Below are 55184 nucleotides of genomic sequence, written 5' to 3'. Positions count from 1 at the left end.
AGAATTGCGGCCTGGTACAGGAAGGCCGAGACCTTCCGGTACCAGGCCGCAACCGGCCTCGGAACCGGCAGCCCCATGTCGACAAGGCGATCAAGCAGACGAAACTCGGCAAAAGAACGGACATCCTGTTCACGGGTGAATACATAACTCTGCTCGGAAATCCGTGCGACAAGACCACCACGGCGGTACTCGCGCAGTACCACCTGCCCCATGCCGGTATCGATAAACCAGGCTCCACCGCGACCTCCACTGCTTACCGGTTGCGCCCTTGCCCCCCAGAACTCGGGACGGAACCAGTCAAAGGTTACCCGGCCCTCATAGTCGGGATGGACCAACAGCACGGAGCCCTCTTCCCGCAAACAGATTTCGGATTCAGCCATGGTCATCCGGACACCAGAACAGACACGACAACACTCGGCCCGGGCGCCCTTCGGGACCTTCGCCGGCGAGTACGATAGAATGGCGGCCAGTTTACCAATGATTACCGGCAAAGCTCCACAAACCTGCGGCCGGAACCTTTAACGGATCGTTAACCGATGAAGTCTATCTGCATTCTCCGCCTGTCTGCTATCGGCGATGTCACCCATGTCATTCCGGTGGTACTCAGCCTCCAGGAACAAGTACCGGGCGTAAAAATCACCTGGGTGATCGGAAAGATCGAAGCCAAACTGATCGGTGACCTGCCAGGAGTCGAGTTCATCGTTTTTGACAAGAAAGCGGGGCGGGCAGGCTACGCGGATCTGCGCAGACAAATGAAGGGGCGCCGGTTCGATGCCTTGCTGCACATGCAGGTGGCATTCCGCGCCAACCTGGCATCCGCCTGTATCCCTGCAAAAATCCGGGTCGGTTACGACAAGGCCCGGAGCAAGGATCTCCACAGTCTTTTCGTCAACCGTCGCATTGCACCGGCAGCACAACAGCATGTCAGGGACTGCCTCGCCAGCTTCCTCGAGCCCCTGGGACTCGAAGCAGCAGCTCCCCGCTGGACTATTCCCCTGAGCAGTTCGGACCATGATTTTGCCAAAGAGCACCTGGCCAATGATCGGAGGAACCTCGTGATCAGCCCATGTGCCAGCCACAGACTGCGCAACTGGCCGGCAGAGCGTTACGCGCAACTTGCGGATTATGCAATCCGACAGCATGGGATGAATGTGATCCTGGTAGGAAGTCCCGCGCCTTTCGAACTTGAGTACTGCGCCGCTATAGAGTCAACGATGGAGGGAAAACCCCACAATATCTGCGGCAAGGACACCCTCAAGCAACTGACGGCCCTGATGACCCATGCCGATCTCGTTATCGCACCGGACACCGGCCCGGCTCATATCGCCAGCGCTGTCGGTACCGATGTCATCGGACTGTTCGCCGCCAGCAACCCTAACCGCTCAGGGCCATACAATTCCCTTGAGTGGTGTGTAAACCGGTATCCGGACGCGCTGAAAAAGTTTACCGGCAAGACGGTAGAAGAAGCCCGTTGGGGGGCCAAGGCGGAATTCGAGGGGGCAATGGAACTGGTGACTGTCGAAGATGTGGCCGAAACGCTGGATCGGTGGGTCAGCGTGAACAGGGGATTAAACAAGGGGTCAGATGAAAGCGTTCATCTGACCCCGTCTTCCTGACCCTGACTTTCAACATTTGAACAAGGGGTCAGATGAAGGCTTTCATCTGACCCCGACGTCCGATCCACGGAATTTACGTTACTTACGAGCGGTATAGTCCTGGTAGGACTTCTCTTCCACGAAACGGGAGCCCAGCGCCAGGTTGACTTCTTTCTTGATGGCGGCGCGCTTGTCGTTGGTTACGTAGACGGCGCGGGCCAGCTCGATAAAGCGGGAGCCAAAGTCCTGCGCGGCTTCCTGATCCCGGATGTCATCCTCAATCACCCAGAGCTCTTCGTTCACGGCTTTGAGCTGCTTGCGAAGATCCTCGATAGCACTTTGATCCTTCACTGCCTCGTTCCAGGTTTCGGTCAGCTCGTCGAGTTCGAGGCGCACGTTTTTCAGCTTCGCCTCATCCTTGATCCTCTCGGATTTGATTTCGAGGATGGTGATTTTGTCGAGTACCTCACCGAAGGATACGGGTACCTTGATTACATCTGCCATTTGCTCGTCCTGAAAGAAAGTGTTTCTGAATATACAAGAAAGCCGGCGGCTGTCGGTTTTTCCGGGAAATCAGCCTCTGACCAGCGTCAGCCAGTCACTGTGCTCAGGCAGCTTACCCTTAACAGCATCAAAATAACGTGACTGCAGCTTCTCGGTCACCGGACCGCGCTTGCCTTCGCCGATGATGCGGCCATCCAGTTCACGGATGGGCAGTACCTCGGCTGCGGTACCAGTGAAGAACGCCTCCTCGGCTACATACACCTCGTCCCGGGTAATACGGCGCTCCTTCACCTGCAGCCCCATGTCCCTGGCGAAGTCGATGATCGTGGCCCGGGTGATGCCCTCGAGGCAGGAGGTCAGTTCGGGCGTATGCAGAACGCCATCACGGACGATGAAGATATTCTCCCCGGAGCCTTCCGCGACATAACCCTCGTTGTCCAGCAACAGGGCTTCCTCGGCACCGCCGGAGATGGCCTCGTTCAGCGCCAGCATGGAGTTGATGTAATTGCCGTTCGCCTTGGCCTTGCACATGGTGATGTTGACGTGGTGACGGGTATAGGAGGAGGTACGGACCTTGATACCGATCTCCTTCGCTTCCGGAGACATGTAGGACGGCCAGCTCCAGGCGGCAACCATGATATGAACCTTCAGGTTGTCGGCGCGCAGACCCATACCCTCGGAACCCAGGAACACCATCGGGCGCAGGTAGGCTTCGTCCAGATTGTTCTCACGCACCGCCGCGCGCTGGGCCTCGTTGACCTCATCCTTGGTGAACGGCATTTTCATGTTCAGGATGTGGGCGGAGCGGAACAGGCGGTCGGTATGCTCTTTCAGGCGGAAAATCGCCGGGCCATTCGCGGTATTGTAGGCTCGCACACCTTCAAAACAGCCAAGGCCATAATGCAGGGTGTGAGTCAGCACGTGGGTTTTGGCTTCCCGCCAGGGAACCATTTCACCGTCGAGCCAGATAAGGCCATCGCGATCAGCCATCGACATTGTTTTCTGCTCCTAAAAAAGCGGTTTTCGGGGAGTCGGCATTCTAGCAGGAAAACTCAGGGAAAATAAATTTAGCTTACTAATCAAGCATCACTTTTTTCCACATACTTTGGATGTAGTCACGCTCTTCCGGGAACGCATCCCCCTCCACCTGGCTGTTCAGGTTCTGCAGCGCGCGGCGATGGATGGTCGAGCGCAGGGTTATGAAGGTCTCCCGCAGCTTTTCGGTGTCCTCCACCGGTAATACCCCGGCTCGCCCCAGCTCTTCCATCTGGCGGATATTATCAGGCCACTGGGTCAATTCAGGATGGTCGGAACACCACGCCAGCATCAGGTACTGCACCATGAACTCGATATCGACAATACCACCGGGGTCGTGCTTGATATGAAACACCTCGGATCGCCTGCTCTCCGGTGTTCCCAGGCTTGACCGCATTTTCTCCCGCATCTCCACCACTTCTTCCCGAAGTTTTGAGCGGTCACGCTGCTGGCAGAGGATGTCATGGCGGATAGCCTCGAAAGCCTCCAGCGTCTCGGTGCAACCGGCTACACCACGGGCGCGGGCCAGGGCCTGGTGCTCCCAGGTCCAGGCATCGTTGCGCTGGTATTTCTCGAACGCGCTCAGGGTTGTCACCAGGAGCCCGGAATTGCCCGAGGGGCGGAGTCGCATATCCACCTCGTACAGTTGCCCCGAAGGGGTCTGGGTACTGAGGATATGCACGATTCTCTGGCCGAGGCGGGTGAAGAACACCGCGTTATCGATGGGCTTGTCGCCATCGGTGGACAACTCCGGATCGGCCTTGTGCACGAACACCAGATCCAGGTCCGACGTATACCCCAGCTCGATTCCACCCAGCTTGCCGTAGCCGATGATGGCAAAATCCGTTTCGCAGGCGGAACCGTCTGAGCGTCGCGGATAGCCGTGGCGACTGACCAGGTTGGCGAAAGCCACATCCACCACGTGATCCAGAACCACTTCGGCGATCCAGGTCAGGTAATCGCTCACTTTCATCAGCGGCAGAGTGCCCTTGAGCTCTGAAGCCGCCACCCGGAGGATGTGCGCCTTCTTGAAATGGCGCAGGGACTCCATCTGCTCCTCCAGATCCTCAAACGGAATCCGCAGCATCTGCTGGCGCAGGTCATCCTGGAGCTCCTCCTTAGCCGGAGGGGTGTACAGACTCTCTGCATTGAGCAGTTCATCCAGCAGCAACGGCGTCTCCGCCAGCTGTTGCGCCACCCAGGGGCTTTCGCTGCACAGGCGCACCAGCTGGGTGCGGGCGCCCGGATTTTCCAGCAGCAGGACCATGTAGGCGGTACGCCTCAGGATTGCGCTGACCAACTGCAACACCCGGGACAGTGTCTGCGAGGGATTTTCAACGTCGGTCAGAGCATCCAGCAGCACCGGCATGAACTGGTTAAGGCGTTTTCTACCCTGGGTCTGGAGGGTCTCAACGGTCCGGCTATCCCGAAGCTCTGTCAGCTCACGGCAGCTCTCCTCGGGGTTTTCATAGCCCTGCTCTTTTAGCCAGTCCCGCGCACTTTCGTCGTCCATCTCCGCCAGCCAGATTTCCTGCCATTCCTCGGCCAGCTCGGATTCCCCGTCCTCTTCTTCCTCTTCGGTGGCAATGATGTTGGCAAAATGGGTGGCGACCCGTTCACGGTGTTCGTCCAGAACTTTCTGGCATTCGGTCCAGGAATCAAAGCCCATGATCAGGGCAATGCGGGCACGGTTCAGGTCGTCCTCCGGCAGGGTCTGGGTCTGCTTGTCCTCGATACCCTGCAGGGCATGCTCGAGATTCCTGAGGAATACATAGGCCTCCCGCAATTCACTGACGACCCCGGAGGGCAGCAGTTCAAGGGCTTCCAACTCTTTCAGGATGGTCAGAAGCTCCCGCTGCTGTAGTTCCCGGTCCCGGCCACCCCGGATCAGCTGGAAGGCCTGGACCACGAACTCGATTTCCCGGATGCCCCCGCTGCCCAGCTTGATGTTGTTTTCCAGGCCCTTTCGCCGCACTTCCCGGCTGATCATGGCCTTCATGCTGCGCAGGGATTCAAAGGCGCTGAAGTCGATGTACTTGCGGTAGACGAAGGGGCGCAGGCTTTCCATCAGCACCTGCCCGGCTTTCTGGTCACCGGCCACTACCCGGGACTTGACCATGGCGTAGCGCTCCCAGTCCCGGCCCTGGTCCTGGTAGTAGGTTTCCAGCGCGGCAAAGCTGAGCGCCAGGGCACCGCTCTGGCCATAGGGACGTAACCGCATATCCACCCGGAAGACAAAGCCGTCTGCGGTTATCTGGTCCAGGGCCTGGATCAGACGCTGGCCCAGGCGAATGAAAAACTGCTGGTTATCCAGCGAGCGCCGCCCGCCGCGAGTTTCACCTTTACCGGGAAAGGCAAAGATCAGGTCGATGTCGGAGGAGACGTTGAGCTCCCGGCCGCCGAGCTTGCCCATGCCGATCACAACCAGGGGCTGAGGCGCCTCCTCACCGGTGACCGGGTCCAGACCATAGGGAGTGCCCAACTGCTCACAGGAGTCTTCATAGAGCCAGTCCAGGGCGCCGTCGATACAAGTATCCGCGAACGCACTGGCAGCGGCCATGGTTTCCGCCAGATCGGCCCACCGAAGCAGATCACGCCAGATTACCCGGAATTGGATTTCCCGCCGGAACCGGCGCAGGGCCGCATGCAGTGCCGGCTCGCCATCAACCCGCTCAAGGTACTCCTGCCAGCGCTTTGCCAGATATTCCGGGGTTGTCGGCTCTGAGAGTAGGCGGGAGTCCACCGCTTGCCTGACCTGATCTGCATGCCGCTCCAGAGTCTGACGCAGGAACAGGCTGCGACCCACCGCATCGGCAACCACGGACTCCGGGACCGCCTCATCCTCAACCAACCATGCGGGCACTCCGTCCGGGAAAACCGATTCCCAGCATTCGGCGACGTCCTCGGCGATTGGTGACGGCAAGGCACTCCATGGCGCGGACATAATGCAAACCCCTGTCTCTCTGTTATATTTTCGGTACTGTATACCCTACTCACCCACGACTGAACAGGCCCATCCACCGAATGCTGCCACTCAGACGCTCCCTTAGTCCGGAGCACGCCGAGACTCACCTGCCCATGGGGCGCATCATCCGGGCAAGGATGAAACGGCTTTTCCTGATTCTGATCGCCATGATCACCCTGCAGATTCTGATCATCTGGGCAGCGGAGGATCTGGACCTGTTCGAATCCATCTGGCTCACCCTGACCACGGCAACAACCGTCGGCTATGGGGACTTCTCCCCAAAAACGCCCGTGGGCCGGATAAGCACCATGCTGATCATGTTCGTGGGCGTGATCACCATGCTCACCATCATCATCAGTGATTTCATTGAATACCGGTTCTACCGCCGGGAACAAATCCTCAAAGGACGCTGGATCTACAAAATGAAAGAGCACATTGTCATCATCAACACACCAAAGACCGGCGGTGCCCAGTATTTCATGCGCTTTGCCTCCCAGGTCCGGGCGGTTCCCGGCTACGAAACCATCCCCATCATGCTGGTGACCCGCGAATTCCCGGCCGGCCTGCCGGCCGAACTGTCGGACTGCGGCGTCGTGCATTATCACGGCTCTGGCAGTGACCCGGAGGCGCTGAAGGCGGCCCATGCCGGCAGTGCAAAGCACATTATCGTTCTTGCGGCGGACGAGGCCGATCCGATCTCGGACAGTCTCACCTTCGACATCGCCCATCGCCTGGCCGAGTCCAACCTTGGCAGTCACACCACTGTAGAGTGCGTCAGTGATCGAAACCGGGAACGCTTCAAGGCCCTGGGTATCCGGACAATTATCCGCCCGGTCCGCACCTATCCGGAAATCATGGTCCGGGCCGTAGTGGCGCCGGGCTCCGAGAAAGTGCTGGAAGACATGTTCAACTATGAACGGGACCATCCCCACCGTTATGACCTGACGCTGGACGATCTGAGCTGGGCAGACATTGTCAGCGCCCTGGTCCGCCACGGCATCGGGACGGCTTTGGCTTATATCGATAACGACGACGAAGTGATATGCCACCCGCCCACGAACGACGAGGTAGAGGGCAAGGGGCTGATCGTATTGGTAAGGTCCACGGACACACCCGGGGTTGAGGTAGTAGAAGAAGCCCTGGATCGCTACCGCAAGTTTCTGGCCAGCTGGCATGAAAAGGACCAGGCCGGGAAACCCTCCGGTACCGCCTGATGCAGTTACTCAGGCCGAGGCAAGCCGGAGCTGCAACTGTCCGAGTTCAGGCCTTCGCGCCAACTCCCGAACGCTTGCGCCCTGCTCCAGGGCATCGAGGACGCTCATTAACCCGGCTTGTGCACCGGCCGTACCGGCGGCCCGTTCAACTTCGGAGAGATCACTGCCTCCTGCCGTCCATCCAAGATCCTGAAGCCAAGCCAGACTCAACTGATAAAGAAATCCTGTTATCGACAAAGCGCCGGCTTCCGGCTCAATCCTTGGCTCATAGAGCCCAGCCAGGTAATATCCCTGCTCAGCCTTGCTGACCAGGTTCAGAAAAACAGGGACTTTCTCCGCCAGCTCACGGGCCAGTGACATCAGAATGGCCGGGTTACCGGACTTGAGCTCAAACTCCACCTCATTCAAAGGTTCAGCCCGGCCCCCACCGGCGACGGTTCCCGAATCCAGTGCAACCTCCACTTCGGCGTCGTCACGCCTGATCATCCAGATCTGCCGCCGGAAGTTGGTTTCAAACGCCACCGTCAATTCAGCGAGATTGACCCGGTCAGCTAAAGGCGTATCCGCGAGCAGGCCCAGGCTCAGATCCGGCCCCGGCAGCGGCCATTCCCACTCCTGCCGGCGGTGGGCGCCGTTGACGAATTCACCCCGGGTTTTGAGGGTCTGGATGTACTTGTCCCCGGCCTGACGGACTCTCAGGGCGGCTTTCTGCCGATTCAGCTCGGCTCCTGGCGTATCGAAATAGCGGTTGATCAGTGATTTTTCACCGACATATTCAGCGGTCGCGTCATTGGACAGCCAAGCCTGAACCTTTTGTTGGTCGGCCTCTGAAACCGTCAACTTGATCTCGAGTTCTTCTGCCATTTCCAGTTTCCTGTCGGGTTTTGACTGAGCATACATAAAAAAAACCGGCGACCCGAAGGTCACCGGTTTTTGGACTACTTGATTAGCTGGTTAGCTGATCAGAAGTAGTATACGCCACCGATTGCAGCGATGGATTGCTCGTCACCAGCGCCGGCACCGTCTTCAAGATCGAACTCGTTGTTGTCAGAGCCGTACAGGTAGCCTTCGAAGTAGACGTACATGTTGTCAGAGACGTTGTGCAGGGCCTGCAGAGCAACGACGTCTTTCTGATCGCTAGTGTTGTCATCTTCAACCAGCTGGTAAGCCAGGGAGAATTGGTTGGCACCCATGGTGTACACACCGATCACACCGTACTCGTCACTAACGTCCTTGCGGGTCTGGTATTCACCAGTCAGGCTGAAGTCACCCATGGCGTAGGTAGCACGTACACCGTAGGTGTTCTCGTTGTTTACAGACGCTGTGTTCTTGGAGTAAGCAGTATTGCCATCGTTGGAGTCCATGGCTACGGCCAGTTCAAGCGCGTCAACGCTGTACATAGCGGCCAACTGGTACGGGTAGGACTTACCGTTGTTGTCTGCGTCGCCGTCGCCGTTAACCTGAACAGCTGCACCCAGCTTCAAGCCACCAAAGGACGGAGTCAGGTACTGAATCAGGTCACCTTCACCAGTGTCGTAGCTACCGCCAACGCCAGTACCCACTTCGTGGAAGTTCACGATCTTGTCGATGGCGCTTTCGTACATGGAGTCGTCAGAACCAACCCAGACCTGACCGAAGCTGTCGCCCTTCACACCGATGTAGGCCTCGTCCAGCTTGTCGATACCGCTGCTGGCAGCTTTATCGTCAGCGTTGATGCCTTCCAGCTCCATTTTCAGGAAGCCGGTGATGCCCGGAGCGATCTCGTGGTCGTGCGTAACACCCAGAGTAGTACCGTTGTCGAAGTGATCTACAGCAGAACCACCACCATCAACGTTGGTGTGGGTGATTGCGTACTGAATGTTACCGTAAACGGTCGGCAGGTTGCTTTCCTGGGCTGCAACAGCGCCAGAGAAAGTAGCTGCTGCAATAGCAGATGCGATGAGCGTCTTTTTCATGTTGCGTCTTCCTTTTTGAGTTAACTCAGGTTTAGCGACGGGTATTAATCCCGATTTATTAAGTTGTTCAGGCATCACCAGTCAGGCTGGATGAGCCGGATTCTCCATTATCTCCATGTCAGTTTTATGACATCCAGATAACTTTTCTTCTTCTTTTGAAAATCTGCAGAACTGCAGATCTTTGTAGCTCAGTTACTTACAGCACTTTCTTAAAGCACTGAGTAATGAATCTGTTTTAATACAAAGAACCTGCATTTGCAAATTTTAAACAGCGCATTTTTAGCTTGTTTGGCACCAGAAAGGCAACCTTTTATAGCCATGAGCTCTGTTCGGTTTTGTGACCAGTGCGTTACAAATACGAGGCCAACCACCATTTTTTTCTTTCAATTCAGCGAACTAACACGGCCTATTTTCTGTCTCAGGCCAAATATCAAACTATTCGGGTTATCGTGCGCACCATCCACAAACACGCAGGCGACCGCCGCCCAATCATGGTGCAACGCCCATTCATGACGAACCTGTAACCTCCAACATGAAGGTCACCGGCCCATCATTGATCAACTGCACCTTCATATCCGCCCCGAAACGCCCTTCCGAGACACGCTCAACCCCCAGGCGCTCTTTCGCCTCAAGAACGAACTGGCAATACAGGTCATTGGCCACATCCGGCTTCGCGGCCAGGGAAAAGCCCGGGCGGGTTCCCGAACGGGTATCGGCTGCGAGAGTGAATTGGGGCACAACGAGCAAGCCGCCGCCGATGTCCTGAAGACTGCGATTCATGCGGCCCTGCTCGTCAGGGAAGATACGATAGGAAAGAATTTTTCGGCACAGCTCCTTTGCCTCTGCAGCCCCGTCATCCCGCTCAACCCCAAGCAGAAGTAAGACGCCACGGCCAATCGTGCCAACTGACTGGCCATCAACCGTGACACTGGCTTCCGACACTCTCTGGATAAGCCCTTTCATTCGCTTCCTGACTGACGGGGAAATTACGAATCGGCAAGAGTGTATCCCCGCTCCCGGAAGACCGCAACCCGACCAAAGCCTTTTTATCCGACCGGCTTCTCGCTTTTAGCAACCACTTCCTCTACGCCTCTGATCAGGGCATCGATAATGGCTGGCTCGGACGCGGAATGACCCGCATCCCGGATGATCCTGAGGTCGGCCTCGGGCCAGGCATTGCTGAGTGCCAGGGCGTTATCCAGAGGACAGACCATGTCATAGCGGCCATGAATAATGATCCCCGGAATGTCGGCCAGCTTGTGGGCGTCCCGGACAATTTGATCGGGTTCGAGGAAAGCGTTGTTCATGAAGTAATGGCATTCAATGCGCGCCAGGGCGATGGCCACATGAGGGTGTGCGAAATGCTCGACCACCCGGGGGTTGGGGTTCAGGGTGGCACATCGTCCCTCCCATATAGACCACGCCTTGGCAGCCTGGATCTGCTCCAGCTCGTTGGTGCTGGTCAGTCGACGGTAGTAGGCCGAAACCATATCGCCACGCTCGGCCTCGGGTATCTGCGCCTCAAAATCCTCCCAATAGTCCGGGAACACCCGGCTGGCGCCTTCCTGGTAGAACCAGTGAATGTCCCGCGGCCGGCAAAGGAAAATGCCCCGCAGCACCAACCCCATGACTCGCTCCGGGTGAGTTTGCGCATACACCAGGCTCAGGGTTGAGCCCCAGCTGCCACCGAACAGGAGCCAGCGGTCAATGCCCAGGAACTGGCGAACGGTTTCCATATCCTCGACGAGCTTGTCGGTACTGTTGCCTTCCAGTTCCGCCAACGGCGTGGACCGGCCGGCACCGCGCTGGTCCATGAGGATGATACGGAAACGTTCGGCATCGAAAAAGCGGCGGTGGTAGTCCTCGCAGCCACCGCCCGGGCCACCATGGACCACCAGAACGGGAATGCCGTCGGGGTTGCCGCTTTCTTCTATGTAGAGTTCGTGGGGGGGATCGACAGCCAGGCGGTGCTGTGCGTTGGGGTGGATTTCGGGGTAGAGGGTCAGCATGGGCGAAACTCCGGTGTAAAGGCTTTTATGGGAGTTTGGCTGAAGATGGGGTCAGAAGAAAGCGTTCTTCAGACCCCTGGGGGGGATAAAAAAAGGGGTCAGATGAAGGTTTTCATCTGACCCCGACTTCACGTCACGCCTGCGGCAACCTACTTCTTGCCGGCGCGCTTGCGCTCGTTTTCGGTGAGCAGTTTCTTGCGCAGGCGGATGGACTTGGGTGTTACTTCCACCAGTTCGTCGTCGTCGATGAACTCCAGCGCCTGCTCGAGAGTGTGCTTGATGGGCGGCACCAGGCCGATCACTTCGTCCTTGCCGGACGCGCGCATGTTATCGAGCTTCTTGGCCTTGGTAGGGTTGATCACGATGTCGTTATCACGGCTGTGAATACCACACAGCTGGCCCTCGTAGATCTCGTCACCCGGCGCCAGGAACAGCTTGCCACGGCTTTGCAGGGTTTCCAGGGAGTAGGTCATCGCCGTGCCTTTGGCCATGGAGATCAGCACACCGTTCTGGCGGCCACCCATGGCACCTTCCTTGATCGGGCCGTAGTGGCTGAAGGTGGAGGTCAGGATACCGGTACCGGAAGTCATGGTCAGGAAGGCGTTACGGAAGCCGATCAGACCACGGGCCGGGATGATGTATTCCACACGCATGCGGCCTTTGCCATCCGGGATCATGTTGGTCATCTCGCCCTTGCGCAGGCCGAGCTGCTCCATCACGGCACCCTGGTGCTGCTCTTCGATATCCACGATCACGTTCTCGTACGGCTCCTGCTTGACGCCGTCGATCTCGCGGATGACCACTTCCGGGCGGCCCACGGCCAGCTCGAAGTTCTCCCGGCGCATGTTCTCGATGAGAACCGACAGGTGCAGCTCACCCCGGCCAGACACCTTGAACTTGTCGGCAGAGTCACCCTCTTCCACACGCAGAGCCACGTTATGCAGCAGCTCTTTTTCCAGACGCTCCTTGATGTTGCGGCTGGTGACGTACTTGCCTTCCTGGCCGGCAAACGGGGAATCGTTCACCTGGAAGGTCATGGAAACGGTGGGCTCGTCCACGGTCAGTGCCGGCAGCGCCTCAACGTTGTTCGGATCACACAGGGTGTCGGAGATATAGAGCGGATCCAGACCGCTGACACACACGATGTCGCCAGCCTGGGCTTCGTCAACTTCCACACGCTGCAGGCCGGAGTGGCCCATGATCTTGAGAATTCGACCGTTACGCTTCTTGCCGTCAGTACCAAGAGCTACTACCGGGGTATTGGTCTTGACGGAGCCGCGCATGATGCGGCCGATGCCGATGACGCCAAGGAAGCTATTGTAGTCCAGCTGGGAGATCTGCATCTGGAACGGGCCATCCCGATCGACGGCAGGCGCGGGTACGTGGTCGACAATCGCCTGGAACACGGCGTCCATGTTGTCATCCAGGTCTTCGTGCTCCATACCGGCAATGCCGTTCAGAGCGCTGGCGTACACAATCGGGAAGTCCAGCTGCTCGTCGGTGGCACCCAGGTTATCAAAAAGGTCAAACACCTGATCCACAACCCAGTCCGGACGGGCGCCGGGCCGGTCAATCTTGTTCACTACCACGATCGGGCGCAGGCCCGCTGCGAAAGCTTTCTGGGTAACAAAACGGGTTTGCGGCATGGGGCCGTCGATGGAATCCACCACCAGCAGCACACTGTCCACCATGCTCATGACCCGCTCAACTTCGCCGCCGAAGTCAGCGTGCCCCGGAGTATCCACGATGTTGATATCGTAGTCTTTCCATTTCAGCGCGGTATTCTTGGCCAGAATGGTGATGCCACGCTCTTTCTCCTGGTCGTTGGAATCCATAACGCGCTCGCTTTCGAGCTCCTTACGGTCCAACGTGCCGGACTGGCGCAACAACTGGTCAACCAGGGTGGTCTTACCGTGGTCTACGTGGGCAATAATGGCGACATTTCTGAGCTTATCAATCACAACGGGTTTCCTGAGGAAAAAATGAGCGGCGCGCAGTATATCGAAAAGTCGATGTCGTTAATATGAAGATTAGTGCCTATTCTTTAACCAACTGGTTGCGCACTGATATGACGCATCCGTGGCGAGGCCGCACCATATTGGTGCGTTATTTTGGTGCAAAGCAGTGGGTGACCATCCCGTGCTGCGCGCCATAACGAGCCGAAAGCCTTGCGGCTGCGCCGTTCTGGCGCAAGAGCAAAAAACTGGCAAGCCCCTTGCTTATGCTTAGTCAGCCGAAATTATCAGGTAAGGGATGCACGCTTTTGGTAAGCTGCCCGAACCCGAAAAACAGATCGGAACTCAGTCCCACTGAACGATCCGGCACCACGAACATGAAATACGCCCGCGCCGCGGGATAACTTACGGAGCATGCACAATGTCCAAGACGATTGATTTGATTAAAGAGCACGAAGTCAAATGGGTAGACCTGCGCTTCACCGACAGCCGCGGTAAAGAGCAGCACGTGACTCTGCCGGCGACCGAGGTCGACGAGGATTTCTTCACCGACGGCAAGATGTTCGACGGCTCCTCCATCGCGGGCTGGAAGGGCATCAACGAATCCGACATGATCCTGATGCCGGTCGATGAAACCTCCGTACTGGATCCGTTCACTGAAGAAACCACCATCAACATTACCTGCGACATCGTGGAGCCAACCACCATGCAGGGTTATGAGCGTGATCCGCGCTCCGTGGCCCGTCGTGCGGAGGAATACCTGAAGTCCAGTGGCATTGCCGACGGCGCACTGTTCGGTCCGGAGCCAGAGTTCTTCGTATTTGACTCGGTAAAATGGAACGTAGACATGCAGGGCGCCATGTACTCCCTGCACTCCGAAGAAGCTGCCTGGGTCTCCGGCGAAGACTTCGATCGTAACAACATCGGTCACCGTCCGGGCGTGAAAGGCGGCTACTTCCCGGTTCCGCCGGTAGACAGCCTGCACGACCTGCGTGGCGCCATGTGTGCCGCCATGGAGTCCATGGGGCTGGAAATCGAAGTGCACCACCACGAAGTCGGCACTGCCGGCCAGTGTGAAATCGGTGTTGGCGCCAACACTCTGACCCGCAAGGCGGACGAAGTTCAGATCCTGAAGTACTGCGTACACAATGTGGCCCACGCCTACGGCAAGACCGCCACCTTCATGCCCAAGCCGGTAGTGGGTGACAACGGTTCCGGCATGCACGTGCACATGTCCCTGAACAAGGATGGCAAGAACCTGTTTGCCGGCGACGGCTACGCAGGACTGAGCGAGATGGCGCTGTACTACATCGGCGGTATCATCAAGCATGCCAAGGCCATCAACGCCTTTACCAACCCGGCCACCAACAGCTACAAGCGCCTGGTTCCGGGCTTTGAAGCTCCGGTCATGCTGGCCTACTCCGCCCGCAACCGCTCGGCCTCCATCCGTATCCCGTATGTAAACAGCCCGAAGGCACGCCGCGTAGAAGTGCGGTTCCCGGATCCGGCGGCCAACCCGTACCTGGCCTTCGCGGCCCTGATGATGGCCGGCCTGGACGGCATCCAGAACAAGATCCACCCGGGCGATGCCATGGACAAGGATCTGTATGACCTGCCGAAGGAAGAGGCCCTGAACATTCCCCAGGTTGCCACTACCCTGCAGGAAGCACTCAAGTGCCTGGAAGAGGATCACGAGTTCCTGACCCGCGGCGGCGTCTTCACCGAAGACATGATCGCCGGCTACATCGACCTGAAGCAGGGCGAAGTAGAGCGTCTGAACATGACCACTCACCCGGTCGAGTTCGATCTGTACTACTCCTGCTGATCCGGTCTGATCCCGGAACTGCAGCAAGCCCCGCCCCGTGCGGGGCTTTTTTTGTGCGCGACCGCACACTCTCGCGCCCTTAACGATATGTAACCAACAAGGACCGGCCAGAGCGTTGAAAAGGCTTTTCAGGCCGTTGATAATCAAACCAAACCATCGTTGCAGGTTACGGTTATGAACGCGAAGTACGGATTGGTGGCAGGTTTTCTGGTTTTGCTCTCGGCACCGGCCCTTGGTGAGGTGTACCGCCACGTGGACGCCCAGGGTAATGTCACCTTCTCCGACGAGCCGATCGAAGGCGGTGAAACCGTTGATGTAAAACCGGTCACCACCGTCACCCTGCCCAAACCCCAGACCGTCCGCGAAACCGACAAACTCCGGGAAGAGGTGAAACGCGAAGGCTCTGTCTACGAGAGTGTCTCCTTCGTACAGCCGCAAAATGAGCAGGCCTTCCACAGCGGCAGTGGCGATGTTCGCTTTGAAGTCACCAGTACGCCGGGACTGCAGGCCGGCCACAAGTACGAAGTCACACTCGACGGCCAGCCGGTCGCCCAGACCAGTTCAGGCTCGGTGGTGGTGAACAACATTTTCCGGGGCACTCACGAGGCCCGCGCCCACATCGTGGACGAAAATGGCGTGCAAGTGAAAACCGGCTCTCCCATCACCTTTACCGTCCATCGCCCGTCAGTGAACAACTGACCCCCACAATTATTTGCACCAGTTTGGTGCGATCGCACCAGATAGAGGCCATACTTTGATCAGCAACAGGGCGGAATTGCCCGGCTGACCACCTTCTTGGCCAACGTCATGCACCAGTGTACGGCACGCGGGCCGTGCCATAGCGGGCACGGGCCCCGCCTTTGCCCATCTTTTGGGGCAAATTGGCCAAAGTGGTTCGGTTTTTGCAATTCCTACCCCGTCATCTTTAAAACGACACGACAGGAATTGCCCATGGCGTTCGCCCCGGCCACAAATGACGGATACAAGAGCATTCTCGACAGCCTGACCACCGCGGTGCTGGTACTCGAGGACAACCTTAGAATCCGTTACCTGAACCCCGCCGCCGAGAGCCTGTTCGAAACCAGCCTCACCCGCAGCCAGGGCCACCCGTTTCGCGAGATTCTCGCGGCATCCGAGGACGCCCTCAAAACCCTGGACGCCGCCCTGAAAAACGGACAGGCCTATACCCGCCGGGAAGCGGAATTCGTGCTCACCAGCGGAGCAAGGCTGACCGTGGACTATTCGGTCACCCCGATTTCCCTCGAACCGACAGAACTGCTCATCGAAATCCAGCCCCGGGACCGGTTGCTCCGCATCAGCCGGGAAGAGGACCTGATCTCCCAACAGGAAACCTCGCGCATTCTGGTCCGCGGCATGGCCCACGAGATCAAGAACCCCCTGGGCGGTATCCGTGGCGCAGCACAGCTGCTTGACCGCGAGCTGAACGACGAAGACCAGCGGGAATACACCCGGGTGATCATTGACGAGGCCGACCGCCTGCGCAGCCTCGTGGACCGCATGCTCGGGCCGAACAAGGCGCTCAAGTTCGCGCCCACCAATATCCATGAGGTGCTGGAGCGGGTGCGCACGTTACTCGAGGCCGAGAGCAAAGGCCGGGTGACCTTCCAGCGCGATTACGATCCGAGCCTGCCGGAGCTTTGGGCCGACAAGGAACAGCTGATTCAGGCCTTCCTTAACATCGCCCGCAATGCCATGGAGGCCGCGTTCGAGAACCAGACCGGGGCGAGCAATGAAGAACCGCCCACCATCATGTTCCGGACCCGCGCCCTGCGCCAGTTCACCATCGGCCATAAACGCTACCGCCTGGCCTGCCGCGTGGACGTGATCGACAACGGCCCCGGCATCCCGCCGGACCTGTTGCAGAACATTTTCTATCCGATGATCAGTGGCCGCGCCAGTGGTACCGGCCTCGGCCTTTCCATTACCCAGAGCATCATCGGACAACATCACGGGCTTGTGGAGTGTGAGAGCGAGCCCGGGAAAACCGACTTCATCATCTTCCTGCCCCTGGAGGAAAACCCATGAGCCAACCGGCGAACGTCTGGATCATAGACGACGACCGCAGTATTCGCTGGGTGCTGGAGCGCGCCCTGAACCAGGCCGGCATGCACCCCCGGGTCTTTGACAGCGGCGAAAGCATCATGACCCGCCTGGAACACGAACACCCCGATGCCATTATCAGTGACATCCGTATGCCGGGCGTGGACGGTATCACCCTGCTCTCCCAGATCGTGGAAGCACACCGGGATGTACCGGTGATCATCATGACCGCGCACTCGGATCTCGAAAGTGCGGTCACCAGTTACCAGACCGGCGCCTTCGAATACCTGCCCAAGCCCTTCGATGTGGACGATGCCGTGGCCCTGGTCAAACGTGCCGTGGCCCATAGCCATGAGCAGCGGGCCAAGTCCGAGCCTCAGACCGAAAGCGTTCAGCGCAACACCGAGATCATCGGTGAGGCCCCTGCCATGCAGGAGGTTTTCCGGGCCATCGGCCGGCTTTCCCACTCCAACATCACGGTTCTGATCAACGGTGAAAGCGGCACCGGCAAGGAACTGGTGGCCCAGGCCCTGCACAATCACAGCCCCAGGGCCAAGCACCCGTTCATTGCCCTGAACATGGCGGCAATTCCCAAGGACCTGATTGAATCCGAACTGTTCGGTCATGAGAAAGGCGCGTTTACCGGGGCCGGTGCCGCCCGCCAGGGGCGCTTTGAACAGGCCAACGGCGGCACCCTGTTCCTGGACGAGATCGGGGACATGCCGGCGGACACCCAGACCCGACTGCTTCGGGTTCTGGCGGACGGCGAGTTCTATCGGGTCGGCGGCACCACCCCGATCAAGGTGGACGTGCGCATAATCGCCGCCACTCATCAGGACCTGGAAAAACTGGTCCAGGCCGGCAGCTTCCGGGAGGACCTGTTCCACCGCCTGAACGTGATTCGGGTACACCTGCCCAAGCTCGCCGAACGGCGGGAAGACATTCCCCGGCTAATGCAGCACTTCCTCAAACGAGCCGCCAAGGAACTGGCCGTCGAGCCCAAGATCCTGCGCCCGGACGCCGAGGAATACCTCACCACCCTGCCCTGGCCCGGCAACGTCCGCCAGCTGGAAAACACCTGCCGCTGGCTGACCGTCATGGCCAGCGGCCGGGAAATCCACATCGACGACCTGCCACCCGAGCTCCTGCACCAGGCCGAAGCTGAAACCACCGCCACCGGCCAGACCTGGCAGGAGGGCTTGCGTAACTGGGCCGAACAGGAACTCAAACGGGGCAAGAAAGGCATCCTCGACACAGCCATCCCCGAGTTCGAGAAAATCATGATCGAGACCGCCCTGAAGCACACCGGCGGCCGGCGCAGGGATGCCTCGATCCTGCTGGGCTGGGGCCGAAACACCCTCACCCGCAAGATCAACGAACTGGGACTGGATCACCCGGAAACCGGAGAAGATTGACGAGAAGCAAACCGCCGGGGTTTGCAGTTCTCAAGTTGGGGTCAGAAGAAAACCTTCTTCTGACCCCTTTTTTACACACACTTCGAGGTCTGATGAAATTCTTCATCTGACCCCATTTTGATCCGAGACCACGGCGGCACAGTCTCAGCCCCCGGGGTCTGATGAAAGCCTTCATCTGACCCCATTTTCATCCGAGAGCACGGCGGCACAGCCTAAGCCGGGGTCAGAAGAAAGCTTTCTTCAGCCCCCACTTTTACCGCTCACGCCAATAAACAATCCGATCATTCCCCCGAAACACCCCAAACGTCGCCGTCGCCGAAGGATCCTCCAGCACACCATCCTGGTTCCAGTCGCCCTCGAGCCAGATGGGCATGTTCCAGATCAGAGTATCAGTGCCGCGATCCCCGTTAGGCTCCAGAACCAGTGGTCCGCCAAGGCCGCCGGCCATAACCGACGAGTCCGCAACTAGCGAATGGTAATCCTCGGGGTCATTGATATCTGCTGTGTTCCAGGCCGTACAAACATCATCGGTATTCGTCACGAAGCCCGAGCCATTCCAATACTCGGCGGAAAATGGCATGAACAATTCGTCCACATTTTCGGGGCCGTAGACGTTTTCCATTTGCAGGCGGCCGTAGCGGATTTCGAGTGGCGCCTCGGGGCTAACCGTAACTGCCCCGCTGGCAGCCACACCATCGGAATCTTCAACATTGGGAATCTGAACGGTAAGGTCCGGGTTGAAAGGGCCTACCATCGATTCTACAGACTTCTGATAGCGCCAACGATCATTCAAAGAAAAGTCAAAGGACATCACTCCGGGCGCCGCTACGGATAACGTACCTGGCTCCAGCGCCATTGACACTGGGTAGTTCACGCCAGACAAATTTTCAGCCGTGTTATCACTGATTGGAGCGACCCTTTGCACATCAGAATGAATCAACTTTTGAAAGCCTGGCTCGGTATAGTTCTTTGTGACATAGTTTCCAGGCCCGTAGGCCGTGATTTTAAGCTCGGGCACAATCAACCAAGTACCAGGCTGCCCCGCATAGATAAACGGAGCAGAAACACTGCAAAATGCATTCAGTTCGCCCGACTCCACAGATACTTCAAAACGATCCGGTATGAAGCGCCCGACTGGGCCGGATCGCCCATCGATTGCCGGAGTGATCCCCAGGTAACTGGCATTAGTCGCAGTAAGCTCAATGATGCCCACCTCATTCCAGCTAAGATCCATTACAGAAGCCTGTCCACCGGCGAAGTCATTACCTTGAAGAGTCGTTGTTCCAACCAGAGTCCCGGTTGATTTTTCAGCAGGTTGGAGAAGGTCCAGAGTAACTTCCGCACCCTGAGGATTTCCTTCGCCACCATAGGATTGTAGCGAGCTACCTTGCCTCCCCAGTGCCCTAACAATAAGTTCAAAATCCTGACCGGCCTTTCGAAAAACCGCCCCCTCCGCATCAGTAGCACCCGGGTTATCAGTCACCTCGACCTCAAAACGGTCCGGCCGTACTGTCCAGATGGAACTTTCGCCGACAATTGTTAGAGGCGCTCCTTGCTCATCAACAACGAATTTCGAAGCATTGTCGACCAAACTCAGTCTGTACTGACCAACATCAGAAGTTCGCAGTGAAAAAGGCGCTTCACCGCCTTCAAACTCAAGCAGCAAATTGCTCGTACCCGGTGGCGAATCGGGAAGCGATACCATCCCCTGGCCAGTCAGCAGAGCTGGGGGTGATCCACCAGCGTCATTGCCGGTCCTTTCCAGCCAGGCCTCAACATTAACGTCACCATCATACTCGGTCACCAAGCCGCACCGGGAACTGTCAGAAGGATCGCGTTTGACGGCTCTAACCATAAACTCATGATCACGCTCAGCGATAATATCTAACGCGTTCGCATCAACACTCTCTATGACAAAGGCAAAGTCCTGGAACCTTACCGCCGACGACGTGCTTTGCACCCCAAGCATCAAGTCGCTCACCCTAATGCGAAGTGAATCAGAGGTAGTGTTCTGTAGGTAAAGACTGATAGAGCCGTTGTCACTCAGATCAAACTGATATTCGGCCTGGCCGTCGTTATCGAGGTCGGGGTCAGGGGAGAGAATGCCCTCAAGTGATCCGGATGGTCCCGGTGCCCAATTCGCAGTTCCGGACGTTGTCTCAAGAGAAATATTGCCCGTGTAATCATCAATAACGGCATTATTGATGTCCCGCGCGCTGACCACCACTTCCACTGGGGCGCAAAAACTCGCTGTTGACGCAACGTCAATCTCAAAATGGTCGAGCCGACTAATAATCGGCTCAATGGTCGCAACCCCCACCTGTGTAGCGAGGCGTCCATATGGAGAACCGACAGTATCCGCTGGACTCTCATAAACTCTAGGATTCTGAAGTAACACATAGAACTGTTTTGCATCCTGGCTCCCTGTTCGTAGGGTTGGCACAGTAATCGTGGCGTCGGTCCGACCTGCAGGGATAGTGAGCTGATTTTTTGTGTACTCATAATCCTGACCTTGAACTGCTGAAAGGTCGTACGTCTCATAATCAATTACGACATCACGGGCACTCGCGCTTTCCATGATAACGTCGAAGGTTGCGGCCTGCCCTTGTGAGACAGTCACATCGCCAATGCTGATTACCGGTCCGAGGACATTCTCATCGTTAGTGGTTTCTTCGGTGTCTTTCCCATCCGAAGCACCAGAGGCAAGGCCCCAGTCGCCGCTGCCATCAGGGGAGCGCCTGGCGTATTTGCCACTTTCCCCGCCAACAATTTCTAGTTCGTTGTCGAAAGGTAGTTCCGAGGAATTGATTGGGCACTCTGGATCTTCTGCCGTTGAGGAATTCCCTACTCTCACGTAATCAACTGTTCGACCATCTGCATCCATCAAACGAATATCCATGCCCGCAAGATTAATACTTGGATTGTCATTTTTATCGACGTATCGCACCAACCATAAACTTCCATCAGAGATTGCAGCAGGCAGATCCAATGTTCCACTGCATGCGCCATTCGCTAAACAGAACTCTAAAGTCCATGGGTTGCTGCTGGGCCACACCAAGGAAGTGGACAGCCTCTTTACCTCGATAAATTTGTTGTTGTTTTCATCAACAATTTCATTGATTGATGCAAGACCCGCAAATGGTGAGCATTCAGCCCAAACGTAACTGGCTGGGAGCAATACCAAAATACTGACCAAACACCACTTGAGAAGCACCTTCTCCCAACTTCCGCGAATCGATACCATCTTCATCGCACCCTGACCTCCACCGTTCTGCTGGCCAGCTCGTTACCAGAACCACACTCTCCAACACTGGTCAGTGTAAACACGCTATTACTGCCACTTCCCGGTATCGGCAGGGGGGTGGTTACGGCACAAGAAAGTCGAGCCTTGCACTCGCTAAGGGCTCCAAGGGTATATACTTGCTCTGTCAGCACGCCAGCACAGCTCCCTGAATCCAGCACCTCAGCCACCGCCAACTGCGCCCCAGTTTCAGCCGCATAAAACGCCCGCTGAGACTGAATCTGAAGGCTCACCGACTGCCCGGTCGCCTGCTGAAGCTGGGCCATACCAACCACCAGCAAGGCCAGTACGGTGATCACAAACAGCGCAATGGGCAGCCCAATACCGTGCTGGTAACGGATTGCTAAATGCTTGAAAGAATGAGAGTCAGGGAACATTACGGATCTGCACCTCCTGCCTCACGGTTGTGGTTTCGCCGCTACGGGGATCTTCAAGCGTGAACGAGAAACCTACCAGCGCCCCTCGTTGAAGAGTTGGCGGAATGAACGAAAAACCCACGGTGCCGGTCAGATTTGCAGCCAGCACCTCACGGGTTCCACCGACCGGAGGTGTCGGCTGAGAGGGGTCAACACCATAATCTCTGTAACGGTAGAGAAACCGACCGCTCTGGCACAGGCTGATGGGCGAACCAACCACGAACAACCTCCGCTCGGGAGAGTTCTGGTTGAACTTGTGGCCATCGGACAAGTTAATAACAGCTGGGGAGACATTGTTATCGATGCTGGTGATTAGCGGACTGACCGGCCCCGGATCGCTAGTGTCGTACAAGGCATCAACCGTTGGCGAGCCATAGCCATAGATAAGTGCTCGAGCATCACCGAACGACGGGTTTCCGCCAAACGGGACGACTTCAATTTCATTGAAGTTCGGCCCCGAGGTCCGTTTTATATAGGTTGTTGCTGATATGACTGGCAGCCACTCGATACAGCTCCCGGCAGTCCGCACTGAAATGGGATACGCCTGCCGAAGCTCCCGGGAAATCTGCTCACTGACCACCACACCCTGCAATGCCCGCTGCTGCCGGGAACCCACATCCAGGGCACCTTGGGTCGACAGGGTTACAAACTGGACCGAGATGGTAGCTATAATCGCCAGCAACACGATCACCATCACCAACTCAACGAGAGTAAAACCAGCCGACCGTCGCATCAGAAATTAGTCCGATAAGCGGTGAACAGCCAGTCCTGGCCGGAGGGATCGGTGATGGTGATGTCGATGCGTTTGGCATCCTCCTCGGCAACACCGACCTCCGAGCCGGCACAGGTAACTGCCACCGTTACCGCAAAGCCACCGTAACCCGAAAGATCGTCACCTTCTCCATCCTTCGGCGGGGAATCCGCCAGCCCATCGTAATCGTCGGCGTCATCAAAGGTCGGTCGAGTCTCGCCATCGGGACCACCGGTAGCACAATCCACATCTCCCGACGCCACTTTTCCGCCACCCACTGGCGTGGATTCGTCGTAGTAGCGAGTCAGGATTTCATCCATATACAGCTGGGAAAGGTTAATGGCGCGGGTCTGGTTCAGCGGGTCTGCGCTACGGCCACTGATCACAGCAAATGCCCCAACTACCCCGGCGATAGCAATGCCGAGCACCACGATGGTAATGATCAGCTCGACCAGGGTAACACCGGACTGCCGCTTCACTGGCAGGCGCCCTGGTAGACTGCACCCAACGAGCTCAGGCACAGATTGTACTGGCTGGATCCGGTAATGCGGAAATCGATGTTTTCACGTGGTACCGGGGCAGCGACCCGACCGAATCCGTTGAACGACACGGTTAGCCCTGCTGCCGGAATCGGAGCGAAAGAGCCGCTACTGATACGGTAGCTCAGTGATGAACCTTCGCGGTCCAAAGCGAAACTCTCGCCTGCAGCCTCGAACTGGAGCTCATCAGCTAACTGTCGAATGACAATGCTACTGGAAGGATTCCCCGCCAACGCTGCCTGTTGGGCAAGCAGCGTGGCTGAGGAGAGTTGCTGTGTGGCCAGCAAAGGAGAGAAGGTAGAGGTTCTAGCAAACAATCCTATGCCAAGTGCAGAGAGTACGCCGAGCAGTATGATAACCATGACGAACTCTACCAGGGTGAAGCCTGAAGATCTTAAGACTGCCACCTTTCCCAAGCTCCTTTAGAAACCCCAATAGCAAGAATCCGCCTATTCTTGTGTTTACTCGCTTAGCAACCGCTTGTTGTTATTTCAACCGTCGGTTTCGTATCTGCATCTGCGGCTTCAGTATAAACAATCTGACAATTGGCAGCCGTCGCGGCCCCATTCGCCTGGATAGTTACGCTTGTAGCTCCCAGAGGAGTAACAACAGTAAAGTCCCCGTCCGTTCCAGTACTTATCTGCGCTGCCTCCAATATGCCTCCGGTGCCCGCATCAGCAGTGACATCCTTCGCCTCAGGGTAACCAAATATCAGATCGATTGTTTCTCCCTCCAAGATGACGGACTCACCACTAGCGGCGGTTTTGTTTTCCGCCAAAGCTTTCGAGTGCACAATTGCAGAGGCGGATTTCATTGAACCGGCAGCTCCCTCAACGGTTGCGGCTCTGGCATCCCCACTTAGGTTCGCAAACCTCGGTAGAGCGAACGCTGCCAGAATCCCAAGAATAACAATCACCATGACCAGCTCAATCAAAGTGAAGCCTTTTTGCTTCTCACTGACTAATTTCATTAAAGACCTCTTCTATTTCCGCGACTAAAAACCATTAGGGCGTAGGACATTTCTCGAGGGCGGTCCCACCTGCAGAATTATAAGTATTTCGCACGGTGCTCACCGCCGCCGGGATGTTATTGCCTGTAGAGCCAGTGAAAACGAAACAGGGATCACCATCAGATGGGGTCGCCAGAGTCACCACACCATTCTCTGTGTCTGAACCCGGAACAAAAGAAAAATCACTTGCGTCAAGGCTTGCAGCTGTCGTAACCGAAGTTGCATCCAGATAACCAGTTTGCAGCGCAATTGCTTGGCCTTCTAATGTAAGGGCTCCCGAAGCTGTTGATGCTTCAGTTACTGCCTCCTTGCCACTTGCAAGAGCTTTAGAGCGCACAATCCCCATTGCCGATTTCACGCTTCCCTGAGCACCCTGAACCGTTGCAAGTTCGGCATCACCACTGAGATCCGCAAACCGAGGAAGCGCAAATGCGGCAAGAATCCCCAGAATCACAATTACCATCACCAACTCAATGAGGGTAAAACCTTTCTCTTTTCTCATGGGAATGATGTCTTTCATATTTCGACTCCGCCTTTAAAGTTTTTATCGTTACTCGATAAATCAGTTCACATTAGTAGTAACTGAACCAGTATCTGCATCGTAGGTAATTGTCTTTGAACTGGTACCATCCAGCTGATAGGTAAACTGGCAGTTAGGCTGGGTGTCAGCTGCCGCAGCTCCGGCAGGCACCTCAGCGGCAACGTATTCGACTCCAGTACCTGTTGCGGTAGCCACTGTGGGCGCGTTGGCCTGCAGGACACCATTCCAAATCTGTTCACACCGACTTGCATTCATAATCGCTGAACCATCCGGCTCACCTTCATAAGTTCCGTTGAAAGCCACAGCCCACCCGCGACTCGAAACATTAAGGTCACCATCGCCAAATCCCTGCAGAGTTTGGGTGGAGCCTGACAGCCCGTTAGTCACCCACTGCGCCTTGGCCAGAGCCACACCTGCTGCCAAAGCGCCCGTAGTAGCCTTGGCACTAGACCGATGCGCCTCCTCAGAAAGCTGCGCAAACCGCGGCAGTGCGAAGGCCGCCAGAATCGCCAGGATGGCAATGACCACCACCAGCTCGATCAGGGTAAAACCCCGGTTTCGTTGCTGAACGCTCATAACAGCTCCTTTAGTTGATCTATCGTTCAATTTTCTCATATCTGCCATTAACCCCATAGTTAATAAGGCTTTTGCTGACCAAAATTCACACGATTTAACACCAGCCCCACCGCCCGGCGTTCGGGAACCTTTCCCAGCCGAGCAAATTCCGTTTCCACACGCCAAAAAAGCCACTCCACCTGTTCCGGGCTACCATTCAATCCTGGAAACTCCGACCACCGGGACCTGTACACCAGAACCCGCTCGCCCCGACTGAAACACCAGATGCCTTTCCGGTGTTCCGCCCCGCTGCAATCCCCGCCCCAGTTCATGGGGGCTGACTGCAGCAAGTCCACTGGATTGGTACCTTGCCAATCCTCTAACCTTCCGCCGGTCAACATGACCTCGGCGCCTTTCACCACCAGCGCACTGCGAAGCTGGTTCAGCATCAGCTGCACACTCTGTCTTTCCGCTTGGGCGGCGGTGCGTTCGAGGGACATCAGCAGTACGGTGACTGCCACCCCCAGAAGGCAAAATGCCACCAACCACTGAAACCGGCGGTGGTTGTCCGCCCCGACATAGCCCACGGCGCTGACCGCAGCCAAGTCAGCCCCGCCCCATGGCGGCCGAGCCAAGATCCCAGATGGGCAGGAATACGCCCAGCGCCAGGATCAGGACCAGTATGCCCATGGCAACAATCAGGATTGGCTCAATGGATTCCGCCAGCCGCTTCAGGCCGTAATCGATATCTTCGTCATAGAAATCGGCGACGTTGGTGAGCATTTCGTCCACCGCACCGGTTTCTTCCCCCACCGCAATCATCTGCAGGATCAGGGGTGTGAACATGTCGCTCTGGCGTGCGGTGCGGAGCAGGCTTTCCCCGCGCTCGACACCCGCCCGCATGTCCCTTATGTGCAGCGCGATCCAGGCGTTATCCGTGGCATCCGCCACCACCGTCAGGGCGTGGTTGACCGGCATGCCGGCGGCCAGCATGGAAGCAAAGTTACGGGCAAACCGGCTCAGGGTGATCAGCTCAAGCAGGTTACCGATTACCGGGAGCCTCAACTTGTAGCGATCCCAGGTCAGCCTGCCCTGCTCGGTCTGTTTCCATTGCCGCAACAGCAGGCCGCCCGAGGCGACCGCAAACAGCACCACGTACCAGTAACCGAGCAGAAAGTTCGAGGTGCCCACCAGCACCTGGGTCAGAAACGGCAGGTCCGCCCCGAGCTTGTTGAACACCGTGGCGAACTTCGGAATCACCAGGAAGTTCACCACCATCAGGGCCGCCAGCAGCGCCACCACCACGAACATCGGGTAGCGCATAGCCTGTTTGAGCCGACGCTTGGTGTCCCGTTCCAGTTCCAGAATGTCGGCGAGGCGCTTGAAGGCATCGTCCAGCCGGCCAGTGTTCTCCCCCACGTGGATCATGGCGACGAACATGTCGGAGAAAACATCCGGATGGGCCTGCATAGCAGCAGCCATGGCGGTGCCACCTTCAAGTCTTGCCGTTACATCGTCGAGCACGTCCGCCAGTACCGGTGAGCGGGAAGTCTCGGCCAGCCCGCGCATGGTCCGGATCAGGGGGATGCCGGCCCGGGTCAAGGAATGCATCTGGCGGCAGAACACGATCAATTCATCCAGGGTCACCTTGCCCCGGAAAACCGCCAGCCGGTTGACACGGTCGGACAGCGAGCGGGTCTCGGCCTGTTCCCGGATGGTCAGAGGCGTAATGCCCCGGCGCATCAGCTCTGCTGCAGCCGCATCGGCATTGCCGGCAATCAGCGAGCCCTGCTTAAGGCTGCCATTGGTATCCTTGCCCCGGTAGAAGAACTGCATCAGACAGCTCCTCCAAGCGGCTCATCCGGCCCCGGGAATTCGTCTTCCGGCGAAAACTCACCTTCGGAGGTAGCCGCCACCCGGGCCACTTCTTCCAGGGTGGTCACACCCCGCAAGGCATAATCCATGGCACACCGGCCCAACGGACGGTATAGGGGACTCTGGCGGGCCGCCTTGCTGAAGCCGGAAACGTCCTGCTGGCGCAGGGCATCCAGCATGGGCTCGTTCATCTCGAGCATTTCATAGACGCCGATCCGGCCCTTGTAGCCGGTGTTGCTGCACTGGTAGCAACCGCGACCGTGGACAAATCCGGCTTCCCGGTCCAGCGGATCGAGATCGAAGGTTTCCAGCCACACCCGCTCCTGCTCGGTGGGCTCGTAAGGCGCGGAGCAGTTCTCGCACACCCGGCGCACCAGGCGCTGGGCCACCACTCCCAGCAGGGAGCTGGATACCAGGAAGGGCTCGGCGCCCATATCGATCAGGCGCATGGCGCTGCTGATGGAGTCGTTGGTATGCAGTGTTGAAAGTACCAGGTGACCGGTCATGGCGGCACGCAGGCCGATTTCCACGGTCTCCCGGTCCCGCATCTCGCCCACCAGCATGATGTCCGGGTCCTGGCGCAGGCCGGCGCGGAGGACATCGGCAAACTCGAGGCCGATCCGGGGATGGACCTGTACCTGGGTAATTCTGGGCAGCCGGTATTCCACAGGATCTTCGGCAGTAATGATCTTCACTTCCGGGCGGTTGAGTTCGCTCAGGGCCCCGTACAATGTGGTGGTCTTGCCGCTACCGGTGGGGCCGGTGACCAGGATCATGCCGTGGGGCTTGCGAATCATTCGGCGAAAACGCTGCAGCAGTTCCGCCGGCATACCGATGCTGTCGAGATCGAGCAGGCCCTGGCTCTGGTCGAGCAGACGCATGACCACGGATTCACCGTACTGCACAGGCATGGTGGAGATCCGGACGTCAATGCTCCGGCCCTTGACCCTCACGTTGAAGCGGCCGTCCTGGGGCAGGCGTTTCTCCGAGATATTCAGGCCTGCCATCAGCTTCAGGCGCAGGACCAGAGCGGCATTTACCCGCTTTTCTTTCATGACCTGCTCTTGCAGGACACCATCCACCCGCTGCCGGATCCGGACCACGGTCTCATCAGGCTCGATGTGAATGTCGGAGCTGCGAGCCTGCACGGCATCCTCGAACAGGGTCTTGAGCAGCCGGACCACCGGGGCGTCTTCGCTCTCCGGTTCCTCCGACATGCTCGCCAGGTCAAAGGCGTCGTCCGAAAGCTCGTCCTCCAGCTCTTCAGCCAGGGAGGCAATCTCTTCGGTGCGGCGATAAACCAGGTCGAGCGTAGACAGCAGTTCGCTCTCGCGCACCACGGCCTGTCGGATCGGCTGTTTCAGGACCCGCACCAGCTCGTCGTAGGCAAAGATATCCAGCGGATCGGCCATACCCACCAGCAGTTCGCCGCCTTGCTCGTCCAGCACCAGGGACCGGAAACGGCGGGCCATGGCTTCCGGCAGCCGGCGCACCAGTTGCTCATTGAAGCGAAAGTGACGCAGCTGCACGAACGGCAGATCCAGCTGCCGCGACAGCATGTTGAGGATGGTGTCTTCATCCACGTAGCCGAGGTCCACCAGGGTCTTGCCCAGCTTGCGGCCACTGTTTTTCTGCTCCCGCAGGGCGGTCTGCAGCTGCTCTTCGGTAATGACGTCGTTCTGCACCAGCAGGTCGCCAAGACGGAGCTTTTTCTTCGGTTCCGTAGCCATTCAGCCTGCCTGTAATTGCTTCAAACGTTCACGAACATACTCCGCCAGGGACTTCGACAGCCCCGGCAGTGCTGCGGCCTGGGTATAGGCGCGCTTGGCGCTTGCGGATTTGCCCTGGGATTCCAGGGCCACGCCAAGGCCTACCCACCAGGCGGCCCGGCTGTCATCGGTCGTCAGCAGCGCGGTCCATTGTTCAGCGGCCGCACCACTCTCACCGGCCTGTTGCAGCAGGGTCGCCAGGGTTACCCGGTATTCGATATTTCCTTCCAGGGGCGGTACCTGGCTGCGCAAGACGTTTACCGCACCGTCCAGCTCACCGGTCGCCAGCAGCGCCCTGGCCCGGAGCAAGCGTAATTCAGGCACAGCCATCACCTGCGGTACCGGCAGCCAGGCCAGGGCAATTTCCGGCTGATCTTCCACCAGCAGGGCACGGGCCAGAGTTGCGCGACTAACCGGGGCCTGCTGTTCCGCCAGCAGGGCGCGCAACTGTTCACCGGCTTCCCGGAAACGGCCTTGCCTGAGCAGGGAAGCCAGCTCACGACTCACCCGGCGATCAATACTCTCGGGGGTCTCGCGTACTTGTTTGACCTGTGCGGGTTCGGTTTCCGGCTCAGACGGTTGCTCCTGACTGACCGGTGGATTTTCCGGTTCCGACCGGGTGCTTTGGGCAACCTGCTTTTCAGGAGCCGGCGCTGGCTCCTGCCCGGTCTTGGGCTCGGACCCGGGAGCAGGTTCCGGTGCATTTCGGGGCGCGGTTTCCGGCGCTTCTTCAGGCGCTTTTACTGTCACCGGCTCCGGATCTTTGGCCTGTAGCGTCTTGGTAACTGGCTTTTCTGGCGCGATCTCCGCCCCCGGATCCTGGGGCGCCTGATTCACAGGCGACTCCGTGGAGTTGTTCTCCGGTTGTTCCGCCACTGGCGGCGTCGAATCCGGCGTCTCTGCCTGTGCGGTTTCCGCAACGCCCTGGTTGCCGGCGAGCAGGGCGTAACCAGCCACCGATGCCAGCACGACCACCAGCCCCAGCAATACCGGCACCAGCCGGCTCTTTCTGGCCGGCACGGCGTAACCCTGGCCAGTATAGGCAGCAGGCGCCTCCGGCTTCTGTTGCCGTTGCTCCGCGGCCCGGAGTGCGTCGTTCAGCAGGCTCATAACCACCTCGCTAACAGGCCGGGCTGTCGGGCACTTTCGGTGTCCCGAATGGCGCGGAGCACATGGGCGCGGTTCACCTGCCGGGCCCCCTGCCCCCAGGCCGCCAGCATGGCCTTGTGGGCCAACACGTTGACCAGCCTCGGTATACCGCCGGAAGAACGGGTAATGAGTTTCAGGGCTGCCGGGGCAAACAGTTCGCCGCCGTTGTATCCGGCCTGGGCCAACCGATGACGCAGATACTGGCTGACAGACTGGCGATCCAGGGCACTGAGCCTGTACTGGAAAGTTATGCGCTGGCGCAGCTGCCGAAGACTCTCCTTGCCCAACATGACATCCAGCTCGGGCTGCCCGAAAAGCACCACCTGCAACAGTTTCCGGCTTTCCGTTTCCAGGTTGGTGAGTAACCGGAGCGCTTCAATGGTCGGTTCAGGCATGGCCTGGGCCTCATCGATCACCAGAACAACCGAGCGCCGCTCCATGGCCAGTTTGATCAGACGCCGATTCAGGGCTTTCAGTACCTGATGGGTGTTGGCACATTTGGAGACATCCACGCCGAGCTCCTCGGCCACCGCCTCGTACAGTGCTTCAGGAGGCAAATTGGGATTGGGGATATAGGCCGTGCTGACCCGGTCCCGCAGATCTTTGAGCAGCAAGCGGCAAAGCAGAGTCTTGCCGGTACCCACCTCACCGGTAATCTTGATAAACCCTTCCCGCTCTTTCAGCGCCACGAGCAGCAATTCCAGCGCATCGGCATGGCTGGGCGCCCGCAGGAAGTAGCGGGTATTGGGCGTCAATGCGAACGGTGCTTCCTGCAGTCCGAAATGGGTTTCGTACATATCAGCGTGGCGCTTTCTCCGGCTCCGGAGTGACCGACCGCGAGGACTGCAGCAGCTCCCGCAACACTTCCATACGCTCCCGGCTCGCGGAAACATCCGCGTTCATGGTCGACGTCTGGGCCACCACCGGGCGCAGCAGGATCACCAGCTCGCTCTTGCGGGACTCGAACCGGCGCTGCTTGAACAGCTCACCAACCAGGGGGATTTCACTGAAGAAAGGCACCGAGGAATTGGTGTCCTCACTGGTATTCTGGATAAGGCCACCGATCACCACGATCTGGCCACTTTCGGCCCGGACAATGCTGTCGGTTTCCCGGACCTTGCTGGCTGCCAGCGGCAGGGTCACGTCCCGCTCACCGATGGTGATTATTTTTTCCTGGTCATTCACTTCGCTCACAGACGGATGCACGTGCAGGGTAATGTTTCCGTCCTCGCCAATCTGGGGCGTTACATCCAGGGAGATACCGGAGAAGAACGGCGTCAGCTCCACGGAGGTGGAAGTGCTGTCCGAACCGGTGACGGCGGAATTCTCGTCATCAAAGTCGATGTCGGTCACAAAGAATTCGTCGGTACCTACCTTGATCACCGCCTTCTGGTTGTTCACCGTGGAAATCCGCGGGCTGGAGAGAATCTGCACGTTACCCTGGGTACCCAGCAATTCGATCAGCGCGGTAAAACTGCCTTCCCGGAACGTAGCGGAAAACAGGCCACCGATGTCGGATGTCTGAATGGCCTGCCCGGCCAGGCTTTGGGCGGTGAAATCCGCCGGCAATCCGTCTGCAGCCGTTACCGAGGAGGCGCGCTGGAGATCGGACCAGTTGATGCCCTGCTGGTAGCCCTCGTTGAGTGCCACCTCCAGAATCTTGGCCTCCAGTACCACCTGCCGCTGCATGATCAGCTCGGTCCGGCGCAGGTAATCTTCCACCAGCCGCAGCTGCTCGGAACCACCCCGCACCATGATAAGGCCCGGGCCCGGGTTCACGATCACCTGGCCACCCTCACCGGTACTGACGATCATCTCCACGGAGGTACGCAGATCCTGCCAGAAATCCGATTCGGTCTCGGTGGAGATTGCGGTACCGATCAGGCTCCGGGTCTCGCCGTTGTCGGTATCGCCATTGCTGGCGTTGCTGCGGGAACTGGTTACCTGGCCGGAGCTCACGCGGGTTTCGGAACCACCCTTGCGCTTGAAATGCAGATAATCGATGGGAAAGATCCGGGTCTGGATGCGGTCGGCGTTGACCTGGTACAAGCGGCCCTTGCGCTGGATATCCAGGCCATACAGGTCGGCAACAATGTCCATGACCTCAGGAACGGTGACATCCCGAAGACGAAGGTCGATCGCGGTCGTGACTTCCGGATGCACCACTACGTTGAAACGGGTGCCGGTCACCAGGGACTGGAAGAAGCTGTCTGCCGCCACGCTCCGGGCATTGACGTCAAAGCGCTCCTCCAAATCATTGTCCGCGGCAAGAGGTGGCAACAGCTGGGCACTGATATCGGCAGGCATGGCAGACGTCGCAGGTTCGGGAGAGCCATTCCCACCCTGCTGTTCCGCTTCGACCTCCTCGAGGGCTCGCACGATATCGTCCGCCGCGTCTGTGGAGGTCGCCGCCCCCGTGCGCATCAGCGGGTTGTTGCTGCAGGCGGTCAGTACCATCCCGGCAACAACGATCAACGCCAGCTTCTTGAATGAATTCATGGTTGCCTGAATTTCTGTCATTGGGTTCCCCGCACTTGCGGAAGCTTGTCCAGGTAAAGGACCCGGGGATCACCCCGATCCAGCACCTCGACCCGGTCCTGATGAATTTTTGTCACGCGGATGCCATTGGCACCCTGGCCTTCCCGGAGCGCCTCGCCTTCAATAACCGCTACCTTGCGATCCCGGCCATAGACGATCGAGTCCAGGGACAGGGACCTTGCCGGCTGGCTACGGATCGCCGGAGCTTCCGTACCGGGCGGTTTGGTAGGATCCTGCAGGGCATCGACCGGCATGCTGGCGAGCAAAGCGATAATGGCGATTAACGATCCGGCGAATCTCATGTCATACCCCCAGCCAGGCCTTGTCCAGGCTCAGCGTCCGCACCTCGATCACGGCTTCTCCGGCTGGCCAGGACGTGGCGTCGTAACTCAACCGCACCCATCCGAGCCGGTCATCCATCGCCTCCAGACGCTCCAGGTACGCGAGTACATCCAGATAACCGCCCTGAACCCGAAGCTCAACCGAGTGCGCAAACAGCAGTGGTTCGGGCGTGCCGCCGGCTGCCTCACCATTTCCGGAACCACTTGTTCCGGAGTCCGCGTACACCGGCTCCGGTGTTTTCAATTCCATTGCCTGCAGGGTCAGGTTGTCCTGCGCCGCCAGAATTTCCCGCAACAACGCTACCATCGCCCTTGGCGCAATCAGCTGGCCTGCAGTCTCGGCCACCTGCTGATCAAGCTGGTCCAGACGACTCTGCCGCTGTTCCAGGCGTTGGCGTAGCTCCTCAGAAGGATCCTGGGCCAGTATCTGTTCCAGCTCCTGTTGCCGGGTAAGCAGATCCGTCTGGCGGGTTTCCGCCAGTACCCGACGGCTTTCCAGATTCCTGATCTCCTGGCTGACCGGGCCCAGTGCGAACTCCCATCCGGCGAACAGCACGACCACCAGCCCGGTGACCAGCAACAGCACCCGCTCCCTGGCGGGGCGATCATTGAACCAGTCTCCGAGCCTTGCCAGGCCACTCTGTCGGGCGTCGCTCATGACTCCTCCCCGGCACCAGGCTCACTGGCCACAAAGAATTCCACCCAGTTACCTTCGTCCGGGCGATCAAGGCGGAACACTCCGAACGTCCTGCCGGTGAAAGCCGGCGCCTGCCCCAACTGCTCCAGGTACAGTGGCACCTGCGCCGAGGTACGGGTCCGGCCTTCGATCTGAATTCGCTGGGGCTGGGCCTCCAGGACTATGCCGGTAAGCCAGACATTCTCCGGAATCTGCCGCGCCAGGGCTGCCATCTGCGGGGAAAAACCTTGCCCCGGGCTGACGACCAGCCCCTCTACACGCTCCAGAAGTCGTTGGCGTCTGGCCAGGGTTTCACTGATACGCTGCAATGCCGCCTCCAGCTCGGGATCCGGCTGGCGGCGCTCGACCGCCTCGGACAGGCTGGCCACCGCCTCATCCAAACGGACATTCTGTTGCTCCATCCCGGTGACTTCTTGCGCCAACTGCTGCTGCTCGTGACTGAGCCAGGCGGCATAGCCGGCAATAATCAGGATCAGCAAAACGGTAATACCAAGAGCCGTGGCCGCAGACAACCGCTGTTGCCGAGGACGCAGCTCACTGGTGTAAAGGTTGATCTGCTGAATCATTTGCCCCTCTCCCCGACCAGCGGCAAGCCGGCGCTCCAGGCCGGCAGACAGCGACTGTCGACGGCACTTTCCAGCCCGAGGGCAGCCCAATCCAGGTTGCTGACGCCGGCGGCCAGGTAGGAGGACAGCATCGATGCCAGGGGCAGATCGCGGTCCTTCGCAACCAGGTGGATATGGGCCGGAGGAACCTGACCCATCTGGCTTTCGTAGTAATCCAGGGAACGTTGCATTTCGAGGGCCAGCGCCTGCACCACACTTTCCTGCCGGGCCGCATCACGCAGCCCCGAGGCAGACACATCAAGACGACGGGAAAGGTAGAGGGTCTGCCCCCGGCAAATGATCATCTGGCCATAACTCTGGCGAAGGTGAACCAGAGCGGCGCCCTTGCTGTCCGGATCCAGCCTGGCCGCCAGGTTACGCAGGGCCAGTTCGGCAATATCAATACGACCCGGCTTGAGGCCGGATTGCTGTACCAGTGCAACCAATTCTTTGAGGAGGGATTTACGGGCCGCAACCACATTCACCAGCTCGCCACGGCCCCGGGCGGCATCGGCGGGAAACGGAAACACGTCGGAAATAGCATCGGCGGGGCTGAACTCCAGCAGATCCCGGAGCTTCCACTTGAGGGCATCGGCAAGCTCTGCATCGTCGAGACCCGCCGGGCGTTCCATCTGGAATACCTGGTACTGCTCCATGGGCAGGACCAGGTCTGCCAGCGCGCCGCTCCAGCCCAGTTCGCCCACCAGGGACCCGAGCACCTCGGCTCTACGGGCCGACGGGCATTCAACAAACCCGAGCTGCTGTGCCGGGGAGGCGGGCGCCACCGACCAGGCAATACCATCCGGACGTACCTCCAAGGCAACGCGCACGGGTGATCCGCCAGGTCTCAAGAATCCGGTGATCTTGTTGAAAATTGGGTTTTGAAACATGAGCCAACGCTGGAAGCGGGGCCACTCGCAAGGCCCGTATTATCATTATGGGTCTGAGAAACAGACGAAACTCTAATTGACCCGGAATGATAGGTTAAAAAGTAAGCGCAGTTCCATGTTTTTTTGAACTATTTCACGTTCTTTTGCACTGGCGTAACAAAAAACCCGGATGCGCTTGCTATCCGGGGGTTTTGTCTAATCGGTTGATCCGATCCAGAGATCAGAACGGAATATCATCGTCAAAATCATCAACCGGCTCGGGCATGCTGCCCTGGGAAGGCTGGTTGTAACCGCCTGACTGCTGACCCTGGGCTGGCGCATTCTGCTGACCAGCCGGCGCGTTGTAGTTCGACTGCTGGGGGCGGCCCGCCGGGGCGCCCTGGCTCATACCGCCTTCACCACCACGGCTGTCCAGCATTTGCATCTGGCCGTTGATGTCGACCACCACTTCGGTGGTGTAACGGTCCTGGCCATCCTGCCCCTGCCATTTGCGGGTCTGCAGCTTGCCCTCGATATAGACTTTGGAACCCTTGCGCAGATACTGCCCGGCCACTTCAGCCACCTTGCCGAACAGCACGATACGGTGCCACTCGGTTTTCGGCACCAGCTGGCCGGTCTGACGATCCTTGTAGCTCTCATCGGTTGCCAGGTTCAGGTTCACCACGGCATTGCCGTTCGGGGTATAGCGGGTCTCCGGGTCCTGGCCCAGATTGCCGATAAGAATGACCTTGTTTACGCCTCGTGCCATCATCAACTCCTGAATGTATTTTCAAGGGAAGCCGCACTCCCTGCGACCTTCCGGATTTCAATAACCGTTACCCTGCCGGACAAACGCCAGCTCCGCAAGTAACCCTTCATCAAATTTCTGCCTGTCCACCTTCAGGTAGGCGGTAGCGGCATCTTCGACGATAACCACATCCTGAACCCCGGGCAGGCGACGCAGGCGTTCATCAATATCGTCGTAGGTCTGGCTGACTGCCTGCTGCAACTGTACCACGAAACTGGTGGTGTAACCCGGTGCCGGCATGGTCAGGGCCACAAGTAACCAGGCCGCCAGCACAGCCACCATCATCCATACCACACCCTCAACGCCGGCCGTTTCCAACAGGACACCACCCAGGGCACCACCAAGAAACGCACCCAGGAACTGGGAGGTGGAGTACACCCCCATGGCCGTGCCCTTGCTCGCCGCCGGCGCTTCCTTGCTGATCAGCGACGGCAGGCTGGCTTCCAGCAGATTGAAAGCCATAAAGAAGAAGAACAACACGCCCCACGCCATGACCAGGCTCACACCCAAACCGGCCAGACCGGCGGTCGCCAGCGTCAGCAGGGCAATGGCACCACAGAGCACCGGCTTCATCTTGCGCTTCTTCTCGCCGATGACGATAAACGGCACCATGGCGAAGAAAGAGGTCACCATGACCGTCAGGTAGAACCACCAGTGCGAACTGGCCGCCAGCCCCAGCCGCTCCTCAAGCACGGACGGGAACACCAGAAAAAGTGCGGTCAGTACCAGGTGCAGGGCGAAAATGCCGAAGTCCAGCCGAACCAGGCGGCCATCCATCAGCACCCGGCCCAGCATGTCTTTTGCCGGGTGGGTATCGGCGCTGATCTTGTGCTGGTGCGGCGTGGGTACCACCCGGTTCACGATCACCAGGGCAATCACCGCCAGCACTGCCGTAGCATAGAAAATGCCCTGAAGTCCCCACGCGGCGCCCAGCAACGGCCCCAGTACCAGGGACACCGAGAACGACAACCCGATGGAAATGCCCACCGTTGCCATGGCCTTGGTGCGCTCCTCTTCCCGGGTCAGGTCACTGAGCAGCGCCATCAACACACTGGCGATCGCACCGGCGCCCTGAAGAATCCGACCGGCAATTACGACGTATATGGAGTCAGTTGCGGCCGCGAGCAGACTGCCGGCGGCAAACAGGATCAGGCCCAGATAGATCATCTTCTTGCGACCGACCCGGTCGGACAGAAGTCCGAAGGGGATCTGCAGCAGCGCCTGGCTCAGGCCATAGGCGCCGATGGCAAAACCGAGCAACGCGGGCGTGGCGCCCCGGAGGTCGTCGCCGAGCAGCATGAACACCGGCATGACCATGAACAGCCCCAGCATACGCATGGCATAGACCGATGCCAGGGCTGCTACGGAGCGTTTTTCCAGCGCGTTCATCGCGGTGTTCACCTCAGCCGGGGTTGAAAGCATGTAACCGGGAGGTCACATACCCCCCGCAGGCGGCGCATTGTATCAGAACCGACCGGACCGAGGGACTCCCGGAATTGTCTCGGTCAATACCGGTTTCACCGGCCTTCCGGTAACGCGGTATAATTCTCGTTTTTCCCAATTTGAGAGGTGGTATGGACCATATCCAGATCAAGGGTGCACGCACCCACAACCTGAAGAACATCGACCTGGATATACCAAGGGACAAGCTGATCGTGATCACAGGCCTGTCCGGCTCCGGGAAATCGTCGCTGGCTTTCGACACACTTTACGCCGAAGGGCAACGTCGGTATGTGGAATCCCTCTCCACCTATGCCCGGCAATTTCTTTCCATGATGGAAAAGCCCGATGTGGACCACATCGAAGGCCTGTCACCGGCGATTTCCATCGAGCAGAAATCCACCTCTCACAACCCCCGGTCCACGGTGGGCACCATCACCGAGATCTACGATTACCTGCGGTTGTTGTTTGCGCGTGCCGGCGAGCCCCGCTGCCCGGATCATGGCCAGCCACTTGAGGCCCAGACCGTCAGCCAGATGGTAGACCAGGTACTGGCCATGCCCGAGGGCAGCAAGCTGATGATCCTGGCCCCGGTCATCCGGGATCGCAAAGGCGAGCACCTCCACATGATCGACAACATGCGCAGCCAGGGTTTTATCCGGCTGCGGGTCGACGGCACCGTCTACGATATCGACGATGTGCCTCCCCTGGACAAGAAGCGCAAGCACCAGATCGACGTGGTGGTGGACCGCTTCAAGGTTAAGGAAGGCCTGGAGCAGCGCCTGGCCGAAAGCTTCGAAACCGCCCTGGAACTCGCGGACGGCATCGCCCTGGTTGCGCCCATGACCGGCGAGGGCGAGGAACACACGTACTCCGCCCGTTATGCCTGCACCCAGTGTGGCTACTCCCTCAGTGAGCTGGAACCCCGGCTGTTTTCCTTCAACAACCCCGCCGGCGCCTGCCCGACCTGTGATGGTCTGGGCGTGAAGCAGTTCTTCGATCCGGAAAAGGTCATCCAGCACCCGGAGGCGACCCTTGCCGAAGGTGCAATCAAGGGTTGGGACCGGCGCGCGGTGTATTACTTCCAAATGCTGTCGAGCGTGGCCGAGCACTACGGCATGGATCTGGAAACACCTTGGGTCGACCTGCCTGAATCTTTCCAACAGGTGCTGCTCTATGGTTCCGGCTCCGAAGAGATACCGTTCCGTTACGTGAACTCCCGCGGCCATATCATGGAAAAGGCCCACCCGTTCGAAGGTATTCTGCCCAATCTCGAGCGCCGCTACCGGGAAACCGATTCCCAGAGCATGCGCGAGGAGCTGGCCCGGAACCTGAGCACCCAGCCCTGTACGGACTGTGGCGGCTCCCGGTTGCGCCGCAGCGCCCGGCACGTCTTCATCGAGGAGCGGAACCTGCCCGAGGTGACCCACTTGCCAGTGGGCGAGGCACACGACTATTTTGAACAGCTGACCCTGCCAGGCCGGAAAGGTGAAATTGCCGAGAAGATCCTCAAGGAGGTGCGGGAGCGCCTGCAGTTCCTGGTCAATGTGGGGCTGGAATACCTGACCCTCGAGCGCAGCGCCGATACACTCTCCGGCGGCGAGGCCCAGCGCATTCGCCTGGCCAGTCAGATCGGCGCCGGTCTCGTCGGTGTCATGTACATCCTCGACGAGCCCTCCATCGGACTGCATCAGCGGGATAACGACCGTCTACTGGCCACCCTCACCCACCTGCGGGACCTGGGCAACACGGTGATCGTGGTCGAACACGATGAGGACGCCATTCGCGCCGCCGATTATGTCATCGACATCGGTCCCGGCGCCGGGGTCCACGGGGGCCACGTCGTTGCCCAGGGGCGGCCCGAAGACATCATTGCCAATAAGGACTCCCTGACCGGTCAGTACCTCAGTGGCCAGAAGGAAATTGCCGTACCGCCAACGCGAAACAAGGGCTCCGGCAAGCAGCTGACCCTTACAGGCGCCACAGGCAACAACCTCCAGGATGTGACCCTGAACCTTCCTCTGGGAGTGATGACCTGCATTACCGGTGTGTCCGGCTCCGGCAAGTCCACCCTGATCAACAGCACTTTGTATCCGGTAGCCGCCGCCAAGCTGAACAAGGCCACGAGCCTCAATCACTCGCCCTACAAGAAACTCAAGGGCCTGGAGCACCTGGACAAGGTGATCGACATTGACCAGAGCCCGATCGGCCGCACCCCGCGCTCCAACCCCGCCACCTATACCGGGTTATTCACGCCCATCCGGGAACTGTTTGCCGGCACCCAGGAAGCCCGCTCCCGGGGCTACAAGCCCGGCCGGTTCTCCTTCAACGTCAAGGGCGGACGCTGCGAAGCCTGCCAGGGCGACGGCGTGATCAAGGTGGAGATGCACTTCCTCCCCGACATTTACGTGCCCTGCGACGTGTGCAAGGGCAAACGCTACAACCGGGAAACGCTGGAGGTACGCTACAAGGGCAAGAACATCCACGAAGTGCTGGAAATGACCGTAGAGGAAGGCCGCGAGTTCTTCGATGCGGTTCCGTTCCTGGCACGCAAGCTACAGACCCTGATCGACGTCGGCCTGTCCTACATCCGGCTGGGACAGAGTGCCGTCACCCTGTCTGGCGGCGAGGCGCAGCGGGTGAAGCTGGCCAAGGAGCTGTCCAAGCGCGATACCGGCAAGACCTTGTACATCCTGGACGAACCGACCACCGGCCTGCATTTTTATGACATCCAGCAGTTGCTCAACGTGTTGCAGCGCCTGCGGGACCACGGCAACACCATCGTCGTGATCGAGCATAACCTGGACGTGATCAAGACCGCGGACTGGATTGTCGACCTGGGGCCGGAGGGCGGCTCCGGGGGCGGCCAGATCATTGCCGAAGGAACGCCGGAGGACGTCGCGGAGAACCCGGTGTCTCATACCGGCCGCTATCTGAAACAGATGCTGGCGAAGAACTGAGGTGAAGGTGGGGTCAGATGAAAGCGTTCATCTGACCCCGTTTTAGGCCTGAACCCTTCGGAGTCCGAGGTGAACATGGGGTCAGATGAAGGCTTTCATCTGACCCCTTTTTTATACCCGTATCTTCGGGGAATACGACGTGAACCCGGGGTCAGAAGAAAGCCTTCTTCTGACCCCACTTTTATTTCAGGCACAAAAAAGCCGGAAGTGTTTCCACTCCCGGCTTCTTCTGAACCACTCCGAAGATCTTACTCTTCGTCGTCGTCCACTTCTTCCGCTTCGATATCCAGCGGGCGACCTACCAGCTCGACAAATGCCATCGGGGCATTGTCACCGGCACGGAAACCACACTTCAGGATACGAAGGTATCCACCCGGACGGTCGCTGTAGCGCGGGCCCAGCTCGTCAAACAGCTTGGCTACCGCTGCATCGTTGCGCAGGCGAGAGAACGCCAGGCGACGGTTTGCAACCGAATCATTCTTGGAGAGCGTGATCAAAGGCTCGGCTACCCGACGAAGCTCTTTGGCTTTCGGCAGCGTTGTTTTGATCAGCTCGTGTTCAACCAGTGACGCAGTCATGTTACGGAACATGGCCTTGCGATGCGCACTGGTCCTGCTGAACTTACGACCACTCTTACGATGACGCATTGCTCTGATTCCTTACCTTAAACTAATCGGCGATTAACCGCCCAGAACCCGGTCGTCGCCACGAAGGCTTGCCGGCGGCCAGTTATCAAGACGCATGCCCAGAGACAAACCACGGGACGCCAGGACGTCCTTGATCTCGGTCAGCGACTTCTTGCCAAGGTTAGGCGTCTTCAGCAGCTCAACTTCGGTGCGCTGAATCAGATCGCCGATATAGTAAATGTTCTCAGCCTTCAAGCAGTTAGCTGAACGCACAGTCAATTCCAGATCATCTACCGGACGCAGCAGAATCGGATCGATTTCTTCCTCTTCTTCCACGCGCTCCGGCTCTTTCTCGTGATCGAAATCAACGAATACCGCCAGTTGCTGCTGGAGGATGGTCGCCGCCCGGCGAATTGCTTCTTCCGGGTCGATGGTGCCATTGGTCTCCAGATCAATTACCAGCTTGTCCAGATCAGTCCGTTGCTCAACCCGTGCACTTTCCACGGCATAGGCCACGCGACGAACCGGGCTGAAGGTTGCATCCAGCTGCAGGCGTCCGATGGCGCGAGTTTCGTCCTCGTCAAGACCACGCTGGTCGGCTGGCTCATAGCCACGACCGCGGGCAACACGCAGACGCATGTTCAATTCACCGTTCTCACTCAGGTGACAGATCACATGGTCCGGGTTGGCGATCTCGACATCGTGATCCAGCTTGATGTCACCGGCTGTCACAACGCCCGGGCCTTTCTTGCTGAGGGTCAGCTCAGCTTCGTCCCGACCGTTCATTTTCACGGCGACGCCCTTGAGATTCAGCAGAATCTCGATGACGTCCTCCTGGACACCCTCAATGGCGCTGTACTCGTGCAGGACACCGTCAATCTGCGCTTCAGTAATGGCGCAGCCCGGCATCGAAGACAAGAGAATACGGCGCAGTGCGCTACCCAAGGTATGACCGAAGCCCCTTTCCAGAGGCTCCAGGGTCACCTTGGCACGCGTGGCGCTGGATTCTTTCACGTCAATGGTACGAGGTGTCAATAACTCATGTACTGAACGCTGCATAGACGCCCCTATCTGCTATCGTTGCTTACTGGGCTTTACTTGGAGTAAAGCTCGACGATGAGGTTCTCGTTGATGTCGGCCGGCAGTTCAGTACGCTCAGGTACTGACTTGTAAACGCCGGACATCTTGTTGGCGTCAACCTCTACCCAGCTTACCGGTGCACGGCTGGCAGCCAGATCCAGTGCGCCTTTGACACGCAGCTGGTTCTTGGCCTTCTCGCGCACGCTCACAACGTCACCCGGCTTGACCTGATAGGACGGGATGTTAACCGCCTTGTCGTTGACCAGGATCGCCTTGTGAGAGACGAGCTGACGGGCTTCTGCACGGGTAGAACCAAAGCCCATGCGGTATACAACGTTATCCAGGCGACCTTCCAGAAGCTGCAGCAGGTTTTCACCCGTTGCACCTTTGATACGGGCTGCCTCTTTGTAGTAATTGCGGAACTGCTTCTCCAGTACGCCGTAGATACGACGGACTTTCTGTTTTTCACGAAGCTGTACGCCGTACTCGGACAGACGACCGCGACGCGCGCCGTGCATACCCGGCGGAGTCTCGATGTTGCACTTGGAATCGAGCGCGCGAACGCCGCTCTTCAGAAAAAGATCTGTCCCTTCACGACGAGACAGCTTGCACTTCGGGCCTATATAACGAGCCATATTTCACTGTCTCCTGTGTTAGACGCGGCGCTTCTTGGGCGGACGGCAGCCGTTATGGGGAATCGGCGTCACATCAGTGATGTTGGTAATCTTGTAGCCACACGCGTTCAGCGCGCGAACTGCAGATTCACGTCCGGGCCCAGGACCCTTAACCTCTACGTCCAGGTTTTTAAGGCCGTATTCAGCAGCCGCATTACCGGCTCTTTCAGCTGCTACCTGCGCAGCAAAAGGTGTACTCTTACGTGAGCCGCGGAAGCCGGAACCACCAGAGGTGGCCCAGGACAGGACGTTGCCCTGACGGTCCGAAATGGTCACGATAGTGTTGTTGAAGGACGCGTGAATGTGCGCGACGCCATCAACAACCGTCTTTTTCACCTTTTTACGGGTACGTGTACCTGGCTTTGCCATGTTTGCCTACCTGTTACTTGCGAATAGGTTTGCGAGGACCTTTACGGGTGCGGGCGTTGGTCTTGGTGCGCTGGCCACGGACCGGAAGGCCATGACGGTGACGCAGACCACGGAAGCAACCGAGATCCTTCAAACGCTTGATGTTCATCTGTACTTCACGACGCAGATCGCCTTCGACGACAAACTTGCCCACTTCTGTACGAAGGGATTCAAGCTGCTCGTCGCTAAGGTCTTTGACCTTAAGGTCCGGCTTGACGCCGGTTGCGTCGCAAAGCTTCTGGGCTGTTGTCTTGCCAACACCAAAGATGTAGGTCAGCGAGATAACAGCATGTTTGTTATCGGGTATATTGACACCGGCTATACGTGCCATCCAAATTACTCCGCGTTCAAAGCTTTGCTGTGTGAATTTTCCGCCACAAAAAGGGCGCGAAATAATAGCGCCTGACCCGCTTCCGAGTCAAGCGCCATCATTCCGAACCCCTTTTGCAATGTCAGGATTGTTCCCGGAGGGATCAGCCCTGGCGCTGCTTGTGACGAGGCTCCGTGCAGATGACTCGAACCGAGCCATTGCGACGAATTACTTTGCAGTTACGGCAAATTTTCTTTACCGAAGCGCGTACTTTCATTGTCGACTCCAGTTTTCAAGGGGAACGGTGTTACCCGTTCCGTCCATAGCCCTTGAGATTGGACTTCTTCATCAGTGATTCATACTGATGGGACATCAGGTGCGACTGTACCTGCGCCATGAAATCCATCACCACGACTACCACAATCAGCAGTGACGTACCGCCCAGATAGAAAGGTACGTTCCCCGCCACCATCAGGAACTGAGGGAACAGGGACACTGCCGCAATGTACATTGCGCCGAACAGCGTCAGGCGGGTCAGCACACCGTCAATATACTTGGCGGTCTGCTCGCCCGGACGGATGCCCGGAATAAACGCTCCTGAGCGCTTGAGGTTATCCGCGACTTCTTTCGGGTTGTACATCAGCGCTGTGTAGAAGAAGCAGAAGAATACCACTGCTGCCGCGAACAGGATAATGTACAGAGGCTGACTCGGTGCCAGTGCCTGGGAAACGTCGCTCAACCACTCCATACCTTCACCCTGGCCGAACCACTGCCCGATGGAAGCCGGGAACAGCAGGATGGAAGAGGCGAAGATCGGCGGAATAACACCCGCCATGTTCACCTTCAGCGGCAAATGGCTGGACTGCTGGGCAAATACCCGCCGCCCCTGCTGCCGCTTGGCGTAGTTGATGGTCAGACGACGCTGACCACGCTCCATGAACACCACAAATCCGATAACGGCTACAGCCAGGATACCGATCCCGAGAACCACCAGCAGGCTCATCTCGCCGTTGCGCGCCTGTTCAAGCGTCTGACCGATCGCGCCGGGCAACCCGGCAACGATACCCGCGAAGATCAGCAACGAAATACCGTTACCAACGCCGCGCTCGGTGATCTGCTCACCCAGCCACATCATGAACACCGCACCACTGACGAACGAAACGACCGCCACGAAGTGGAAGCTGAAGCTATCGTTAAAGGTGACACCCTGAGATGCCAGCCCCACAGATATACCAGCACCCTGAACCAGGGCCAGGATGACCGTGCCGTACCGAGTGTACTGGCTGATCTTCCGACGACCAGCCTCGCCTTCTTTCTTCAGCTGCTCAAGCTGCGGACTGACCGCAGTCATGAGCTGCATGATAATGGAAGCCGAGATGTACGGCATGATGCCGAGTGCGAAGATACTCATGCGCTCAAGCGCACCACCGGAAAACATGTTGAACATGCTCAGGATCGTGCCCTGATTCTGCTCAAACAGTGCCGCCAGACGGTCGGGGTTGATACCCGGCACCGGAATATGGGCACCGATCCGGTACACCAGCAATGCCAGGAAGACAAACCAGAGCCGCGATCGCAGCTCTGCCAGTCCTTTACCCGCGCCCGCAGGCAATGATGCTGTCTTGGCCATTTAGTCCTCGACTCGCCTTAGTCCTCGACTTTACCGCCCGCTGCAGCAATTGCCTCGCGTGCGCCTTTGGTGACCCGCAGGCCCTTCACGGTTACCGGACGGCTCAGTTCGCCGGACAGGATAACCTTGGCTTCACGGATCTCTTCACGGATCACGTCAGCCTTCTTCAGGGCTTCCAGATCAACCACATCGCCTTCAACCTTCGCCAGTTCGTTCAGGCGAATCTCGGCAACATAACGCTGCTGACGGGAAGTGAAACCAAACTTCGGCAGACGACGAGCCAGCGGCTGCTGACCGCCCTCGAAACCGGGAGCTACGGTACCACCGGAACGGGCCTTCAGACCCTTGTGACCACGGCCACCGGTCTTACCGAGACCGCTACCGATACCACGACCAACGCGCTTGGCGTCCGGGCGTGAACCGGGTTCTGGAGCAAGTTCGTTCAGACGCATCTTAGTTCTCCTCAACCCGTACCAGGTAATTTACCCGGTTGATCATGCCGCGGATGGAAGGAGTATCTTCCAGCTCCACGGTCTGACCGATTTTACGAAGACCCAGGCCCTTCACGCACAGCTTGTGCTTGGGCTGGCAGCTGATAGGGCTGCGGGTCAGTGTAACTTTGATTGTTTTCGCGTTCGCCATGACTTCAACCCAGAATATCTTCCACGGATTTACCGCGCTTGGCTGCAACGTCCTCAGGCGCCTTCATGGCCTGGAGACCCTTGATGGTGGAACGTACCACGTTCACCGGGTTGGTAGACCCGTAACACTTGGACAGTACGTTCTGCACACCCGCCACTTCCAGGACCGCACGCATCGCACCACCGGCGATGATACCGGTACCTTCGGAAGCCGGCTGCATGTAGACCTTGGAGCCGCCATGCTGAGCCCGGACCGGGTACTGCAGAGTGGTGCCGTCCAGCGCCACGTCTACCATGTTCTTACGTGCAGCTTCCATGGCCTTCTGGATGGCAACCGGAACTTCCCGGGCCTTACCACGGCCGAAGCCAACGCGACCTTTACCATCACCCACTACGGTCAGTGCGGTGAAGGCGAAAATACGGCCACCTTTTACAACCTTGGCGACTCGGTTTACCTGAACCAGCTTCTCCTGGAGCTCAGGCGCCTTCTGATCGTTAACGCTCATCTTCTCCACCTCTTAGAATTGCAAGCCAGCTTCACGGGCAGCGTCGGCCAGAGCCTGAATACGGCCGTGATAACGGTAACCGGAACGGTCAAACGCAACCTTTTCAACGCCAGCCGCCTTGGCACGTTCAGCGATCAGCTGACCGACCTTTTTGGCAGCATCCACGTTACCGGTTGCGCCCTGGCGCAGTTCCTTATCCAACGTGGAGGCAGAGGCCAGCACCTTGCTGCCGTCTGCAGTAGTGACCTGGGCGTACATGTGACGCGGAGTGCGGTGAACGCACAGACGATCAGTACCCAGTTCACGGATCTTCATGCGCACTTTGCGTGCGCGACGCAATCTTTCGTTATTCGCGCTCATAGTCCCGCCTTATTTCTTCTTGGCTTCTTTGCGTCTGACCTGCTCATCCGCATAACGAACACCCTTACCCTTATAAGGCTCGGGCGGACGGAACGCGCGGATTTCAGCAGCGACCTGGCCAACCTGTTGCTTGTCGATACCGCGAATCACGACTTCCGTGTTGGACGGAGTCTCGGCGGTAACACCCTCGGGCAGCTCGTACTCGACCGGGTGAGAAAAACCCAGTGTCAGGTTGAGCTTCTTACCCTGCGCCTGGGCACGGTAACCTACACCCGTCAGCGTAAGCCTGCGCTCCCAACCTGTAGAAACGCCGGTGACCATGTTGTTAATCAGAGCACGGGTCGTACCAGCAAGAGCACGGGACTGTTTTGCACCATTGCGGGCTTCAAAGCGCAGAACGTTCTCTTCCTGCTTTACTTCAACCGCCTGGTGAATGGTGAATTGAAGCGCTCCCTTGGAGCCCTTCACGTTAATTTCCTGTCCGTTCAGCTTAACCTCAACACCGGAAGGCAGCACGACAGGATTATTGGCAACCCTGGACATGTGTATCTCCTAGAATACGGTGCAGATGACTTCGCCACCCACGCCGGCAGCTCGTGCGGCGCGGTCTGTCATAACGCCCTTGGACGTTGAGACAATCGCGACTCCCAGACCACCGGATACTTTCGGCAGTTCCCCAGCGCCCTTGTACTGGCGCAGACTCGGACGGCTGACCCGCTTGATCTCTTCAATAACCGGCTTACCACCGAAGTACTTCAGAGTAATCGTCAGCTCGGGCTTCGCGTCAGCTGAAACAGAGAAATCTTCAACGTAACCTTCGTCCTTGAGGACCTGGGCTACGGAGATCTTCATTTTTGAAGACGGCATCGTAACGTCTGCTTTGGATGCCATCTGGGCATTACGGATACGGGTAAACATATCCGCAAGCGTGTCTTGCATACTCATTGGTATGAGGCTCCTGATCTTTTTAGTTGTGCAGCGGCTTGCCGCACCGCTTACCAACAGGCACACCTGACCGAAGTCAGGCGGCCTATCTTACCAGCTTGCCTTGGTCAGGCCCGGAACGTCACCGCGCATGCCGTATTCACGGAGTTTGATCCGTGAAAGCTCGAACTTGCGCAGAACGCCGTGGGGACGACCAGTCACCTGGCAACGATTACGAAGACGCGAAGGAGACGCATCGCGAGGAAGCTGTTGCAGCTTCATCTGCGCATCCCAACGCTCGTCGTCGCTGGTATTCGGGTTCTTGATAATCGCCTTGAGCTCTGCACGCTTGGCTGCGTATTTGGCAACCGTCTTCTCGCGCTTGAGCTCGCGCTGTTTCATGGAAACCTTAGCCATGTCTCTCGTTCCTTATCTCTTGAACGGAAAGCCGAAGGCTTTCAGCAGTTCGCGACCTTCGTCGTCGGTACCGGCAGTCGTGGTGATGGTGATGTCCAGACCACGGATCTTGTCGACCTTGTCGTACTCGATCTCAGGGAAAATGATCTGCTCACGCACACCCATGCTGTAGTTACCGCGCCCGTCAAAGGACTTGGGGTTCAGACCGCGGAAGTCACGAATACGGGGAACCGCAATGTGAACCAGACGATCAAAGAATTCCCACATACGCTCACCGCGCAGGGTAACCTTGCAGCCGATAGGCCAGCCTTCACGGATCTTGAAACCCGCAACGGACTTACGTGCCTTGGTAACAACCGCTTTTTGACCCGCCAGGCGCTCAAGATCCGCCACGGCATTCTCAATCAGCTTCTTGTCACCAACCGCTTCGCCGACACCCATGTTCAGGGTGATCTTTTCGATACGCGGCACCTGCATCACGTTCTTGTAACCGAACTCTTTCTGCAGGGCGGGTACCACTTCCTGACTGTATTGCTCTTTGCTATTTAGCATCGTAACCACCACCGCTTACTGGTTATCGACAGCTTCGTTCGTGGACTTGAAGATCCGCACTTTGCTGCCGTCTTCCTTCACCTGAAAGCCGACACGATCGGCTTTGCCGGTCTGCGGATTAAAGATAGCCACGTTGGAAACCTGGATAGGTGCTTCTTTCTCGACGATGCCACCCGGGGTGCCCAGCATCGGGTTCGGCTTGGTGTGCTTCTTCATCATGTTGATGCCAGAAACAAGCACTCGGCCATCATCCTGAACCTTCAGGACTTTACCACGTTTGCCTTTGTCTTTGCCCGTGGTGACGATTACTTCGTCATCTCGTTTGATCTTTTTCATAACCGGCCTCTGGTCCTTTAAAGTACTTCGGGTGCCAGTGAGATAATTTTCATGAACTTCTCATTACGCAGTTCACGGGTAACCGGTCCGAAGATACGGGTACCAATCGGTGCGTCCTGATTGTTCAGAAGTACTGCCGCGTTTCCGTCGAAACGGATCAGCGAACCGTCGGGACGGCGCACACCCTTGCGAGTGCGTACCACGACGGCTTTCAGGACCTGGCCTTTCTTCACTTTACCGCGGGGGATGGCTTCCTTGACGGTTACCTTGATGATATCCCCTACGCTGGCGTAACGCCGGTGTGAACCGCCCAGGACCTTGATGCACATCACCTGACGCGCACCGCTGTTATCCGCGACTTCAAGCATTGTTTGAGTCTGAATCATGGTTGTTCTCCGGGCGAATTACACCTTGGATGCACGTTCGGTAACTTCCACCAGAGCCCAGCTCTTGGTCTTGGAGACCGGACGGGTTTCCTGGATCGTTACAGTGTCACCGATGTTGCACTGATTACTCTCATCGTGAGCGTGAATCTTGGTAGAGCGCTTCATGTACTTACCGTACAGCGGATGCTTCACCTGACGCTCGACCAGAACCACGATGGACTTGTCCATCTTGTTGCTCACGACCTTCCCGCTCAGAGTTCTGGCAGTTTGGGTAGCTTCGGTCATGTCACTGTCCTGCCTTTTCGTTCAATACTGTTTTCACGCGAGCGATGTCGCGCTTCACCTTGCCGAGAAGGTGAGACTGATTCAGCTGACCTGTCGCCTTGCGCATGCGCAGGTTGAACTGCTCCTTCAGGAGGTCGATCAGCTCTTTGTTCAGCTCCTCGACTGACTTTTCACGCAGCTCTGTTGCTTTCATCACATCACCGTCCTCGTTACAAAGGTGGTCTGTACCGGCAGTTTGGCCGCTGCGAGTGTGAAGGCTTCGCGTGCTACGTCTTCAGCAACACCTTCCATCTCGTAGAGCATACGGCCTGGCTGGATCTCAGCCACCCAATACTCGACAGAACCCTTACCTTTACCCATTCGAACTTCAAGCGGCTTGCCGGTGATCGGCTTGTCCGGGAACACCCGGATCCAGATCTTACCGCCCCGCTTGATGCGACGAGTCATGGTACGACGCGCTGCCTCAATCTGGCGCGCAGTTATACGCCCACGGCTGGTCGCCTTCAATCCGTATTCACCGAAGCTCACCTTGTTGGCACGCTGAGCAAGACCGGTGTTACGGCCTTTCATTACCTTGCGGAATTTGGTGCGTTTTGGTTGCAGCATAAGAGTGCCCCTTTACTTAGAACCTTTCTTCCCAGAGGCTTTCTTGTCAGCACGGACCTGCTCCATACCACCAAGAATCTCACCTTTGAAGATCCATACCTTGACGCCGATAACGCCGTAAGTGGTATGCGCTTCGTAGGTTGCGTAATCAATATCTGCACGCAGTGTGTGCAGAGGTACACGACCTTCGCGATACCACTCGGAACGTGCGATTTCAGCACCCCCAAGACGACCGCCTACCTGGATCTTGATACCCTTGGCGCCCTGACGCATGGCGTTCTGTACCGCGCGCTTCATGGCGCGACGGAACATCACACGACGCTCGAGCTGACCGGCAACGTTCTGCGCTACCAGGCGGGCATCCAGGTCCGGCTTGCGGACTTCCTCGATGTTGATGTGCACAGGCACACCCATCATGTCGCTGACTTCGCGACGCAGACGGTCAACATCTTCACCCTTCTTGCCGATAACAATACCGGGACGGGCTGTATGGATCGTGATCCGGGCGTTCTGAGCCGGGCGCTCGATCACAATCTTGCTGACAGACGCCTTAACCAGACGCTTGTCCAGGAACTCTCGAACCTGAATATCATTCAGCAGGTTCTTGGAGTAGTCCTTCTTGTCGGCATACCAGACTGAGTTGTGCTCTTTGATCACACCCAGGCGAATGCCGGTTGGATTTACTTTATGACCCATCTGAGCATCTCCTACTTGTCGGCGACCTTGACGGTGATATGACAGGTGCGCTTGAAAATACGGTCAGCGCGCCCCTTGGCTCGAGCTTTGATTCGCTTGAGCGTCGGGCCCTCATCCACCATGACGGTGGAAACCCGCAGATCATCTACGTCCAGACCTTCGTTGTGCTCAGCGTTGGCAATGGCGGATTCAAGAGCTTTCTTGATCACAACCGCCGCCTTCTTCGGGCTGAAAGTCAGAATGTTCAGGGCGTCCTCAACAGCCTTGCCGCGTACCTGGTCAGCGACAAGACGCGCTTTTTGAGCTGAGAGGCGAGCGCCCTTGTACTTGGCTGCTACTTCCATTTCTATTACCTCAGAATCAGCGTTTAGCTTTCTTGTCGGCCGCATGACCACGATAAGTACGCGTTGCCGCGAACTCACCCAGCTTATGACCGACCATATCTTCGGTGACATAAACCGGCACGTGCTGCTTGCCGTTGTGGACTGCAATGGTCAGGCCTACCATCTCCGGAAAGACTGTTGACCGGCGGGACCATGTTTTAATGGGCCGCTTGTCGTTAGCTTCCAGAGCTGCCTCGACCTTCTTCAACAGATGCAGGTCTATAAAAGGACCTTTCTTCAAAGAACGTGGCACAGCAAATTACCTCTATGTAGTCGTTTACTTGGCCGAACGACGACGTACTATCATCTTGTCAGTACGCTTGTTCTTACGAGTCTTATGCCCTTTGGTCGGAACACCCCACGGAGTAACCGGGTGACGTCCGCCAGAGGTACGCCCTTCACCACCACCATGCGGGTGGTCAACTGGGTTCATAGCAACACCACGTACTGTTGGCCGTTTGCCGCGCCAACGTGATGCACCCGCTTTACCAAGTTGCTTGAGGCTGTGCTCGCTGTTGGATACTTCACCCAGCGTGGCACGGCAATCTACAAGCACCTTTCGCATTTCACCTGAACGCAGGCGGATGGTGGCATAAGCACCTTCCCGAGCAACCAGCTGTACGGATGCGCCCGCGGAGCGAGCCAGCTGGGCACCTTTGCCAGGCTTGAGTTCGACGCAGTGGATCACGGAACCGACCGGAATATTCCGGAGCGGCAGAGTGGAACCCACCTTGATCGGCGCGTCGATACCGGAGCGCACCTGATCACCGATCTGCATACCTTTGGGAGCGATGATGTAGCGACGCTCGCCATCGGCGTACTTCAGCAGTGCAATGTGCGCAGAGCGGTTCGGATCGTATTCCAGGCGTTCGATGACCGCCGGGATACCATCTTTGGTCCGCTTGAAGTCGATAACACGGTAGTGCTGCTTGTGGCCACCACCGATGTGACGAGTAGTAATGCGACCAACATTGTTACGGCCACCAGACTTACTCTTTGTTTCTACCAACGGCTCGTAAGGACGTCCTTTGTGCAGATCCGGGTTGTAAAGTTTTACAACGTGACGGCGTCCGGCAGATGTTGGCTTGGTTTTGACGATCGGCATATTACGACCCCTTTACCTTATTCCACATCCAGAAAATCGATGTCCTGACCTTCTGCCAGCTTGACGTAAGCCTTACGAATGTCATTACGCTTGCCGAACCCGCGGATAGTGCGCTTGAGCTTACCCTTACGGTTCAGAACCTGAACACCTTCTACGGTGACGTTGAACAACTGCTCAACGGCTTTTTTGATCTCCGGCTTGGTGGCGTCAGGCGCTACACGGAACACGACTTGGCCGCGCTCAGCTGCCAGAGATGCTTTCTCTGATACGTGCGGTCCCAGCAGGACCTTGTAAATACGTTCCTGATTCATCCCAGCATCTCCTCGATCTTCTTCAGAGCGGGAACAGTCACCACGACTTTCTCGAAGGCAACCAGGCTGACCGGGTCCAGGCCTGCGACATCACGAACATCCACGTGGGGAATGTTGCGGGAAGCCAGGTGCAGGTTCTGCTCGACGTTGTCGGACAGAATCAGCGCGTTGGATACACCGATGTCCTTCAGCTTGGCATTGAAGGCCTTGGTCTTCGGGCTTTCGACGTTCATGTCGTCAACCACCACCAGACGCTCTTGGCGCACCAGCTCCGAGAAAATGGAGCGCATGGCCGCACGGTACATCTTGCGGTTGACCTTCTGCTCAAAGTCGCGGGGCTTGGCAGCAAAAGTTACGCCACCAGAGCGCCAGATCGGGCTACGAATGGTACCCGCACGGGCACGACCGGTGCCCTTCTGACGCCAGGGCTTCTTGCCACCGCCACTGACTTCGGAACGTGTCTTCTGAGCCTTGGTACCCTGACGACCGGCTGCCATGTAGGCAGTGACCACCTGGTGAACCAGGGACTCGTTGAAATCTTTGGCGAACGTAGCGTCGGAAACAGAGATTCCCTTGCCGCTACCAGTAATTGTCAATTCCATCGCACCGCTCCTCAGGCTTTGACTGCAGGCTTGATGACAACGTCGCCGCCAGTTGCGCCGGGGACGGCACCACTTACCAGCAGCAGGTTGCGCTCGGCGTCGACACGGACGATCTTCAGGTTCTGCACGGTGACCTGTGCGTTACCCATCTGGCCCGCCATCTTCTTGCCCTTGAATACCTTGCCCGGGGTCTGGTTCTGACCAATGGAACCCGGTGCACGGTGAGACAGGGAGTTACCGTGAGTAGCGTCTTGCATGGAGAAGTTCCAGCGCTTCACACCACCCTGGAAGCCCTTACCCTTGGACTGACCGATGGCATCAACCATCTGACCGTCTTCAAAGACAGAGGCAGTAATCTCGCCACCAGCGGCCAGATCTTCACCTTCGCCATCAGCCAAACGGAACTCCCAGACACCACGGCCGGCTTCAACACCCGCCTTGGCAAAGTGACCTGCTTCCGCCTTGGTTACACGAGAGGAACGACGGGTACCTACAGTGACCTGAACGGCACGATAACCATCGCTTTCAAGAGTTTTCAGCTGGGTAATGCGGTTGGGCTCAACCTCGATTACCGTTACGGGCAGCGCCTGCCCATCTTCCGTAAAAATACGGGTCATACCGGCCTTGCGACCGACAACACCAATTGCCATGTTTCACCTCTTAAGTGTACGGGGCTCGCACCCTCTATGGCCTTATGACAGTTACACAGACTAATACCGGGCGGTATTAGCCGAGGCTGATCTGAACGTCTACACCTGCTGCCAGGTCCAGTTTCATCAGAGCATCAACTGTCTTCTCCGTCGGCTCAACGATGTCGAGCAGACGCTTATGCGTACGAATTTCATACTGATCGCGCGCGTCCTTGTTGACGTGCGGAGAGATCAATACTGTGTACTTTTCCTTCCGCGTCGGCAGAGGAATCGGGCCACGCACCTGAGCGCCGGTCCGCTTTGCGGTATCGACGATCTCCTGCGTGGACTGGTCGATCAGGCGGTAATCAAACGCCTTCAACCGAATTCGAATTTTTTGGCTTTGCATGATGCACCAAACTCCACTCGTAGCAGCTACTGTTTAGCCGACCTTCAAAAAAAGGAGCCGCATTGTATGCATAATACCCAACCCTGTCAACAGCTATGCTGGATGACCAGGTCGGGCAGACTTTGCGACTGAAACAGAAAAAGGGGCTGATGGTTCAGCCCCTTTCTCAGGATCAAGCGAGCAGATTACTCGATGATCTTGGAGACCACGCCGGCACCAACGGTACGGCCGCCTTCGCGGATCGCGAAGCGCAGGCCATCTTCCATGGCGATCGGAGCGATCAGGGTAACGCTCATCTTCACGTTGTCACCCGGCATAACCATTTCCACGCCTTCCGGCAGTTCACAGGAACCGGTTACGTCGGTGGTACGGAAGTAAAACTGCGGACGGTAGCCCTTGAAGAACGGAGTATGACGGCCGCCTTCTTCTTTGGACAGTACGTACACTTCGCACTCGAACTTGGTGTGCGGAGTGATGGAGCCCGGAACCGCCAGCACCTGACCACGCTCAACGTCGTCACGCTTGGTACCACGCAGCAGAACACCAACGTTCTCACCAGCACGGCCTTCGTCCAGCAGCTTGCGGAACATCTCAACACCGGTACAAGTGGTC

At 57.8% G+C, this 55184-nt stretch carries 65 protein-coding genes (1 of these 65 running past the window's edge); 7 read left to right on the top strand and 58 right to left on the bottom strand.

All coding sequences use genetic code 11. The features are described 5' to 3' along the window. Positions 1-380 carry the 5' portion of a 3-deoxy-D-manno-octulosonic acid kinase gene (locus BM254_RS15130; RefSeq protein WP_092005834.1) on the bottom strand. 337 nt of this gene lie to the left of the window's left edge, so the window shows 380 of its 717 coding nt (coding positions 1-380); it begins with the start codon at positions 378-380; the stop codon falls past the left edge of the window. Positions 381-536: 156 nt separating this feature from the next. On the opposite strand from BM254_RS15130, the gene BM254_RS15125 reads away from it, so the two are divergent. Further along, complete coding sequence (locus BM254_RS15125) at positions 537-1616, top strand: glycosyltransferase family 9 protein (protein ID WP_092005555.1); 1080 nt, start codon at positions 537-539, stop codon at positions 1614-1616. Positions 1617-1694: 78 nt separating this feature from the next. Here BM254_RS15125 and BM254_RS15120 read toward each other — a convergent pair whose 3' ends face one another. The 3 genes from BM254_RS15120 to glnE form a co-directional block, all read right to left on the bottom strand. Continuing rightward, positions 1695-2099: a DUF6165 family protein gene (locus tag BM254_RS15120; RefSeq protein WP_092005552.1), complete on the bottom strand. Its 405-nt coding sequence runs from the start codon at positions 2097-2099 to the stop codon at positions 1695-1697. 69 nt (positions 2100-2168) lie between these two features. Continuing rightward, positions 2169-3095 (bottom strand): branched-chain amino acid transaminase, encoded by a 927-nt coding sequence (locus BM254_RS15115; RefSeq protein ID WP_092005549.1) that lies wholly within the window; start codon positions 3093-3095, stop codon positions 2169-2171. 79 nt (positions 3096-3174) lie between these two features. Continuing rightward, positions 3175-6078, bottom strand: a complete 2904-nt coding sequence (gene glnE / locus BM254_RS15110) for a bifunctional [glutamate--ammonia ligase]-adenylyl-L-tyrosine phosphorylase/[glutamate--ammonia-ligase] adenylyltransferase (RefSeq protein WP_092005546.1) — start codon at positions 6076-6078, stop codon at positions 3175-3177. 80 nt (positions 6079-6158) lie between these two features. On the opposite strand from glnE, the gene BM254_RS15105 reads away from it, so the two are divergent. Then, positions 6159-7313: an ion channel gene (locus BM254_RS15105; RefSeq protein WP_092005543.1), complete on the top strand. Its 1155-nt coding sequence runs from the start codon at positions 6159-6161 to the stop codon at positions 7311-7313. Between the two features lie 9 nt (positions 7314-7322). On the opposite strand, the gene BM254_RS15100 is transcribed toward BM254_RS15105, so the two are convergent. From BM254_RS15100 to typA, 5 genes are all read right to left on the bottom strand, one after another. Further along, a complete protein-coding gene (locus tag BM254_RS15100; protein ID WP_092005540.1) occupies positions 7323-8177 on the bottom strand; it encodes a CYTH domain-containing protein in 855 nt (284 codons plus the stop codon). A gap of 98 nt (positions 8178-8275) precedes the next feature. Further along, positions 8276-9268, bottom strand: coding sequence for a porin (locus tag BM254_RS15095; protein WP_092005537.1), 993 nt, complete (start codon positions 9266-9268; stop codon positions 8276-8278). Positions 9269-9775: 507 nt separating this feature from the next. Continuing rightward, positions 9776-10231 carry a D-aminoacyl-tRNA deacylase gene (dtd, locus tag BM254_RS15090; protein ID WP_092005535.1) on the bottom strand — a complete coding sequence of 152 codons (456 nt, stop codon included), beginning with the start codon at positions 10229-10231 and terminating at the stop codon, positions 9776-9778. Positions 10232-10314: 83 nt separating this feature from the next. After that, positions 10315-11277 carry a prolyl aminopeptidase gene (gene pip / locus BM254_RS15085; RefSeq protein WP_092005532.1) on the bottom strand — a complete coding sequence of 321 codons (963 nt, stop codon included), beginning with the start codon at positions 11275-11277 and terminating at the stop codon, positions 10315-10317. Between the two features lie 149 nt (positions 11278-11426). Then, entirely contained in the window at positions 11427-13238 is a 1812-nt protein-coding gene (typA, locus tag BM254_RS15080; RefSeq protein ID WP_092005529.1) for a translational GTPase TypA, read from the bottom strand. A 415-nt stretch (positions 13239-13653) separates the two neighbouring features. On the opposite strand from typA, the gene glnA reads away from it, so the two are divergent. From glnA to glnG, 4 genes are all read left to right on the top strand, one after another. Next, positions 13654-15057 carry a glutamate--ammonia ligase gene (gene glnA, locus BM254_RS15075; RefSeq protein ID WP_092005526.1) on the top strand — a complete coding sequence of 468 codons (1404 nt, stop codon included), beginning with the start codon at positions 13654-13656 and terminating at the stop codon, positions 15055-15057. 174 nt (positions 15058-15231) lie between these two features. Next, a complete protein-coding gene (locus BM254_RS15070) occupies positions 15232-15756 on the top strand; it encodes a DUF4124 domain-containing protein (protein WP_092005523.1) in 525 nt (174 codons plus the stop codon). A gap of 252 nt (positions 15757-16008) precedes the next feature. Next, positions 16009-17103, top strand: coding sequence for a nitrogen regulation protein NR(II) (glnL, locus tag BM254_RS15065; RefSeq protein ID WP_092005520.1), 1095 nt, complete (start codon positions 16009-16011; stop codon positions 17101-17103). Next, positions 17100-18533, top strand: a complete 1434-nt coding sequence (glnG, locus tag BM254_RS15060; protein WP_092005514.1) for a nitrogen regulation protein NR(I) — start codon at positions 17100-17102, stop codon at positions 18531-18533. The genes glnL and glnG overlap by 4 nt, the downstream gene beginning before the upstream one ends. Positions 18534-18786: 253 nt before the next feature. Here the strand turns inward: glnG and BM254_RS15055 are convergent, their stop codons facing one another. From BM254_RS15055 to BM254_RS14960, 20 genes are all read right to left on the bottom strand, one after another. Then, on the bottom strand, positions 18787-21783 hold the full coding sequence (locus BM254_RS15055; protein ID WP_092005511.1) for a DUF6701 domain-containing protein: 2997 nt from the start codon (positions 21781-21783) through the stop codon (positions 18787-18789). Further along, entirely contained in the window at positions 21780-22211 is a 432-nt protein-coding gene (locus BM254_RS15050; RefSeq protein WP_092005508.1) for a hypothetical protein, read from the bottom strand. The genes BM254_RS15055 and BM254_RS15050 overlap by 4 nt, the downstream gene beginning before the upstream one ends. After that, positions 22201-22983 carry a type II secretion system protein gene (locus BM254_RS15045; protein WP_092005505.1) on the bottom strand — a complete coding sequence of 261 codons (783 nt, stop codon included), beginning with the start codon at positions 22981-22983 and terminating at the stop codon, positions 22201-22203. The genes BM254_RS15050 and BM254_RS15045 overlap by 11 nt, the downstream gene beginning before the upstream one ends. Next, a complete protein-coding gene (locus BM254_RS15040) occupies positions 22983-23480 on the bottom strand; it encodes a type IV pilus modification PilV family protein (RefSeq protein WP_245777454.1) in 498 nt (165 codons plus the stop codon). The genes BM254_RS15045 and BM254_RS15040 overlap by 1 nt, the downstream gene beginning before the upstream one ends. Then, positions 23477-23947, bottom strand: a complete 471-nt coding sequence (locus BM254_RS15035; protein WP_245777453.1) for a pilus assembly FimT family protein — start codon at positions 23945-23947, stop codon at positions 23477-23479. The genes BM254_RS15040 and BM254_RS15035 overlap by 4 nt, the downstream gene beginning before the upstream one ends. A gap of 62 nt (positions 23948-24009) precedes the next feature. After that, entirely contained in the window at positions 24010-24510 is a 501-nt protein-coding gene (locus BM254_RS17980; protein ID WP_092005502.1) for a type II secretion system protein, read from the bottom strand. Between the two features lie 34 nt (positions 24511-24544). Then, complete coding sequence (locus BM254_RS17975) at positions 24545-25069, bottom strand: type II secretion system protein (RefSeq protein ID WP_281248073.1); 525 nt, start codon at positions 25067-25069, stop codon at positions 24545-24547. A 42-nt stretch (positions 25070-25111) separates the two neighbouring features. After that, positions 25112-25666, bottom strand: coding sequence for a prepilin-type N-terminal cleavage/methylation domain-containing protein (locus BM254_RS15020; RefSeq protein ID WP_092005500.1), 555 nt, complete (start codon positions 25664-25666; stop codon positions 25112-25114). A gap of 59 nt (positions 25667-25725) precedes the next feature. Then, positions 25726-26250 carry a hypothetical protein gene (locus BM254_RS15015; RefSeq protein ID WP_092005497.1) on the bottom strand — a complete coding sequence of 175 codons (525 nt, stop codon included), beginning with the start codon at positions 26248-26250 and terminating at the stop codon, positions 25726-25728. A gap of 1 nt (position 26251) precedes the next feature. Then, positions 26252-27481 carry a type II secretion system F family protein gene (locus BM254_RS15010; RefSeq protein ID WP_092005495.1) on the bottom strand — a complete coding sequence of 410 codons (1230 nt, stop codon included), beginning with the start codon at positions 27479-27481 and terminating at the stop codon, positions 26252-26254. Beyond that, positions 27481-29250, bottom strand: a complete 1770-nt coding sequence (locus BM254_RS15005; protein ID WP_092005493.1) for a GspE/PulE family protein — start codon at positions 29248-29250, stop codon at positions 27481-27483. The genes BM254_RS15010 and BM254_RS15005 overlap by 1 nt, the downstream gene beginning before the upstream one ends. After that, positions 29251-30399, bottom strand: a complete 1149-nt coding sequence (locus tag BM254_RS15000; RefSeq protein ID WP_092005490.1) for a tetratricopeptide repeat protein — start codon at positions 30397-30399, stop codon at positions 29251-29253. Beyond that, entirely contained in the window at positions 30396-31235 is an 840-nt protein-coding gene (locus BM254_RS14995; protein WP_092005487.1) for an ExeA family protein, read from the bottom strand. The genes BM254_RS15000 and BM254_RS14995 overlap by 4 nt, the downstream gene beginning before the upstream one ends. Position 31236: 1 nt before the next feature. After that, on the bottom strand, positions 31237-32958 hold the full coding sequence (mshL, locus tag BM254_RS14990) for a pilus (MSHA type) biogenesis protein MshL (RefSeq protein WP_092005484.1): 1722 nt from the start codon (positions 32956-32958) through the stop codon (positions 31237-31239). Next, positions 32955-33278: a hypothetical protein gene (locus tag BM254_RS14985; RefSeq protein ID WP_092005480.1), complete on the bottom strand. Its 324-nt coding sequence runs from the start codon at positions 33276-33278 to the stop codon at positions 32955-32957. Before BM254_RS14985 ends, mshL begins: the two co-directional genes overlap by 4 nt. A gap of 1 nt (position 33279) precedes the next feature. After that, positions 33280-33975 carry a coiled-coil domain-containing protein gene (locus BM254_RS14980; RefSeq protein ID WP_092005477.1) on the bottom strand — a complete coding sequence of 232 codons (696 nt, stop codon included), beginning with the start codon at positions 33973-33975 and terminating at the stop codon, positions 33280-33282. After that, positions 33972-34580: a PilN domain-containing protein gene (locus BM254_RS14975; protein WP_092005474.1), complete on the bottom strand. Its 609-nt coding sequence runs from the start codon at positions 34578-34580 to the stop codon at positions 33972-33974. The genes BM254_RS14980 and BM254_RS14975 overlap by 4 nt, the downstream gene beginning before the upstream one ends. Further along, on the bottom strand, positions 34577-35449 hold the full coding sequence (locus BM254_RS14970) for a type IV pilus biogenesis protein PilM (RefSeq protein WP_245777452.1): 873 nt from the start codon (positions 35447-35449) through the stop codon (positions 34577-34579). Before BM254_RS14970 ends, BM254_RS14975 begins: the two co-directional genes overlap by 4 nt. A 280-nt stretch (positions 35450-35729) precedes the next feature. Continuing rightward, positions 35730-36257 carry a single-stranded DNA-binding protein gene (gene ssb, locus BM254_RS14965; RefSeq protein ID WP_092005471.1) on the bottom strand — a complete coding sequence of 176 codons (528 nt, stop codon included), beginning with the start codon at positions 36255-36257 and terminating at the stop codon, positions 35730-35732. Positions 36258-36314: 57 nt separating this feature from the next. After that, a complete protein-coding gene (locus BM254_RS14960) occupies positions 36315-37685 on the bottom strand; it encodes an MFS transporter (protein ID WP_092005821.1) in 1371 nt (456 codons plus the stop codon). Positions 37686-37870: 185 nt separating this feature from the next. Between BM254_RS14960 and uvrA the strand changes: the two genes are divergently transcribed. Beyond that, positions 37871-40696 carry an excinuclease ABC subunit UvrA gene (uvrA, locus tag BM254_RS14955; protein WP_092005468.1) on the top strand — a complete coding sequence of 942 codons (2826 nt, stop codon included), beginning with the start codon at positions 37871-37873 and terminating at the stop codon, positions 40694-40696. Between the two features lie 248 nt (positions 40697-40944). On the opposite strand, the gene rplQ is transcribed toward uvrA, so the two are convergent. The 29 genes from rplQ to BM254_RS14810 form a co-directional block, all read right to left on the bottom strand. After that, complete coding sequence (gene rplQ, locus BM254_RS14950) at positions 40945-41343, bottom strand: 50S ribosomal protein L17 (RefSeq protein WP_092005465.1); 399 nt, start codon at positions 41341-41343, stop codon at positions 40945-40947. Between the two features lie 33 nt (positions 41344-41376). Continuing rightward, complete coding sequence (locus tag BM254_RS14945) at positions 41377-42381, bottom strand: DNA-directed RNA polymerase subunit alpha (RefSeq protein WP_092005462.1); 1005 nt, start codon at positions 42379-42381, stop codon at positions 41377-41379. Between the two features lie 35 nt (positions 42382-42416). After that, entirely contained in the window at positions 42417-43037 is a 621-nt protein-coding gene (gene rpsD, locus BM254_RS14940) for a 30S ribosomal protein S4 (RefSeq protein ID WP_092005459.1), read from the bottom strand. A gap of 18 nt (positions 43038-43055) precedes the next feature. Then, on the bottom strand, positions 43056-43445 hold the full coding sequence (rpsK, locus tag BM254_RS14935; protein WP_007153992.1) for a 30S ribosomal protein S11: 390 nt from the start codon (positions 43443-43445) through the stop codon (positions 43056-43058). 13 nt (positions 43446-43458) lie between these two features. Beyond that, positions 43459-43815 carry a 30S ribosomal protein S13 gene (rpsM, locus tag BM254_RS14930; RefSeq protein WP_092005456.1) on the bottom strand — a complete coding sequence of 119 codons (357 nt, stop codon included), beginning with the start codon at positions 43813-43815 and terminating at the stop codon, positions 43459-43461. A gap of 142 nt (positions 43816-43957) precedes the next feature. Then, complete coding sequence (gene rpmJ / locus BM254_RS14925; RefSeq protein ID WP_004580765.1) at positions 43958-44071, bottom strand: 50S ribosomal protein L36; 114 nt, start codon at positions 44069-44071, stop codon at positions 43958-43960. 30 nt (positions 44072-44101) lie between these two features. Next, positions 44102-45424 carry a preprotein translocase subunit SecY gene (gene secY / locus BM254_RS14920; protein ID WP_092005453.1) on the bottom strand — a complete coding sequence of 441 codons (1323 nt, stop codon included), beginning with the start codon at positions 45422-45424 and terminating at the stop codon, positions 44102-44104. 17 nt (positions 45425-45441) lie between these two features. Continuing rightward, positions 45442-45876 (bottom strand): 50S ribosomal protein L15, encoded by a 435-nt coding sequence (gene rplO / locus BM254_RS14915; RefSeq protein WP_092005450.1) that lies wholly within the window; start codon positions 45874-45876, stop codon positions 45442-45444. A 1-nt stretch (position 45877) separates the two neighbouring features. Next, the gene (gene rpmD, locus BM254_RS14910) at positions 45878-46066 is read right to left on the bottom strand and encodes a 50S ribosomal protein L30 (protein ID WP_008940687.1); all 189 of its coding nucleotides are present in this window, start codon (positions 46064-46066) and stop codon (positions 45878-45880) included. A 4-nt stretch (positions 46067-46070) separates the two neighbouring features. Continuing rightward, positions 46071-46571, bottom strand: coding sequence for a 30S ribosomal protein S5 (gene rpsE / locus BM254_RS14905; protein ID WP_092005447.1), 501 nt, complete (start codon positions 46569-46571; stop codon positions 46071-46073). A 12-nt stretch (positions 46572-46583) separates the two neighbouring features. Beyond that, positions 46584-46931 carry a 50S ribosomal protein L18 gene (gene rplR, locus BM254_RS14900; protein ID WP_092005445.1) on the bottom strand — a complete coding sequence of 116 codons (348 nt, stop codon included), beginning with the start codon at positions 46929-46931 and terminating at the stop codon, positions 46584-46586. A 9-nt stretch (positions 46932-46940) separates the two neighbouring features. Continuing rightward, entirely contained in the window at positions 46941-47474 is a 534-nt protein-coding gene (gene rplF / locus BM254_RS14895; protein WP_092005442.1) for a 50S ribosomal protein L6, read from the bottom strand. 9 nt (positions 47475-47483) lie between these two features. Beyond that, positions 47484-47876, bottom strand: a complete 393-nt coding sequence (gene rpsH, locus BM254_RS14890) for a 30S ribosomal protein S8 (RefSeq protein WP_092005439.1) — start codon at positions 47874-47876, stop codon at positions 47484-47486. Positions 47877-47966: 90 nt separating this feature from the next. Beyond that, complete coding sequence (rpsN, locus tag BM254_RS14885) at positions 47967-48272, bottom strand: 30S ribosomal protein S14 (RefSeq protein ID WP_092005436.1); 306 nt, start codon at positions 48270-48272, stop codon at positions 47967-47969. Positions 48273-48284: 12 nt separating this feature from the next. Continuing rightward, positions 48285-48824, bottom strand: coding sequence for a 50S ribosomal protein L5 (rplE, locus tag BM254_RS14880; protein ID WP_092005433.1), 540 nt, complete (start codon positions 48822-48824; stop codon positions 48285-48287). A gap of 15 nt (positions 48825-48839) precedes the next feature. After that, a complete protein-coding gene (gene rplX, locus BM254_RS14875) occupies positions 48840-49160 on the bottom strand; it encodes a 50S ribosomal protein L24 (protein WP_092005430.1) in 321 nt (106 codons plus the stop codon). A 17-nt stretch (positions 49161-49177) separates the two neighbouring features. Further along, positions 49178-49546 (bottom strand): 50S ribosomal protein L14, encoded by a 369-nt coding sequence (gene rplN / locus BM254_RS14870; protein ID WP_007154005.1) that lies wholly within the window; start codon positions 49544-49546, stop codon positions 49178-49180. Positions 49547-49564: 18 nt separating this feature from the next. Then, complete coding sequence (rpsQ, locus tag BM254_RS14865) at positions 49565-49831, bottom strand: 30S ribosomal protein S17 (RefSeq protein WP_092005427.1); 267 nt, start codon at positions 49829-49831, stop codon at positions 49565-49567. Between the two features lies 1 nt (position 49832). After that, positions 49833-50024, bottom strand: coding sequence for a 50S ribosomal protein L29 (rpmC, locus tag BM254_RS14860; protein WP_008174877.1), 192 nt, complete (start codon positions 50022-50024; stop codon positions 49833-49835). Then, entirely contained in the window at positions 50024-50437 is a 414-nt protein-coding gene (gene rplP, locus BM254_RS14855; RefSeq protein ID WP_092005424.1) for a 50S ribosomal protein L16, read from the bottom strand. Before rplP ends, rpmC begins: the two co-directional genes overlap by 1 nt. A gap of 12 nt (positions 50438-50449) precedes the next feature. Beyond that, the gene (rpsC, locus tag BM254_RS14850) at positions 50450-51133 is read right to left on the bottom strand and encodes a 30S ribosomal protein S3 (RefSeq protein WP_092005421.1); all 684 of its coding nucleotides are present in this window, start codon (positions 51131-51133) and stop codon (positions 50450-50452) included. A gap of 11 nt (positions 51134-51144) precedes the next feature. After that, positions 51145-51477 (bottom strand): 50S ribosomal protein L22, encoded by a 333-nt coding sequence (gene rplV, locus BM254_RS14845; RefSeq protein WP_008940674.1) that lies wholly within the window; start codon positions 51475-51477, stop codon positions 51145-51147. A 16-nt stretch (positions 51478-51493) separates the two neighbouring features. Next, the gene (gene rpsS, locus BM254_RS14840; RefSeq protein ID WP_007154011.1) at positions 51494-51769 is read right to left on the bottom strand and encodes a 30S ribosomal protein S19; all 276 of its coding nucleotides are present in this window, start codon (positions 51767-51769) and stop codon (positions 51494-51496) included. A gap of 24 nt (positions 51770-51793) precedes the next feature. After that, positions 51794-52621, bottom strand: coding sequence for a 50S ribosomal protein L2 (gene rplB / locus BM254_RS14835; RefSeq protein ID WP_092005418.1), 828 nt, complete (start codon positions 52619-52621; stop codon positions 51794-51796). A gap of 17 nt (positions 52622-52638) precedes the next feature. Beyond that, positions 52639-52932 carry a 50S ribosomal protein L23 gene (gene rplW / locus BM254_RS14830; RefSeq protein ID WP_008174862.1) on the bottom strand — a complete coding sequence of 98 codons (294 nt, stop codon included), beginning with the start codon at positions 52930-52932 and terminating at the stop codon, positions 52639-52641. Continuing rightward, a complete protein-coding gene (gene rplD, locus BM254_RS14825; RefSeq protein WP_092005415.1) occupies positions 52929-53534 on the bottom strand; it encodes a 50S ribosomal protein L4 in 606 nt (201 codons plus the stop codon). The genes rplW and rplD overlap by 4 nt, the downstream gene beginning before the upstream one ends. A gap of 11 nt (positions 53535-53545) precedes the next feature. Next, a complete protein-coding gene (rplC, locus tag BM254_RS14820) occupies positions 53546-54184 on the bottom strand; it encodes a 50S ribosomal protein L3 (protein WP_092005412.1) in 639 nt (212 codons plus the stop codon). A gap of 76 nt (positions 54185-54260) precedes the next feature. Further along, complete coding sequence (gene rpsJ / locus BM254_RS14815; RefSeq protein ID WP_004580743.1) at positions 54261-54572, bottom strand: 30S ribosomal protein S10; 312 nt, start codon at positions 54570-54572, stop codon at positions 54261-54263. A gap of 185 nt (positions 54573-54757) precedes the next feature. Then, positions 54758-55184: EF-Tu C-terminal domain-related protein (locus tag BM254_RS14810; protein WP_342714251.1), on the bottom strand; the 427-nt coding region annotated here is incomplete at its 5' end.

The sequence above is a fragment of the Marinobacter pelagius genome (assembly GCF_900114925.1).
Taxonomy (GTDB): Bacteria; Pseudomonadota; Gammaproteobacteria; order Pseudomonadales; family Oleiphilaceae; genus Marinobacter; species Marinobacter pelagius.
The sequence above is the reverse complement of the archived record's forward strand: the minus strand, read 5'-3'. Positions and strand labels throughout refer to the sequence as shown.

What these genes read in the sequence shown, in the direction of transcription:
- BM254_RS15125 (WP_092005555.1), top strand. Translation starts at nt 537, where the DNA reads ATGAAGTCTATCTGCATTCTCCGCCTGTCTGCTATCGGCGATGTCACC.
- BM254_RS15120 (WP_092005552.1), bottom strand. Translation starts at nt 2,099, where the DNA reads ATGGCAGATGTAATCAAGGTACCCGTATCCTTCGGTGAGGTACTCGAC.
- BM254_RS15115 (WP_092005549.1), bottom strand. Translation starts at nt 3,095, where the DNA reads ATGTCGATGGCTGATCGCGATGGCCTTATCTGGCTCGACGGTGAAATG.
- glnE (WP_092005546.1), bottom strand. Translation starts at nt 6,078, where the DNA reads ATGTCCGCGCCATGGAGTGCCTTGCCGTCACCAATCGCCGAGGACGTC.
- BM254_RS15105 (WP_092005543.1), top strand. Translation starts at nt 6,159, where the DNA reads ATGCTGCCACTCAGACGCTCCCTTAGTCCGGAGCACGCCGAGACTCAC.
- BM254_RS15100 (WP_092005540.1), bottom strand. Translation starts at nt 8,177, where the DNA reads ATGGCAGAAGAACTCGAGATCAAGTTGACGGTTTCAGAGGCCGACCAA.
- BM254_RS15095 (WP_092005537.1), bottom strand. Translation starts at nt 9,268, where the DNA reads ATGAAAAAGACGCTCATCGCATCTGCTATTGCAGCAGCTACTTTCTCT.
- dtd (WP_092005535.1), bottom strand. Translation starts at nt 10,231, where the DNA reads ATGAAAGGGCTTATCCAGAGAGTGTCGGAAGCCAGTGTCACGGTTGAT.
- pip (WP_092005532.1), bottom strand. Translation starts at nt 11,277, where the DNA reads ATGCTGACCCTCTACCCCGAAATCCACCCCAACGCACAGCACCGCCTG.
- glnA (WP_092005526.1), top strand. Translation starts at nt 13,654, where the DNA reads ATGTCCAAGACGATTGATTTGATTAAAGAGCACGAAGTCAAATGGGTA.
- BM254_RS15070 (WP_092005523.1), top strand. Translation starts at nt 15,232, where the DNA reads ATGAACGCGAAGTACGGATTGGTGGCAGGTTTTCTGGTTTTGCTCTCG.
- glnL (WP_092005520.1), top strand. Translation starts at nt 16,009, where the DNA reads ATGGCGTTCGCCCCGGCCACAAATGACGGATACAAGAGCATTCTCGAC.
- glnG (WP_092005514.1), top strand. Translation starts at nt 17,100, where the DNA reads ATGAGCCAACCGGCGAACGTCTGGATCATAGACGACGACCGCAGTATT.
- BM254_RS15055 (WP_092005511.1), bottom strand. Translation starts at nt 21,783, where the DNA reads ATGAAGATGGTATCGATTCGCGGAAGTTGGGAGAAGGTGCTTCTCAAG.
- BM254_RS15050 (WP_092005508.1), bottom strand. Translation starts at nt 22,211, where the DNA reads ATGTTCCCTGACTCTCATTCTTTCAAGCATTTAGCAATCCGTTACCAG.
- BM254_RS15045 (WP_092005505.1), bottom strand. Translation starts at nt 22,983, where the DNA reads ATGCGACGGTCGGCTGGTTTTACTCTCGTTGAGTTGGTGATGGTGATC.
- BM254_RS17980 (WP_092005502.1), bottom strand. Translation starts at nt 24,510, where the DNA reads ATGAAATTAGTCAGTGAGAAGCAAAAAGGCTTCACTTTGATTGAGCTG.
- BM254_RS17975 (WP_281248073.1), bottom strand. Translation starts at nt 25,069, where the DNA reads ATGAAAGACATCATTCCCATGAGAAAAGAGAAAGGTTTTACCCTCATT.
- BM254_RS15020 (WP_092005500.1), bottom strand. Translation starts at nt 25,666, where the DNA reads ATGAGCGTTCAGCAACGAAACCGGGGTTTTACCCTGATCGAGCTGGTG.
- BM254_RS15010 (WP_092005495.1), bottom strand. Translation starts at nt 27,481, where the DNA reads ATGCAGTTCTTCTACCGGGGCAAGGATACCAATGGCAGCCTTAAGCAG.
- BM254_RS15005 (WP_092005493.1), bottom strand. Translation starts at nt 29,250, where the DNA reads ATGGCTACGGAACCGAAGAAAAAGCTCCGTCTTGGCGACCTGCTGGTG.
- BM254_RS15000 (WP_092005490.1), bottom strand. Translation starts at nt 30,399, where the DNA reads ATGAGCCTGCTGAACGACGCACTCCGGGCCGCGGAGCAACGGCAACAG.
- BM254_RS14995 (WP_092005487.1), bottom strand. Translation starts at nt 31,235, where the DNA reads ATGTACGAAACCCATTTCGGACTGCAGGAAGCACCGTTCGCATTGACG.
- mshL (WP_092005484.1), bottom strand. Translation starts at nt 32,958, where the DNA reads ATGACAGAAATTCAGGCAACCATGAATTCATTCAAGAAGCTGGCGTTG.
- BM254_RS14985 (WP_092005480.1), bottom strand. Translation starts at nt 33,278, where the DNA reads ATGAGATTCGCCGGATCGTTAATCGCCATTATCGCTTTGCTCGCCAGC.
- BM254_RS14980 (WP_092005477.1), bottom strand. Translation starts at nt 33,975, where the DNA reads ATGAGCGACGCCCGACAGAGTGGCCTGGCAAGGCTCGGAGACTGGTTC.
- BM254_RS14975 (WP_092005474.1), bottom strand. Translation starts at nt 34,580, where the DNA reads ATGATTCAGCAGATCAACCTTTACACCAGTGAGCTGCGTCCTCGGCAA.
- ssb (WP_092005471.1), bottom strand. Translation starts at nt 36,257, where the DNA reads ATGGCACGAGGCGTAAACAAGGTCATTCTTATCGGCAATCTGGGCCAG.
- BM254_RS14960 (WP_092005821.1), bottom strand. Translation starts at nt 37,685, where the DNA reads ATGAACGCGCTGGAAAAACGCTCCGTAGCAGCCCTGGCATCGGTCTAT.
- uvrA (WP_092005468.1), top strand. Translation starts at nt 37,871, where the DNA reads ATGGACCATATCCAGATCAAGGGTGCACGCACCCACAACCTGAAGAAC.
- rplQ (WP_092005465.1), bottom strand. Translation starts at nt 41,343, where the DNA reads ATGCGTCATCGTAAGAGTGGTCGTAAGTTCAGCAGGACCAGTGCGCAT.
- BM254_RS14945 (WP_092005462.1), bottom strand. Translation starts at nt 42,381, where the DNA reads ATGCAGCGTTCAGTACATGAGTTATTGACACCTCGTACCATTGACGTG.
- rpsD (WP_092005459.1), bottom strand. Translation starts at nt 43,037, where the DNA reads ATGGCTCGTTATATAGGCCCGAAGTGCAAGCTGTCTCGTCGTGAAGGG.
- rpsK (WP_007153992.1), bottom strand. Translation starts at nt 43,445, where the DNA reads ATGGCAAAGCCAGGTACACGTACCCGTAAAAAGGTGAAAAAGACGGTT.
- rpsM (WP_092005456.1), bottom strand. Translation starts at nt 43,815, where the DNA reads ATGGCACGTATAGCCGGTGTCAATATACCCGATAACAAACATGCTGTT.
- rpmJ (WP_004580765.1), bottom strand. Translation starts at nt 44,071, where the DNA reads ATGAAAGTACGCGCTTCGGTAAAGAAAATTTGCCGTAACTGCAAAGTA.
- secY (WP_092005453.1), bottom strand. Translation starts at nt 45,424, where the DNA reads ATGGCCAAGACAGCATCATTGCCTGCGGGCGCGGGTAAAGGACTGGCA.
- rplO (WP_092005450.1), bottom strand. Translation starts at nt 45,876, where the DNA reads ATGCGTCTGAACGAACTTGCTCCAGAACCCGGTTCACGCCCGGACGCC.
- rpmD (WP_008940687.1), bottom strand. Translation starts at nt 46,066, where the DNA reads ATGGCGAACGCGAAAACAATCAAAGTTACACTGACCCGCAGCCCTATC.
- rpsE (WP_092005447.1), bottom strand. Translation starts at nt 46,571, where the DNA reads ATGAGCGTTAACGATCAGAAGGCGCCTGAGCTCCAGGAGAAGCTGGTT.
- rplR (WP_092005445.1), bottom strand. Translation starts at nt 46,931, where the DNA reads ATGAGCGCGAATAACGAAAGATTGCGTCGCGCACGCAAAGTGCGCATG.
- rplF (WP_092005442.1), bottom strand. Translation starts at nt 47,474, where the DNA reads ATGTCCAGGGTTGCCAATAATCCTGTCGTGCTGCCTTCCGGTGTTGAG.
- rpsH (WP_092005439.1), bottom strand. Translation starts at nt 47,876, where the DNA reads ATGAGTATGCAAGACACGCTTGCGGATATGTTTACCCGTATCCGTAAT.
- rpsN (WP_092005436.1), bottom strand. Translation starts at nt 48,272, where the DNA reads ATGGCTAAGGTTTCCATGAAACAGCGCGAGCTCAAGCGCGAGAAGACG.
- rplE (WP_092005433.1), bottom strand. Translation starts at nt 48,824, where the DNA reads ATGCTAAATAGCAAAGAGCAATACAGTCAGGAAGTGGTACCCGCCCTG.
- rplX (WP_092005430.1), bottom strand. Translation starts at nt 49,160, where the DNA reads ATGAAAAAGATCAAACGAGATGACGAAGTAATCGTCACCACGGGCAAA.
- rplN (WP_007154005.1), bottom strand. Translation starts at nt 49,546, where the DNA reads ATGATTCAGACTCAAACAATGCTTGAAGTCGCGGATAACAGCGGTGCG.
- rpsQ (WP_092005427.1), bottom strand. Translation starts at nt 49,831, where the DNA reads ATGACCGAAGCTACCCAAACTGCCAGAACTCTGAGCGGGAAGGTCGTG.
- rpmC (WP_008174877.1), bottom strand. Translation starts at nt 50,024, where the DNA reads ATGAAAGCAACAGAGCTGCGTGAAAAGTCAGTCGAGGAGCTGAACAAA.
- rplP (WP_092005424.1), bottom strand. Translation starts at nt 50,437, where the DNA reads ATGCTGCAACCAAAACGCACCAAATTCCGCAAGGTAATGAAAGGCCGT.
- rpsC (WP_092005421.1), bottom strand. Translation starts at nt 51,133, where the DNA reads ATGGGTCATAAAGTAAATCCAACCGGCATTCGCCTGGGTGTGATCAAA.
- rplV (WP_008940674.1), bottom strand. Translation starts at nt 51,477, where the DNA reads ATGGAAGTAGCAGCCAAGTACAAGGGCGCTCGCCTCTCAGCTCAAAAA.
- rplB (WP_092005418.1), bottom strand. Translation starts at nt 52,621, where the DNA reads ATGCCGATCGTCAAAACCAAGCCAACATCTGCCGGACGCCGTCACGTT.
- rplW (WP_008174862.1), bottom strand. Translation starts at nt 52,932, where the DNA reads ATGAATCAGGAACGTATTTACAAGGTCCTGCTGGGACCGCACGTATCA.
- rplD (WP_092005415.1), bottom strand. Translation starts at nt 53,534, where the DNA reads ATGGAATTGACAATTACTGGTAGCGGCAAGGGAATCTCTGTTTCCGAC.
- rplC (WP_092005412.1), bottom strand. Translation starts at nt 54,184, where the DNA reads ATGGCAATTGGTGTTGTCGGTCGCAAGGCCGGTATGACCCGTATTTTT.
- rpsJ (WP_004580743.1), bottom strand. Translation starts at nt 54,572, where the DNA reads ATGCAAAGCCAAAAAATTCGAATTCGGTTGAAGGCGTTTGATTACCGC.